This window comes from Bradyrhizobium jicamae (genome assembly GCF_001440395.1).
In the GTDB taxonomy this organism is placed as follows: Bacteria; Pseudomonadota; Alphaproteobacteria; order Rhizobiales; family Xanthobacteraceae; genus Bradyrhizobium; species Bradyrhizobium jicamae.
In genome coordinates this window covers 1-57,671 of record NZ_LLXZ01000080.1, presented here as the reverse complement: position 1 = coordinate 57,671, position 57,671 = coordinate 1, and the positions used below count along the sequence as shown (strand labels likewise).

Genomic DNA, 57,671 nt, shown 5'->3' with positions numbered 1-57,671 from the left:
ATATTCTGCGGTTTGCAGATCGTCCGCACGCGTCGTTTTTTCTACCAGCTGATACGGCCTGCCGACTTCCTCAACCATCCACAGGCACCGCATCGCGCGCGATTTCGAGTTTCCGTAAAGCTGCAGCATCGGTGGAACTCCCGTGCCAATGGATGATAAATCTACTGGTTTTCAATTGACTGCGATAGCTCGCCAAACGATCCGTATCGCCTGTCACGCGGGTCAGCTTGCCACATGCGGTCTTACGATAAAATGGTATGCTCACCGGATGTGACCAACGGGTAGACTACACATGCCCGGGTGAATCGGAGGAGGACGCAACGCCATGGCTGACAGCGTCATGTATCACGAAGGTAATCGGCAATTGCAGGATCAGTTCGACAGCCGCCGGATTTCGGACCGGCTGGAAGAGAAACTGATGCGCAAGGAGTTTACCGCCGACGACAAGCAGTACATCGAAAGCCTGCCGTACTTCTTTTTGGCAACGGCTGATGCCGAGGGCCGGCCCGATTGCTCGTTCAAGGGCGGGGCGCCGGGCTTTGTGCGCATCACCGGGCCGTCCGAACTCGCATTCCCCGACTATGACGGCAACGGCATGTTCAAGAGCCTGGGCAACATCGTCGTCAATGCCGATGTCGGCCTGCTGTTCATTGCGATGCATGACAAGCCGAAACGTTTGCGGGTCAACGGCAGCGCCAGGGTGAGCGACAACGATCCGCTGCTCGCGGAAACCGTCGGCGCGCAGCTTATCGTGCGCGTGACGGCGCGCGCGATCTTTCCGAATTGTCCGCGCTATATTCCGACGATGGGAGCCATCGAGCCGTCGATCTATGTGCCGCAGGCCGGACAGGACGCGCCGGAGCCGGCGTGGAAGGGATTTGCGGACTTCAAGGATTGCATCCATCCGCGCCAGCCGACCTTCAAGGGCTAGCGGCAACCGCGCGTGAAATCGCTTCGGCACGGATGAGGGAACTAGAACCAGGGCTCCTCGTAGACCGGCTTGCCGTCGAGCAGCAGACGCTTGATGGCGGCGCGTCCCGACGGCAGGACTGCCGCGACGACCAGTAGTTTGTTTTGGTTTCGGAGATCTTCGAGCTTCCGGCCTTCGCCCTCGGGAACGAAATAGCTTTCGAGGTTGTAGCGAATCGTGAGTTTTTCGCAGAAGAGGTCTGCCTTCGGGCCGCAGCTGGCGCCATAGGCGATGCGGCCACGGATCAGCACCTCGGGGCTCGCAACCGGTACCGGGTCGGCATGGACCGAGACGGGCTCATGGACGCCGTCGCGATTGGGCGTGAGCTTGACGTATACCAGCGGATGGCGCTCGCCGGAGGGCTGGTTCTGAAGCGAGCCTGCCGGCAGTTGCGTAATGTCGTAGCCCAGGACGACGTAGTCGCCACGCAGGAAATCCCTGGGATCGACAGGACGGGTCTGCAAGGTCACTTCTGTACCGTCACGCAGAACCTGCATCCGATCGACGATCATTGCGGCCAGCAGCGCGATCTGAAGCAGCGCGGCAACACCGAACAACACGAATTTTGGAATGCGCGACCAGAGTGCAGCGAGAGTTGCAACAGAGCCTGTGATCATTCGCGGGTTCTCGGCACGAAACGATTGAGGATCAAGGCGAGAGCAACAGCGACGATGCCGGCTGCGGCGAGGAATATCGAGCGGTTCAAGAGCGAACCCTTCACGGCCCATGTGATGGCCGCGATAACGCCTGCGATGCCGAGCCAGCCGGCGACGATCCGCGGACGGGCTGCGTCCAGCATGCCGGAAACGACCAGGCAGAGCATGGCGCAGAGCAGGGCGGCATAGGCAAGCCACGGTTCGCTCGATTGCTGAGGCGTCCATGCGGCCGCGGCAGCAAGGACGAGCCCGATCGCGCCCGCGGCGAAGGCCGTGCCGATCTGGCGTGCCGTTGTGGCGGTGGCAACGGCGAAGATCACGCCGGCGACGCCACATGAGATGATCCAGAGCGGCTGGTTTGCCAACCCGATGTGGCCGCGGAACGCCTCGTTGGCCATGACCGCTTCCAGGATCGCGGCGCCTGCCAGCGCAAGAGCGCCGTAGGTCGACAGGACGCTTCCGACGCGAGCTGGGCGCTCCCAGGCTGAAGCGGCAAGCGCCAATCCTCCGCCGAGCAGCAGGGCTGCACCGTTGGCGAGCATGAACGACGGCCGGAAATGAAGATGCGGATGAAGCGAAGAAGCAATCCACCACGGAAATGCCGCGACAGCGACGAGATGCGCCGCCACGCGCGAATTCCAGGCCAGAGCGAGGCCGCCCGCAAACAGCCAGAACGCCGCAAATGCAAAATGCGGAACTTCGATTTCGAAGGTGCGCATCGAGCTCCAGATGGTTGCGGCAGTAAGCGCCACCGCGAGCGCGCCGCGCGAGCCGGTCAGTGCCGCTGCCGCCAGCGCGCCGATCGCCCACAGCAGCATGCCGCCGGCAAAGTCGCCGCCCAAATGATACATCTGGCCGACCAGCGCGATCGCGGCGCCGAAAATGATCGCGCCGACGCTGGCGCAGAGATCGGCGAGCACCGGCTGTCCGGCGCGGGCGAACCAGGCGCCGAGGCCATGGGCGACGAGAACGCCGGCAAACAGCATTGCCAAACGCAACAGCCGCGCCAGTTCAATCCAGTGCGCCGCGACGAAAGCCAGGAATGCGGCTGCGATCAGCAGGCCGCCGACGATCGCCACCACCACAGCGATGTTGATGCCGGGGGCGAGGGGCGGAAGTGCAACGCGGATGGCGCCTGCGACTGCCGGCGAAATCACGCCATCGGCCTCCCATCGCGCGAGATCGGCGTCGAGGCGCTGCCGATAGGCCCGGTCAAACATCATGGTGATTTACCGGCTCCTGCATCGGCCGGCTGGGCCTGGTCGAGGCGGGCGGCACGCGAAGCCGGCTTGCGGCGCTTGCAGTTTCAAGATCAATTTCACCCGCCGCATTGGCAGCTTTTGAATCGCCGGACCAATCTATCATCGTTCCGGCTGCATTGGAACAGCGCCTCGCCCTTTCGTCGTTCTCAGATCGCCATCATCTCGCCCTTGGTACAGGCTTCCCGCAGCTTGAATTTCTGGATCTTGCCCGATCCGGTCAGCGGAAAGGCGTCGACGACGTACCAGTGTTTCGGCGTCTTGTGCGGGGCGAGCGCGGCGCGCATGTAGTCGATCATCTCGTCCTTGTCGATGACGGCCCCCGGCGCCGGGCGGATGAAGGCTGCAACCTCTTCGCCCCATTTCTCGTGGGGCAGGCCGATCACGGCGACTTCGCCGACCTTGGGATGCTTGAACAGCAGCTCTTCCAGCTCGCGCGGATAGATGTTTTCGCCGCCGCGAATGATCATGTCCTTGAGGCGGCCTTCCACGGTGCAATAGCCGCGCGGGTCCATGGCGCAGAGATCGCCGGTATGCAGCCAGCCGTCGGCGTCGATCGTGGCGGCAGTTGCGTCGGGCATTTCAAAATAGCCGATCATCACGTGATAGCCGCGGGTGCAGAACTCGCCGATCGTGCCGATCGGCACCGTCTCGCCCGTGTTGGGGTCGATGATCTTGGTTTCCATATTGGGCAACGGCAGGCCGATCGTGTTGGCCTTGTCCTCGACGCTGTCGGTGGTGCGGGTTTGCGCCGCGACCGGGGAGCATTCGGTCTGGCCGAACACGATCGTAAAGGGTGCGCCGAGCTTTTCTTCCAATAGCCGCACCAGCGAGGCCGGCACGGTGGAGCCGCCGGAGCAGATCGCCTTGACTGCCGAAAGATCGGTCGCCGCGAATGTCGGGTGCTCGAGCATCGCCACCAGCATGGTGGGGACGCCCAGCATCGCATTGCCGCGATAGGTCCCGAGCATTTCCAGCACCAGCCCGGGCTCGAAGGCTTCGACCAGCACCTGGGTCGCCGCCTTCGATACCGCGCCGATCACACAGCAGACGCAGCCGCCGGTATGAAACAGCGGCATCGTGGTGACGAAGACGTCGCCGGCATCGACCCCCATCCGGTCGGCGGTGTCGGCGCCATTGTTGAGGAGACCGCGATGGCGGAGCAGGGCGCCCTTCGGAAAGCCCGTCGTGCCCGAGGTGTACTGGATCATGACGGGATCGTCGGGCGTAACGTCCGGCAGCGTGATACGTTCATCGTCGCCTGCTGCGATGAAGGTGTCCCAGTCGTCGAAGCAAATGATCTCGCGCAGCTCGGGGCAGTTCGCCGCCACTGATTGCACCGTCTCCAGCATCGGATTGCCGCGAAAACCGTTGACGACAAAGACGCCGGCCGAGCGCGACTGTTTCAGCACATACTCCACTTCACGGGCGCGGAAGGCCGGATTGACGGTGACGAGCACCATGCCGGCGATCCCCGCGCCGAACTCGAGCATCATCCATTCCGGAATATTCTGCGCCCAGACCGCGATGCGCTCACCCTGCTTGAAACGCGACAGCAGCGCGCGTGCGGTCCGCTGCGCTTCCCGGTAGAATTCCGCGTAGGTCCATTGCCGCCGCAGCGCCGGATCAGGCACGCCCGCAATCAGCGCCAGACGATCGGGCGCCGCCTCGGCCGCTCGGCGCAGGAGATCACCGAACGTCATTTCCCGCACCGCAGGCGTGGTTGATCCCGCGACGTGCGACTTCGTCAATGCCATCAAATCCTCCCCGGTCCGGCGCCGTTGTTGTCGGTGGCGTCAGTTCCAAGGGAGGAAAATGCCTGCCAGCTTCGCGTAATGCAAGCGGGATAGGAAGCGGCTGAAGAACTCGAAGCGTTAGGAAGAAGCCGGGGCGGTAACCCCGTCATTGCGAGCGAAGCGAAGCAATCCATCGTTCCACATGCGCGGAGAGATGGATTGCTTCGTCGCTTCGCTCCTCGCAATGACGATGGAGAAGCCTAGCTGGCCTTGCGGTGCCGGGCCGCGGATCGGTGCGCCTTCTTCGCGGTGCGTCGCGCGGGCGCTCGCCGCGCGGTCGAGCCATGCCCGCGCCGTTTCGCCGCCGCCTTGCCCTTCAGGCTCGCCTTGAGCGCATCCATCAGGTTAACGACGTTGTCGGGCTTTTCCTCGGGCTCGGGTAGCTTGACTGTCTTGCCGGAAGCCTTGCGCCGCACCAGCGCCTTCAGCGCGTCCTCATATTCGTCCTTGAATTTCGAAGGATCGAAATGCGCGGCCTTGGTCTGCAGGATGTGGCCCGCGAGTTCGACCATGTCCTTGGTGATCTTCGGGGTCTTGATGTCCTCGAAGTAGGCGTCCTCGTCGCGCAGCTCGTAGGGATAGCGCAGCGTGGTGCCGAGCAGTCCCTTGCCGAGCGGCTCGATTGCTATGACGTGCTCGCGGTTGGTCAGCACGATGCGCGCCAGCGCCACCCGGTCTTCATCCTTCATGGCGTCGCGGATCACCGCGAAGGCGTCCACCGCAACCTTGCCGTCGGGTGCGAGATAGTAGGGGTGGTTGTAATAGCGCTTGTCGATCTCGTCCCGTGGCACAAAACTGTCGATCTCGATGGTGTGATTGCTCTCGATCTGGACGGCCTCGAGTTCGTCCTTTTCGATCTCGACATAGCGGCCTTTCTTCAGCTCATAGCCGCGGCCCTTCTGGTCGCTCTCGACGACATCGCCAGTCTCGGCATCGATCATCTGCTGTTTCAGCCGGTTGCCGGTCTCCTTGTTGATCATGTGAAAGCGGGTTTTCTCGACCGATGTCGAGGCCGGGTACAGAACGACAGGGCACGACACCAACGATAGTTTCAGCGAGCCTTTCCAGTAGGCACGGGGGGCCATTGCAATCTCCGGGCGCGGGTTGGGTTTGGGAACTTCAACGGCTAGTATGGGTTTTCGTTCCTGCGTGGCAGGGGCGGTCCTGATGGTCGAGGTTTGGCCGTGGCGTTGAAGAAACTCAGCACGTACCGCAAGAAGCGCGATTTCGGCAAAACGGCGGAGCCCTCCGGCGACGTCAAGGTCGCGCCCGACAAACATCGACGTTTTGTGATCCAGAAGCACGACGCGACCAGACTGCATTACGACCTGCGGCTGGAGTTCGATGGCGTCTTCAAGTCCTGGGCGGTGACGCGCGGCCCCTCGCTCGATCCGCACGACAAGCGGCTTGCCGTGGAGGTCGAGGATCATCCGCTCGATTACGGCGACTTCGAAGGCACCATTCCAGACAGTGAATATGGCGGCGGCACCGTGCAGCTATGGGACCGCGGTTATTGGGAATCCGAGGATCCCGATCGCGGCTTCAAGAAGGGTGATCTGAAATTCACGCTGCAAGGCGACAAGCTGCACGGAAGCTGGGTGCTGGTGCGAATGAAGGGCGACCGCTACGGCGGCAAGCGCACCAACTGGCTCCTGATCAAGCACCGGGACGAATACGCACGCGAAGGCACGGCCAACGACATCCTGGAAGAGGATCGTTCCGTCGCTTCGGGGCGATCGATGGCGCAGATTGCCGAAGGCAAGGGCAAGGCGCCAAAGCCGTTCATGCTGGCCAAGGGCAAGACCAAAGCCGATGCGGTCTGGCACTCGAACCGTGGCGATGCGGCCGAGGCGCGTGCCAGGGGCAGAACGGCGGCTTTGCGATCCAGTGCCGAAACAAGGTCCCGCGCACCGGCGCAGGTCGCAAAACCGAAGAAAGTTTCCGCGATGCCGGATTTCGTCGCGCCGCAACTCTGCGCCTCGGTCGAGCAGCCGCCGAACGCGGACGGCTGGTGCCATGAAGTCAAGTTCGATGGCTACCGCGTACAATTGCGGATCGAGGATGGTGATGCCGCGTTGCTGACCCGGAAAGGGCTGGATTGGGCCGAGAAGTTCGGCGCCATTACGCGAGCGGCCAGGGCGTTGCCCGATGCACTGATCGACGGCGAGATCGTCGCGCTCGACCACAGCGGCGTGCCGAGTTTTTCCGCCCTGCAGGCCGCGATTGCAGACAACAAGACCGGCGACCTGATCTTCTTTGCCTTCGATCTGCTGTTTGCCAGTGGTGAGGATTTGCGTCAGTTGCCGCTGCGTGAGCGCAAGGAACGGTTGAAACGGCTGCTGGAGGAGCGGCGAAACGGAAAGGACAGACTGATCCGTTACGTCGATCATTTCGAGGAGCGCGGCGATACCGTGCTGGAGTCGGCCAGGAAACTATCGCTCGAAGGTATCGTCTCCAAGAAGCTGGCTGCGCCGTATCGTTCGGGACGTTCCGAGAGCTGGACCAAGGCAAAGATCCGCGGCGGGCAGGAGGTCGTGCTCGGCGGCTGGAAGACGACCAACGGTAAATTCCGTTCGCTGATGGCCGGCGTCTATCGCGGCAACCATCTGGTCTTTGTCGGTATGGTCGGTACCGGCTTCGGCCAGGATACGGTCCGCCGCATCATGCCGGCGCTGAAGGCGGCGGCATCGGACAAGAGCCCGTTCGGCGGCAAGGATGCGCCCAAGAAGACACGGGATGTGCACTGGCTGAAGCCCGAACTGATTGCCGAGGTCGAGTTCGCCGGCTGGACCGATGGCGGCAACATCCGGCAGGCCGCGTTCAAGGGCCTGCGCCAGGACAAGCCGGCGAAGGAAGTACGCGCGGAGAGGCCTGCCATGACCCAGGTTGTAACACCCGTGGCGCGATCGATGAAATCGTCGGCCAAATCTTCCGAGGTGCTGGGCGTTGCGATTTCCAAGCCCGACAAGGCGCTGTGGCCTGACGGCGGCGGCGGCGAGTCCGTCACCAAGCTCGACCTCGCGCAGTATTTCGAGGCGGTCGGCGAATGGATGATCGGCCATATCAGGGGACGGCCATGCTCGGTGCTGCGCGCGCCCGACGGTATCAAGGGCGAGACTTTCTTTCAGCGTCACGCCATGCCGGGCGGATCGAAGCTCCTTGAGCTGGTGAAGGTCTCTGGCGATCGCAAACCCTATCTGCAGATCGACCGGATCGAAGGACTGGCCGCGGTGGCGCAGCTCGGCGGGCTGGAGCTGCATCCCTGGAATTGCGCGCCCGGAGAACCCGATGTGCCGGGTCGGCTGGTGTTCGATCTCGATCCGGCGCCCAATGTCGAATTTTCCGATGTCATCGAAGCGGCGAAAGATATGCGCCAGCGGCTGACCGCGGTCGGCCTCGAAAGTTTCTGCAAGACTACCGGCGGCAAGGGGTTGCACGTGGTGACGCCGCTGCTCCATGGCGCCAGGGATAGGGTGACGTGGAAGGAGGCCAAGGCTTTCGCACAAGGCATCTGCCAGTGGATGGCGAACGATGATCCCGAGCGCTATCTGCTCAACATGTCGAAGAAGCTTCGCAAGGGAAAGATCTTCCTCGACTATCTGCGCAACGATCGGATGTCGACCGCGGTTGCCGTGCTGTCGCCGCGTGCGCGCGACGGCGCTACCGTCTCGATGCCGCTGACGTGGACGCAGGTGCGCGGCGATCTCGACCCGAAGAAGTATACGGTGCGCACCGTGCCGGGGTTATTGAGCAAGACGAAAGCGTGGGAGGGGTATGATGACGCGGCCGCTTCGATCAAGGCCGCGATGAAGAAACTGACCTCGATATAGGGTGGGCAAAGCGAAGCGTGCCCACCATTGTCCGTGCAACAAGAAAGGTGGGCACGGCGCTTTCGCGCCTTTGCCCACCCTGCGATTCTGCCCGTTATCTACAGCTTTCCGAGCAACAACAGGATCAACAGGATCACGATCACGAGGCCCAATCCGCCGCCACCGTAATATCCGGTGCCGTAGAACGGACCGCCGCCGATGCCGCTGAATCCGCCGAGCAGGGCGATGATGAGAATGATCAGGATGATGGTGCCGATAGACATAAGCCTCTCCTCAGCCCAAAGGGGCGTTCTGCATGTTCTGCCCTTCACGGGGACCAACAACCGGGAGTCACCTAAGTTCCGCTTTGCGCCGCCATAATGCGCGCGGCTCTTCCATTCGAAGCGTGTGCAATTACATGCGGTTAGATGAGAGAGGGATTTTGCGATGACCAAACCGCTCGTGGTTTCCATCCCGCATAGTCTGGGACGCGAAGAGGCAATGCGCCGCCTCAAGTCCGGGCTTTCGCGCGCCGCGTCCAGCGTGCCGATGCTGAGCGTCGAGGAGGAGCGCTGGGAAGACAACCGCATGATCTTCCGCGTGCGCGCGCTCGGGCAGGGCGCGGCGGGCCATGTCGATGTCGCCGACGATCATGTGCAGGTCGAGGTGGTGCTGCCATGGCTGCTGCAGCGCTTTGCCGAGGTCGCCCAGGCCGCCATCCGCAGCCGAGGCCAGTTGTTGCTGACCAAGAAAAACTGACCTACCAGCCGCGGCGGCGCCGTGGAGAGGGCTTTGCGGCGCCGGTGAACCTGGCTTTCAGCACGGCGACGGGCAGATGCGTCAGTAGGTCTGACAGGCGCAATTGCGCAGCGTCGGCATCGGCAAAACCTTCCACCGCATAGCCGCCGACGTTCAGTGCGGCGTCGTATTTCTCCGGTCCCGGCCAATGCCTGCCGCCGTCGGTAAACGGCGCAAACCATCGCGTCACGACGACGATCGTGGCCTCGCGACCTCGCCGCCGGGCAAAAGCGATGAAATGGTCGCGATGCAAGCCGCTCACCTCCACAGGCTCGTAGTCGCCGTCCGTGAATACACTGGCGAGTTCAGTGCGCAGCTCGAGCAGATGCCGTGTCCAGGCCAGTTTCAGATGCCCGTTCGGCCAGCTCTGCGTCAGCCGATCCCAATCCCATTTCTTCAGCGCGGCGAGCCGGCCGGCGCGTTCGGCAAAGTCGACCGGTCGCCGGTTGTCCGGATCGACCAGTGAAAAGTCCCAGAGCTCGGTGCCCTGATAGAAGTCCGGTACGCCCGGCATGGCCGCTTTCAGCGTGATCTGGCTGAGCGAATTCAGTGCGCCCAGCAGCGACAATCGCTGCGCAAGGGATTGCAGGGAGTTCAGAAATTCACCCGAAAGCGATGGATCGAGAATTTTCGCGATGAAGTCTTTCACGCCGCCTTCGTAGGCTGCGTGCGGATTGAGCCAGCTCGTTTCCTGCTTGCCCTCGCGCGCCGCCTTCAGCGCATATTCCTGCATCCGTTCCGGAAGCGACGCATCGTCCGGCTGCCATGCTCCCAGCAGTGCCTGATACAGCATATACTCGAACGTCGCCGACGGCGCGCGCAGCTCGCCGTCTACCAGAAGATGCGGCGCGTTGAGCAGTTTCCATCGTGCCACCGTGCTGGTCCATTCGCCGGGAATTTCGGCCAGCGCCATGATCCGCGCCCGCGCATTCTCGCCGCGCTTGGTGTCATGCGTCGCGGTCGCCGTCATCCCATGCGGCCACTCCCTGACGCGGGACTGCATCATGTCGTGAAATTCGCCTGATGACAGTGCCTTTGCGGCCGGATCGCCGCCGACCTCGTTGAGGGCCAGCAGGCGGTGGTAGCGATAGAACGTCGTGTCCTCCAGCGATTTCGCCATCATCGGTCCCGTGAACTGCTGCACCTTCAGGGCGAAGCGCCTGACGCGCGGCGCGCTATGGTGCGCCCGCCCTGGGTTGATCAGGTCCATGGTCAGCGTGTCGCGGAGAAAGTCGAAAATGCCGTCGTCGGCGGCAAACCAGTCGGCGCGCGCCCGTTCGATCGCGCCTGATATCAACTGGCGATCATGCACAGACGGGCCTGACGGTACCAGATAGGTACGATAGACCGGAAAGTGCAGCACGTAGAGTTCGAGCGCCTGCCGCAGGCTGTCGGCGGAATAGTCGCGGGTGGAGTAATGTCCGCTGGCAATCCGCGCCAATAGCCGCGTCAGCACCGTGAACTCGCTGGCCAGCAGCGTTTCGAGTACGCGGCGTTTGGCGTCCCGCAGGATCGGCTCGAGTTTGGGCGACTGGTTGCTGATCTGCCGCCAGATCTCGTCGAGCGGCTCCAGGCCGTTGCCGTCGGTCAGCACCTGGGTGATCGCGTTCATCCACTCATAGCCGGTGGTGCCGTGAACCCCGGCGAAGGATGGCAGCTTCTCGTGCTCGCCGAGTATCTTCTCGATCACCACGTAGAAGGGTCGGGACTGGCCACCATGTGCCTCACGAACCAGCCGACGCAGGCGCTGAAAATACTGCACGGGATCGCGCAGGCCGTCGATATGGTCGAGCCGCAGGCCATGCAGCTTTCCCTCGGCGATCAGCTTTTTGACCAGGCGATGGATCGCCTCGAACGTGCCGGCGTCTTCGACGCGCAGGCCCGCCAGCGTGTTGATGTCGAAGAAGCGCCGATAGTTGATGTCGCTGGAAGCGAGCCGCCAGTGGCCGAGCTTGTAATGCTGGCGTTCGAGCAGATGATGCAGCGCCAGCGTTGCAGCGCCGCGATCCGGCCCGGCGCGATAGGCCGCAAGGCCGCGCGCGATGATATCGGCGGCTCCCGCGATATCCTTCAGTTCGGCCTTGAAGCCAGGCGCTTCCTTGCGGTTGGGACGCCGCGGCCCCTGATAGCGCTGCGCCAGCGCGCGCATCGCCTTGCCGGGCGCGCTTTCTTCCGCGCCCGCTTCCTTGAGGATCATGCGCAGGATTTCGCCGTAGCGTTCCGGCGCGATCGGTAGCCGGTGTTCGAAGTACCATGCTGAAAAGCTGCCTTCGCTCGCGTCATAGCGCAGCTCGATCTCGCCGCTTTCCAGTGCGTGGCCGTACGACGAGCCGATGATCGGCAGCAGCACGCCGCCGCGGGCACGGTAGGGCAGTTGCTCCCAGTCGATGTCGAAGGATACGGCGTGCGGCGAGGCGGGTCCCCACTCCAGCACGTCGAGCCACCACGGATTGTCGTCAAAATGCACGCCGACATGGTTGGGCACGAAGTCGAGGATCAGCCCGATATCGTGTTGCCGCAGCACGTTGCTCAGCCGCTCAAAACCGGCTTCGCCGCCGAGTTCAGGGTTGAACTTGGCATGGTCGGTGACGTCGTAACCATGCGTGCTGCCCTTGCGGGCGCGCATGAAGGGCGAGGCATAGAGGTGGGTAATGCCGAGCGCCTTCAGATAGGGCACCACGGAAGCGGCAGCGTCGAAATCGAAATCCGCCGACAATTGCAGGCGGTAGGTCGCGATCGGGATCGCCGGAGGCATTTTCCTATCCGATGCGCCAGAGCACCGTCCATGGCGGGACGCTGTCGCCCAACTCGCTGCCCCAGATCAGGGTTCCCGCAGGTTTGCCGGGCGCATGGCTGATGGTCTGGTCAGATAGGTTCGCCAGCAGGCGAAGCGCCATGCCGTCGCCCATTCGCCACTCGGCGGTCAGCAGCCCGTTGCCCGCCGCCTCGGCCTTTCCGAAGGCTGCGCCGGCCAGACGCGGCACGATCTCCTGCCGCCGTATCAGCAACAGCTCTCGCACCATGGTCAGCCGTTTCTGCCCGGCCGGCGCGTTGCGGCCGTCCCAGTCGAGGATAGCGGAATCGCGGGTCGACGCGGCAAGCGCGTCTGGGACCTCGTCGCCATATTCCGCATAGGCCCACGCCAGTTCGACGCGGCGGCCTTTCCGGACCGCGTCGGCGAGTTCGCCGCCAAAATCGCAGAAGAACGGGAAGGGGACCGTTGAGCCCCATTCCTCGCCCATGAACAGCATCGGAATGTGAGGCGCGATCAGCAGCACTGAAAGCGCCGCTTCGATCATCCGCGGGTCGGCGTTGCCTTCGAGCCGGTCGCCGAACGCGCGGTTGCCGATCTGGTCGTGGTTCTGCACGAAGTTGATGAAGGCGGCCGGCGCCAGATGGCCGCTCGGCTCGCCGCGCTTGCCGTGGCGGAATGCCGACATCTCGCCCTGATAGACGAAACCGGACGACAGCGCGCGGGCGATGTCCGCCCTCGGCGCGCGCTGATAGTCGGCGTAATAGCCCTGCTTCTCGCCCGTCATCAGCACGCGCCAGGCGTGATGATAGTCGTCGTTCCACTGCGCGCGATACTTGCCGCGCGGCGGATCTTCCGCGGCATCCAGAATGCTGGCGCGGTTGTCGCCGTTTTCCAGCACGAGATGAATCTGCCGGCCGGTCTCGGTCGCGAACTGGCCTGTGGCGGCGCTGATATCGTGCAGCAATGACAGCCCGCCCGGCTCGACGATGGAGTTGACGGCATCGAGCCGCAGCCCGTCGAAGCGATAGTCGCGCAGCCAGTGCAGCGCATTTTCGATCGCAAAGGCGCGCACGGGCGCCACGCGATAATCGATTGCGCTGCCCCACGGCGTATGCGCGTCCGTGAAGAAGGAAGGCGCATAGCGGCCGAGATAATTTCCTTCGGGGCCGAAATGGTTGTAGACGACGTCGAGCAGCACCATCAGCCCGCGCAGATGCGCCTCGTCGATCAGCGCCTTGAGATCGTCGGGCCGCCCATAGGCGCTGTCGGGAGCATACCACAGCACGCCGTCATAGCCCCAGTTACGAGACCCGGCGAAATCCGCCAGCGGCATCAATTCCAGCGCGGTGATGCCGGTATCGACGAGATGATCGAGCCGGTCGATCATCGCGCGATAGCTGCCTTCCCTGGTGAAGGTGCCGACATGGGCCTCGACGATGACAGCCTCCTGCCATGGTCGGCCGCGCCAGTTTTCGGCGCGCCACGGATAGGCTGCATGATCGATGATCTCGCTCGGTCCGAAGACGTCATCGGGTTGAAAGTCAGATGCCGGATCCGGCACGTCGATCTCGTCATCGATGCGGAATTTATAGCGCGCGCCGGCCTTGACGCCGGCGATGTCGGCCGTGAACCAGCCGTCCTCGCCACGCCGCATCAGGTGAGCTTGCTCGAGCATCACCTCGACGCGCTTTGCGGCCGGCGCCCACAGCCGAAACCGCGTGCCGTAATTGGTCAGAGATGGGCCGAACCGCCGGTCATTCATGCCGCGCCTGCAAAGGCAAGCACCGACCGCGGCGGCGCGCTGCTCTCCGTGCCGGAAGCGAACTCGGCAAAGCTCTGCACGGTTTCGGTCGTGTTCAGTACCGGTTGCCAGTTCTTGATTTCGGACATCTGCGGCAATTTGAAAGCAATCTCTTCGGGCGCGGCGTTCAGCACGATAAAGATCGGCGGCTGGCCTTGTTCCAAGGGCCCCAGCACATAGGCGAGGAATCGTCCTTCCGGAAAATTCCAGTCGGATTCCTGCATTTCCTCGGCCGCCGGTGTCAGCCATAGCACACCATAGGTGCCATCCTTGCGTCGCCCGGAAAGCCAGCGCTGGTAGCGCAATTGCGGGAAGCGCCGGCGTAGCGCGGTCATATGACCGACGAAATCGGTGAGGTCGTCGCCCGGTTTGCCGAGATTGTCCCAGGTCACCCAGCCGATCTCATTGTCCTGGCAATAGGCGTTATTGTTGCCGTTCTGCGAATTGCCAACCTCGTCGCCGGCCAGCATCAGCGGCGTCCCCTGCGCGAGGAACAGGCAGGCGAGCTGGTTCTTTCGGAGCTGCCGGCGCAACGCTGTGATCGCGGCGTCGGTAGTCGGGCCTTCATGGCCGCAATTGTTGCTGTTGTTGTCGTTGGAGCCGTCGCGATTGTCTTCGCCGTTGGCCTGGTTGTGCTTCTCGTTGTAGCTGAACAGGTCGGCCAGCGTGAAACCGTCATGGACGGTGATGTGATTGATGCTGGCGCGCGCTGCGCGATTGTCGTGACGGAACAGGTCGGATGAGGCGGTCATGCGACTCGATACTTCGCCGATCAGGCTGCCTTCGCCGCTCCAGTAACGCCGCATTGCGCCGCGATAGCGATCATTCCATTCCGACCATTGCGAGGGAAACGCGCCGACCTGATAGCCGCCGAGGCCAAGATCCCACGGCTCGGCGACGAGCTTGACGGTGGCCAGCACCGGGTCCTGCCGCACGGCGGTGAGGAAGGAGGAATTGCGGTCAAAGCCGTTCGGCCCGCGCGCCAGCGTGGTGGCGAGGTCGAAGCGGAAGCCGTCGACATGGCAGACCTCGACCCAGTAGCGCAGCGAATCCATCACCATCTGCAGCACGCGCGGATGGGTCAGGTTGACCGAGCTGCCGCAACCGGTGAAATCGTCATAGTAGCGCGGATGCTCTTTGTTGAGCCAATAATAGGACGCGTTGTCGATGCCGCGGAAGCACAGCGTCGGGCCGAGATGATTGCCCTCGGCGGTGTGGTTATAGACGACGTCGAGCATCACCTCGATGCCAGCGTCGTGCAGCCGCGCCACCGTGGTTCTGAAAGCATCGAGCGCGTTGTCCTGCGCATAGCGCGGCTCCGGCGCGAAGAACGCCAGCGTATTGTAGCCCCAGTAATTCGCAAGCTTCCGTTCCACCAGCACCCGGTCGTCGATCAGCCCGTGGATCGGCAACAGCTCGATGGTGGTGACGCCGAGCCGCTTGAGATGGTCGATCATCGCCGGCGAGCATAGCCCGCCATAGGTACCGCGCCAGGCCGGCGCCACGTCGTTGCGCTTTTGCGTCAGGCCCTTGACGTGGGCCTCGTAGATGACGGTGTCTTCCCAGGCGATGTTCGGCCGGATCTCGCGGCGGCCCCAGTTGAAGGTCTCGTCGACCACGACCGCCTTCGGCATGCCACGCGCATTGTCGCGGCGGTCGAATGAGAGATCCTCGCGCGCGCTTCCCGTGCGATAGCCGAAATGCGCGTCGCTCCACACCAGGCGGCCGGCGAGCCGCTTGGCATAGGGATCGAGCAAGAGCTTGTTGGCGTTGAAACGGTGGCCGCGCTCGGGCGCGTAAGTGCCGTGGACACGATAGCCGTAGAGCTGCCCGGGTGATACGTCGTTGAGATAGCCGTGCCAGACGTCCTCGTTGCGCTCGGGCAGCTCGATCCGCTCGAGTTCGCGCCGGCCCTGGGCGTCGAACAGGCAAAGCTCGACCTTCTCCGCATTGGCCGAGAACAACGCAAAGTTGGTGCCCCTTCCGTCCCAGCTTGCACCCAGGCGGGCGGGACTTCCCGCGGACAATCGCATGCGTCAGCTTTCCGGTACGAGAAAGATCGCGGCCAGCGGCGGAATGGTGAGGCTGAGTTCGGGTATGCTTCCGTCCCGGGTGTGGACTTCGCCGACATTGCCGACATTGCTGCCGCCATAATGGGCAGCATCGGAATTGAGCACTTCCTTCCACTTGCCGGCGAACGGCACCCGGACGCGGTAATTCTGATAGACGTTCGGCGAGAAGTTCACGACCACGAGACAGCGCGCATGCGCGTCGAAACCCTTGCGCAGCCAGGCAAAGATGTTGTTGCCGGAATCATGGGTGATGACCCATTCGAAACCCGCCTGGTTGCAGTCCATCTCGTGCAGCGCCGGCACGGCGCGATAGAGGTGGTTGAGATCGCGGATCAGGTTCTGGATGCCGGCGTGCCGGGGTTGCCCCAACAGGTGCCAGTCCAGCGACTGATCGTGATTCCACTCGCGCTCCTGGCCGAACTCGCAGCCCATGAACAGGAGCTTTTTGCCGGGATGGCCGAACATGAAGCTGTAATAGGCGCGCAAATTGGCAAACCGTTGCCATTCGTCGCCCGGCATGCGGCCGAGGATCGAGCGTTTGCCGTGCACGACTTCATCATGCGACAGCGGCAGAATGAAATTCTCGGAAAACGCATAATGCAGACCGAACAGCACGTCGCCGTGATGGTGCTTCCGGTACACCGGATCCTTGCCGATATATTTCAGCGTGTCGTGCATCCAGCCCATGTTCCATTTGAAGCCGAAGCCGAGCCCGCCATATTCGACCGGCTGCGAGACCTGCGGCCAGGCGGTGGATTCTTCTGCAGCCGTGGTGGCTTCCGGAAAATGCCCGAACACTTCGATGTTGAAGCGGCGCAGGAATTCGATGGCTTCGAGGTTCTCCCGGCCGCCATGCCGGTTCGGAATCCATTCGCCGGCAGGGCGGCTGTAGTCGAGGTAGAGCATCGAGGCGACGGCATCGACGCGCAGGCCGTCGATGCCGTAGCGATCGAGCCAGAACAGCGCGTTGGAGACCAGAAAATTGACCACTTCGGTGCGGCCGTAATTGTAGATCAACGTGCCCCAGTCGAGGTGGCGGCCCTGCATCGGATTGGCATGCTCGTAGAGCGCGGTGCCGTCGAAATAGCCGAGCCCGTGCGGATCGTCCGGGAAATGTCCAGGCACCCAGTCGAGCCATACGCCGAGCCCCTCGCGATGGCAGGCGTCGACGAGCGCCGAAAAATCCTCCGGCGTGCCGAACCGGCTGGTCGGCGCGTACAGGCCGGTCGGCTGATAGCCCCATGAGCCGTCGAACGGATGTTCGCTGACCGGCAGGAATTCGATATGGGTAAAGCCCATATCCTTCGCATAGGCCGGAAGCTGTTCGGCGAGATCGCGATAGCTCAGCCATTCATTGCCGTTCTTGCGCCGCCACGAGCCGAGATGCACCTCGTAGATCGAGATCGGTGCGCCCACCGCGTTGATGCCCGATGGTGCGGGGCGCGGATGCGGAATTTTGCTTTCGTCGACGACGATCGAGGCCGTACTTGGCCGGATCTCGGCCGCGAAGGCCACCGGATCGGATTTCAACGGCAGGCGCCGCCCGTCCTGGTCGGTGATGTCGAACTTGTAGCGGTCGCCGGCGCGGGCATGGGGCACGAACAATTCCCAATAGCCGACGCCACGCACCCGCATCGGATGCCGCCTGGCGTTCCAGTAATTGAAATCGCCGACCACGCTGACAGCCTTGGCGTTCGGCGCCAGCACCACGAAGGCGACGCCCTCGACGCCATCCAGCCGCATCGGATGTGCACCGAGCTTGTCGTAGATCCGCCGATGGGTACCTTCGCCCAGCAGATAGAGATCGAAGTCGCTGAGTACGGGCGGGAAGCGGTAGGGGTCGTCGAGATCGACGACGTTCTCGCCGAAGCGGGCGCGGAGCTGGTAACGCTTCGATCCATTCGGCAGCGCGCCCGCGAACAATCCAGCATCGTGAATTCGCTGCAGCGGTGCGGTCTCGCCGTGCTCGCCGATCGCCTCCACGTTGGAGGCTTCGGGGATGAACGCGCGTACCACGCTTTGGCCGCCTTCGCTGTGCAGACCGAGATAGCGGAACGGATCGGAATGCTTGCCTTCGATGATCGCATAGGCCTCGGCGGATAGCTTGGTCATGCGGCCTCGAATGGTGGTTGCGACAACGTTCGGATGATTCCGGTCAGGGGCATGCGTAGCCAGTCCGGTCGATACAACAACTCGTGTTCGATTTCGTTCAAAGCCTTCTCGAGCAGGAAGAAGTTAAGTATGCGCTCGGCGGTTCTGGGATCGTTCGGCCACAACCGTTGATCGGTCATGGCTTCGCTGTAGGCGGCGAAAAATGCGACGGTCGCCCGGTCGCGCCACTCGGCAAGCGCCGCGCCTAACTTGCCATGCTCATCGTGGGCCACTTTGAGCGCGCGCTCAAGGGCGGCGGTTGCCGAATAATCGATCGAGCGGATCAGGCTGGCGACATCGCGCGCCGCGGGCACCTTGCGCCGGCGTTCGGCAATCGTTCGCCGCGGCGTGCCTTCGAAGTCGACGATGAAGATGTCGTCCTTGACGATCAGCAGCTGGCTGAGATCGAGGTCGCCATGGCAGCGGATGTTGGCGGCGTCGAACTCGCGCGGCAGCAGCGTTTCGAGGCGATCGCGCAGGGCCGGCTGCAACGCCAGCACCTGGTCGGCCAGCGCCCGGTCGGCGGCATCCTTCAGCGTTTCGCGCCGTTGCCTGAGCAGATCGAACACGCGTCCGGCGCAGAGCGCCAGATCGTCGATCCAGCGCTGCACGTCGTCGCGGCCGGTCGGCTCCGGCGCGAATTCGGCCAGCTCGCTATTGCTGGCGAGCGCGACATGCAATTCGGCGACGCGCCGTCCGGCTTGCGCGATGTAGCGCAGATAGGGGATTTCTTCCTCGCGCTCGCCGGGGTGAATGCTCTCCGCCAGCAGCCGCTGCTCCTCGACGAAGCGATCGAGATATGCGGCACTCACGGTCCAGAGGTCACCCTGATTGGCAACGAAGGCGTGAACGACGCCGATCGCGCTCTTTTCGTTGCCCTCGACCAGCTCGGCGCTGCCGAGCAACGCCGGCGTGTTGGGAAAATTGGCGACGTCGGTGAGGAAGCGCCCCATCTCGATCTCGGGATTGGGGCCGGCCTGAAGCGTGCGGTAGATCTTGACGACGTAGTCGTTGTCCACCAGGGCGGTGCTGCGGGGCAGATCGGACTCGACGGTGCGGATGTGCTCGGGCTGCCGGATCGGCTTGTCGCCGAAGCGGCTGGAGGGGCGGAATTCGAGTTGCAGGCCCTGTTCGCTCTCGTCGACCGTCAGCGATTGCTGCAGGTTGCGCAGGAACAGCGAGATGAAGATCTGGTCGGTGGCGACGTCGAGCAAGGTACCCTCGCGGGCGCCTTGCCGGACGGCGGCCAGCGCATGCGGATTGTAGCGCTCGCGGTCGAAGCGCACCCATTCGATCTGCATCGGCAACACATAACGCGTCGTAATGTTGCGTTCCGTGGTTTCGAAGAAGGCGAGCCACGGCCGGTTGTCGCCGATATCGCAGAACGGTATTGCCGAGGTCAGCGCCGGACGGATCGCTTTCTCCGACCGCTCCGGGTACCAGCGGCTGCGCGCCAGGTGGCCCGGAAGCACGTCGCGCTCGAACACGCCGCGTTCGCGCGCCAGCGACACCCAGGTCGCGTTGAGCGGCACCACCAGCGTTTCGAACTCGGGCACCGCGCGCTGCGGCACCGGCGCCGATTTGTCACGCTCCTGCAGCTCGAACCAGTAGAAGCCGTAAGGCGCGAGCGTGATCATGTAGGGCAGATCACCGATCGCCGGAAATCGCGTGCGGCCGAGCATTTCCAGCGGGATACGGTCCTTGAAGGCGGCGAGATCCAGCTCGGTCGCCTGCGCCGACCGCGACAGGTTGGCGACGCAGAGAATGACCTGGTCCTGGTACTGGCGCACATAGCATAGTACTGCGCGGTTCTCGGGCCGGATGAACGTCATGGTGCCGCGGCCGAAGGCCAGTGTCGACTTGCGGACCGCGATCAGCCGCTTGGTGGCGGAGAGCAGCGAGGAGAGGCTGCGCGACTGCGCCTCGACATTCACCGATTCATAGCCATAGACCGGGTCCATGATGGTCGGCGCATAGAGCCGCGCGGGGTCGGCGCGCGAGAAGCCGCCATTGCGGTCCGGCGTCCATTGCATCGGCGTGCGCACGCCGTTGCGGTCGCCGAGATAGATATTGTCGCCCATGCCGATCTCGTCGCCGTAATAGATGATCGGCGTGCCCGGGAATGAGAACAGCAGCGAGTTCATCAGCTCGATCTTGCGCCGGTCGTTGTCCATCAGCGGCGCCAGTCGCCGGCGGATGCCGACATTGATGCGGGCGCGGGGATCGTTGGCGTAGGTCGACCACAGGTAATCGCGCTCGACGTCGGTGACCATTTCCAGCGTCAGTTCGTCATGGTTGCGCAGGAACAGCGCCCATTGGCAGTTGCCTGGAATATCCGGCGTCTGACGCAGGATGTCGGTGATCGGAAAACGGTCTTCCTGCGCGATCGCCATGTAGATGCGCGGCATCAGCGGGAAGTGATAGGCCATGTGGCATTCGTCGCCGCGGCCGAAATATTCCTGCACGTCCTCCGGCCATTGATTGGCCTCGGCCAGCAGCACCTTGCCTTTTGCATAGGCATCGAGTTCGCCGCGCAGCCGCTTGATGATGGTATGCGTCTCCGGCAGGTTCTCGTTGTTGGTGCCGTCGCGCTCGCAGAGATAGGGAATGGCGTCGAGCCGGAAGCCGTCGACGCCCGTATCGAGCCAGCGCTTCATCACCTGCACCAGCGCGCTGACCACGCGCGGGTTGTCGAAATTGAGATCCGGCTGGTGCGAGAAGAAGCGGTGCCAGTAGAACTGGCCGGCTTCCGGGTCCCAGGTCCAGTTCGATTTCTCGGTATCGGTGAAGATGATCCGCGTGCCCAGATATTTCTGGTCGGTGTCGCTCCAGACATACCAGTTGCGGGCCGAGGAGTTCGGGTCGCTGCGGCGGGCGCGCTTGAACCAGTCGTGCTGATCGGAGGTATGGTTGATGACGAGCTCGGTGATGACCCTTAGGCCGCGTTTCTTGGCTTCCTGGATGAAGCGCTTGAAATCCTTCATCGTTCCGAAATCGGGATTGATGTCGCCATAGTCGGCGATGTCGTAGCCGTCGTCGCGGCCGGGCGAGGGGTAGAACGGTAGCAGCCACAGCGTGGTGACGCCGAGATCCTGCAGGTATCCCAGTTTCTCGGTCAGTCCGGCAAAGTCGCCGATGCCGTCATTGTTGCTGTCGGCGAAGGCCTTGACGTGGAGCTGGTAGATGATCGCATCCTTGTACCAGAGCTCGTCAGCCACGGGGTCGGCGGCGGCTGGCATCTCCTTTGCTTCGAGCACCAGGTTGCCGTCCTTATCCAGCGGATAGGCGCCATCGATAGGGAGAGAGACGCCGGAATGAGAGCTTTCGGCGGTTTGCGCTTTTTTGTTCACGGTGATGCCATTGCCATGGAAATGACGTCCCCGTTTCGTTTTCAGAAAGGGAGACGTTCCGGACTTAGATAGAAAGCCGCTCGGCTCGCTTTGGTTCCCGCGGAACCGTTGCTGGGTCCGAGCGTTAGACACGGTCTATCTCCTTCCCGTAATTGGACAATTTCGCGACATCGGTTTGATGTTTGCGTGCAAAGTACGTGCCGAATGGACCTTTTTGCTCAAGCCAAAGCCCTGGGGATTCAAACCGAGTTCCTGGACGGTCAGGGTCACCGCCGTGTGACGGACGCTGCCGCGCTCAAAATAATCCTGGATGCCCTGCCGCCGCAGGCGCCGGGAGCGCTGGTCGGCCACCCCGTGGTGGTCCGGTCCGGGCGGCCGTCGCGCACCGAACTCCCGAAAGCCAGGCTGCCGGTGGCGTGGAAAATCGTTGCGGAATCAGGAGTTATCGCCAAGGGCGAGAGCTCGGATCACGCCATCGATTGGCCCAAGGACCTGCCGCTCGGCATCTACCGGCTGCAGGTGAGCGACGCCGCGACGACTGAGGATGTGCCGCTGATTTCGGCGCCGGAACGGGCGTTTGGCGGCGAGTTCGACCGTTGCTGGCTGCTCGCGGTGCAGCTTTATAGCGTCCGCTCGGCGCGCAACTGGGGGATGGGTGACTTCACCGACCTCGCCAACCTGATCGAACTCGCCGATCAGCTCGGCGCCGACGGCGTCGGTCTCAATCCGCTGCATGCGTTGTTCGACGATCGCCCGGGCGATTGCAGCCCGTATTCGCCGAACAGCCGGCTATTTCTCAACGCGCTTTATATCGACGTTGAAAAGCTTCCCGAATTTCAGCCCGATTCCGGAATCCGCGATGCGCTGGCATCGTTGCGGGCAGGCGATGTCGTCGATTACGTCGGCGTCGCCGGATTGAAGTGGCGCGCACTTCGCGCCGCTTTTGCTGCTTTCAAGTCCGCTCCCAAGCCGGGGCGCCAACAGGATTTCGACAAATTCCGCACCGAGCGCGGCACCTTGCTGTCGCACTTTGCCTGCTTCGAGGTGCTCCGGCACAAATTCGGCAAGCCGTGGTGGGAATGGCCGGAAGAATGGCGGCAGCCGGACGATGTCAGATGCGCCGCCTTGCGCCAGGGCGAGGATGCCGGCGAAATTGGATTCGTCGAGTTCGTGCAATGGACCGCGGATCGGCAGCTCGGCGCGGCCAACGATCTGGCCAAAAAGCTCGGCATGAAGGTCGGGCTCTATCTCGACGTCGCGGTCGGCGTGCAGGCCGACGGGTTCGACGCCTGGAACGAACAGGTTGCGATATCCCGCCACCTCGGCGTCGGGGCACCGCCCGATCCGCTCAACACCGCCGGCCAGAGCTGGGGCCTCGCCGGCTTCAATGCGGTCGGGCTCGAGCAGCAATCCTTTGCGCCGTATCGCGACATGCTGCGCGCCTCGATGCGGCATGCCGGCGCGATCCGGCTCGATCATGTTCTAGGCCTGAAGCGGCTCTATCTGGTGCCGCAAGGCTTCACCGCACGCGACGGCGTCTACGTGCAGATGCCGTTCGAGGCGCTGCTGGCGGTGACCGCGCAGGAAAGCATGACGCAGCGCTGCGTCGTGATCGGCGAAGACCTCGGCACCGTGCCCGAAGGGTTTCGCGACCAGATCGCCGATTGGGGCATCTGGTCATATCTCGTGATGATGTTCGAGCGCGACGACCACGGATCGTTCCGCAACATCGATCATTATCTGACCAACGCGCTCGTCACCTTCAACACCCATGATCTTTCGACTTATGCCGGCTGGCGCTCGTTCGGCGATCTCAAGCTGAAACGCTCGCTCGGGATCGACCCCGGCGAGAGCGACGAGGCACGCTGGCACGCGCTTGCCATGCTGGACGACGTGCTGCGGCATCACGCCATCGATCGCAACGATCTCTATTCGGTCGCGAATTTCCTGGCGCGAACCAAATCGCGGCTGCTTGCGGTATCGCTGGAGGATCTGCTCGGGGTGGTCGACCAGCCCAACATTCCCGGCACCGTCAACGAGCATCCGAACTGGCGGCGGCGGCTTCCGGTAACGATCGAGGAAATGACGTCCACGGTCGACGTCGGCGCGCTGAAGGCGGCAACCCATGAGCGCTCGCGCGCTGCGATCTGAAGAGATCATGGTCGAGGAAGAAAGGCAGAGCGGGATGATGACTGGAAGAAATGCCATCCCGCTCCGGCGGTGAAGCACCGTGCCGTGCCCGATCGAAGATTATGGGCTGATCGGCGATTGCGAAACCGCGGCGCTGGTCGGCCGTGACGGGTCGATCGATTGGCTGTGCTGGCCGGCATTCGATTCCGATGCCTGCTTTGCGGCTGTTCTCGGCACGCACAAGCACGGCCGCTGGCTGATCGCGCCGACAGAGGAGGTGATCGGCACCTCGCGCCGCTATTGGGGCGACACCCTGATCCTGGAGACACGGTTCGAGACGGCCGACGGCGCGGTCGACCTGATCGATTTCATGCCGCCGCGCGGCAACGCCTCCGACGTGGTGCGGCTGGTGCGCGGCGTTCGCGGCCGGGTCAGGATGCACATGCAGCTGGTGATCCGCTTCGGCTTCGGCACCGACATTCCCTGGGTCAAGAAGAGCGAGGACGGCTCCGCGCTGCTCGCGATCTGCGGACAGGACATGACGGTGCTGCGGACGCCGGTGGAAACCCGCGGCGAGGACCTGACGACGGTCGCCGATTTCGAAGTGGGCGAGGGCGACACCGTTCCCTTCGTGCTCACCTACGGCCCCTCGCATCTGCCCGTGCCCAAGCCGATCGATCCTGCCTACGCCTTGCAGGATACCGAAACGTTCTGGACCGAATGGTGCAGCCGCTGCACATACCAGGGCGAGTACCGCGATCTCGTGATGCGCTCCCTGATCACGCTGAAGGCGCAGACCTATGCGCCGACGGGCGGCATTGTCGCTGCGCCAACGACGTCGCTGCCGGAGCAGCTCGGGGGACAGCGCAACTGGGACTACCGCTTCTGCTGGCTGCGCGACGCCACCTTCACGCTGCTGGCGCTGATGAACTCGGGCTATACCGAGGAAGCCTCTGCCTGGCACCGCTGGCTGTTGCGGGCAGCCGCGGGTTCTCCCGCCAACATGCAGATCATGTATGGCATCATGGGGCAGCGGCGCCTTCTGGAATGGGAGGCCACATGGTTGCCTGGCTATGAGGGTGCAAAGCCGGTGCGGGTCGGCAACGCCGCGCATGCGCAGTTGCAGCTTGACGTCTACGGTGAATTGATCGACGCCTTTCACCAGTGGCGCGTGGCCAAGCTCGAAATGGATAAACCCAGCTGGGCGATGGAATGCGCCGTGCTGCAGCACCTTGCCGAAATATGGCACAAGCCCGATCACGGCATCTGGGAGCGCCGCGGCCCTGGAAAGCACTACGTCTCGTCCAAAGTGATGACCTGGGTCGCCTTCGACCGCGGCATCAAGAGCGCCGAGACGTTCGGCTTCAAGGCGCCGCTGGAGAAGTGGCGGGTGCTGCGCGATACCATTCATCGCGACGTCTGCACCAAAGGTTTTGACCCTGAAATGAATGCTTTCGTCGAGTTCTACGGCTCAAAGATGCTCGATGCCTCCATCCTGTTGTTGCCGTCGGTCGGTTTCCTGCCACCGGAAGATCCCCGCGTGCGCGGCACGCTTGCCGCAGTCGAACAGCATCTGATGCGCGACGGCTTCGTGCTGCGGCACGATCCCCGTGAAGCGGAGAAACAGCCGGCCGAAGGCGCTTTCCTCGCCTGCACGCTGTGGCTGGCGGATGCCTATGTTCTGGCAGGGGAGTTCGACAGGGCGCAGGAGTTGTTTGCCCGCGTGGTCGCGATCGCCAACGACCTCGGCCTCCTTGCCGAGGAATACGATACGGTGGTCCGCCGTCAGACCGGCAATTTCCCGCAGGCGCTGACGCACATCGCGCTGATCAACACCGCGCATAACCTCTGCGCGGCCAAGACGCCAACCGAGAAGCCGGCAGTGCAGCGCTCGAAGTAGCGGCAGGCTCCGCCAGCCGCCGGCCCCTGCCGGGATAACGCTTGCCGAACGTCTCGGACGGATACTCGTCGAACAGGGTGCGGTAATAGCCGGAAAATCTTCCGAGATTGAGAAAGCCATGTTGCAGGGCGATTTCCGCGATCGTCGTCGTGGCGGGATCGGAGTCGCGGAGTGCGGAATGAATGTCGCACAGCCGCTTGCGCTGAAGAAAGGTGACCGGCCCGATGCCGAGCACCTCGTCGAACGCCCGATGAAGGCTGCGGCGGGATACGCCGCACTCGGCGCAAATCTCGGAAATATGCACGGGGCGGGAACCGGCGGCTTCGATATAGTGCTCGGCCCTTTGCGTTACCCGCATCGCCGATGGGATCATCTCTGTCACGCCGGATGATTGCGAATCCTGGACGGTCGCCGTGACGACATCGGTGATCGTGCGTCGCCAGAACTCGACGGCCTTCGGCGACACGCGAATGTTCGGATCGGCCAGCCGCGACACGATCTCGCGCAGTTTTGCGATGGCCCTCCCGCCGATACGCGGGTCCGCGCGATAGCAATCTTTTCGGTTCCAGTTCGTCGGGTCGCCCATCCGGGTCTCGCTGCCGAAAACGCCGGCCACGTCGGACAGGTCGAGCCGGAGGGCCGCATATGATGAGGCACCGTGGAATCGCCCATCATGGTCGACGCCGGGCGGAATCACGAGAACGTCCCCTGGGTCCATATCGTACGACCAGTGCGTGACACGGTTCTCCGCACCGAGCAGCATGCCGACGATGAGCTTGGGATCGGACGATGTCCGTTGTGTTCGAAGTCCGACGGAGAAAGATCCGACGCTGAGAGAGAAGTCGCCGGCGCCAATATGGGTCAGCAGGCCGCGAAACCGGCCGCGTTGAAGCTGCATCACATCGACATGCGAGCCGTGGACGGCATTGCGAAAGCCTTCGAAACCATCCACGCGAGACGTAATGACCGTCAAGTCATCCATCGGCAAAGTCCGCTGTTTCGCTGCTTGAACAGATGCGTCTGAATCTGCTTGCAGCCGTGTGTTGCGCTGGAACTCAGCCTTTATGCACTTCCGCGAACACTATGCGACATCCGTGCAAACAACTCAATTCATGAGCGAGCAAGACATGGCGGGTCTCTGCCCGGCGCGGAGCTTTGATTCGAATTATCGGACAACATGAGGCGTCGGAAGATTGGCACGAACCGTACATCACAGCGCGGTCTACTTCGGTTACGCTTGCGGCATCTGCTGCGCTGGCACGGGAAACGTGCACATATCGATCATATGGTCGGGTCAAGGTAGGGGTGAATTCAAGGAAGCCATGAAGCGCGGAGCCGGGATTCATGGAGCGCTTGAACCGGAACGATCCTGCGGGAGCTTTCAGCCACATCAACGTCCCGGATAATCACGTTGACGTGCACATCTCGTATTCGAATATTGTCGCGTCCGCCAAATGGACCCGCAACGATCCGCCGATCGAAACCGAATCGGCGTTTGCCACGCGCGGTGGGCCAAGTGACGCTGAATTCGCCAGGGCGACACGTTCATGCCCGGTGACGTGCATATGGCCGGCGTTCGGCACAATGATTTTCCACGGCATAGTCATAGTGAAGACGGCTGCGAACACGCCTCCCGGGCGACGACCTTTCCGTTCAACATCGAGATTCCGCGCAAGGTGCTGAAGGGCGGCTCGCATCCGTGCGCACCGAGCTACTGCCGCCGCTATCGTCCGTCCCGCGCGTCACGCCGGGCCGGTCGATGCGCGACCAGTCACGTCGCGTCATTGTGTCCTAGTCCTCGAAGGGAGAGTGAGCATGCCCGATGAAACCAAGCGTCAAACCGAATTGACTTCAGCGCAATCGAGCGGCCGCACGCCGAGCCGCCGCAACATTCTGCTCGCAGGGTCATCCTTTGCGGCAGCCGCCGCGGTCAATGCTGTCGCTGGAACACAGGTTGCGCAGGCCCAGCAGCCGGCAGCGCCGTCCGGGCAGCGACCGAATATCCTCGTCATCTGGGGCGACGATGTCGGCCTTGCCAATGTCAGCGCTTATTCCTTTGGACTGATGGGCTACAAGACACCGAACATTGACCGCATCGCCCGTGAAGGGTTGATGTTCACCGACTACTACGCCGAGCAGAGCTGCACGGCGGGCCGTGCCTCGTTCCTCACCGGTCAGGCGGGTCTGCGCACGGGCATGACCAAGGTCGGCTTGCCCGGTGCGGCGCTCGGCCTGCGTTTCGAGGACATCACCATCGCCGAGGCGCTGAAACCGCTCGGCTACGCTACCGGCCAGTTCGGCAAGAATCATCTCGGCGACCGCAACGAATTCCTGCCGACGGTGCACGGGTTCGATGAGTTCTTCGGCAATCTCTATCACCTCAACGCCGAGGAAGAGCCGGAGCATGTCGACTATCCGAAGGACCCCGCGTTCAGGGCAAAATTCGGCCCGCGCGGCGTGCTCAAGTGCAAAGCCACCGACCGGGACGACCCCACCGTCGATCCGCGCTTCGGCAAGGTCGGTAAGCAGACCATCGAGGACACCGGTCCGCTCACGAAGAAGCGAATGGAGACGGTCGACGACGAGACATCCAGTGCGGCCATCGACTTCGTCAAGCGGCAGGTCCAGGCCAACAAGCCGTTTTTCTGCTGGTGGAACGGCACCCGCATGCATCTCTACACCCACGTTCGGCCTGAATATAAGGGCCGCAGCGGTCTCAGCGAATATATGGATGGCATGCTCGAACACGACGGTCAGGTCGGCAACTTGCTCAAGACCCTCGACGATCTCGGTATCGCCAACAACACCATCGTGATTTACGGCACCGACAATGGCGTGCATATGAACTCGTGGCCCGACGGCGGCATGACGCCGTTCCGCAGCGAGAAGAACACCAACTGGGAAGGCGCCTATCGCGTACCCGCAATGATCCGCTGGCCGGGCCGCATCAAGCCCGGACAAGCCAGCAACGAAATCTTCGCGGCACTCGACTGGTTCCCGACGCTGCTGGCTGCAGCCGGCGAGCCCGACATCAAGAACAAGCTGCTCACCGGCTATGTCTCCGGCGGCAAGACGTTCAAGGTACACCTCGACGGCTACAACCAGTTGCCGCTCCTTACCGGCCAACAGGAGAAGTCGGCACGTAAGGAATTCTTCTACATCAACGACGACGCCCAGCTCGTGGCGATGCGTTACGAGAACTGGAAGATGGTGTTCTGCGAACAACGTGCCCCGGGTACGCTGCGAATATGGGCGGAGCCCTTCGTCTGCCTGCGGTTGCCAAAACTAATCAACCTGCGCTTGGACCCCTACGAGCGGGCCGACATCACGTCGAATACGTACTATGACTGGGCGATCCAGCGGGCCTTCCTGATCGTGCCGGCTCAGGCGATGGTTGCGCAATTCGTCGAGACATTCCGGGACTTCCCGCCGCGGCAGAAGCCGTCGAGCTTCAGCGTCGATGAGGTGCTGGCGTCGATGTCGAATGCGCACGGCGGTTGACGACCGCTGCAACACCGGTCGGCGGAATGCCGGCCGGCGATCAACGATCGCCAAGCCAATTGAGTTTGTTGGAAGTCGCGCGAGCCGGCGCCCGTTCGCCGAGGCAGGCTCGGGCTGGAGGAGCCTGCCTTCATGGGAGGAGGCGGCGCTCAGGCATCGGCTCGCGCTTGCCGATCGTGCGCGCCGACAGGACCGGATTCGCCGCCGGAAGACTTTGACAACTCCTCGATTTATCCTTCAGGCCGGCTTGATACGGCGGAGCGAGTGCGTAGGCTGGGCAAAGGAGCACTAGCGACGTGCCCACCGTCTATCGTTTTTATCGATGGTGGGCACGCGGAGCCTGTCATCGGGCGCGCATTCGCGCGACCCGGTGGCTTTGCCCACCCTACGGACCTCCCGATGAAAAACGCTGCGCCTATCCGAGCCGTAGTACAGTCTCGATGGCGGCCGCAAATCCGTCGCGCTCGTTGCTGTCGGTGACATGCGTCGCGCGCTGCTTGATGCCGTCGACCGCATTGCCCATCGCAAACGAAACGCCACTCCTGGCAAACATCGGCAGGTCGTTCTCCATATCGCCGATGGTTGCGACCGCTGCGGCAGAGATGCCGAGTCGCCTGATCATCGCGTCCACGAAGGTGCCCTTGTCGTGGCCGGGCGGCGTAATGTCGAGATAGTAGGTCTGCGAGCGCACCGCGGTCGCCTCCTTGCCCACGGCCTCCTTCATCGCGGCCTCGCAACGCTGCAGCAATGCCGGGTCCGAACTGGCGCCGACGATCTTGCAGGCCTCCGCAAGATGTGGCGTGAAGTCGGCGACGATGGTCGGGTCAGCCTTGATGGCCCGCTTTTCGTGCGGGACATACTCGCCGTCGGCATTACGGGTGTACCAGCGTTCGTTGCTGAACAGCCAGATGTCGACGCCGAATTCATTGAGCACGTCGAGGCTGCGCTGCGCTACCGCAGGTGGAATCAGGTGCTGCTCGATCGGCTTGAGCTTGATATCGACGATCGAGCTGCCATTGAAGGCGCCGATCGGAAGCGTGATCGAGAGCGGCTCGATCAGAAAGCCCATGCCGATGGTCGGCCGGCTGGAGACGATGGTGAAGCCGATGCCGGCCGCATGCAGCTTGCGCACGGCCGCCTTGGCGCCCTCGGTCAGGATCTTGTCGTGCGTCAACAGGGTGCCGTCGACGTCGGAAACAACGAGTGCGATTCGGGTCATTGGGAAACCAGGTTCAATTGGCTTACGATGTCATCGAGGATTGCCTCGACCGGGGCATCGATCGATACCTTGATCGGGCGCTCGTCCGTCTCAGGCGGCTCCAGCGTTCTGAACTGGCTGGTGAGCAGGCCCGGCGGCATAAAATGTCCCTTGCGGGCCGCAAGCCGTTCCGCGATCAGCTCCTGCGTTCCCTGGAGAAAGACGATGCGGACATCCTCGCGCCCGTGCACGAGAATATCGCGATAGGCCCGCTTCAACGCCGAGCAGGCGATCACGGCGCGCTCACCGGACGCCGCGAGGCGGTCGATCTCGTCGGCAATCGCTTTGAGCCACGGCCAGCGGTCCTCGTCGGTGAGGGGGTGGCCGGCGCTCATCTTCGCCACGTTGGCTGGCGGGTGAAACCGGTCGCCGTCCTCGTAGCGCCAGCCGAGGCGTTTGGCGAGATGATCGGCGATGGTGCTCTTGCCCGAGCCGGAAACGCCCATCACCACCAGCGCGCAAGGAGTCCTGTCGCTCAACCAAAATCCTCCGGAAGCGCGTCCCGGTCGACCAGCCAGATGGTCTCGCCGGTGGATCGCGCGCGGTTGGCGGGCAGGTTCTCGCCTGCGAACAGGCGCGTCAAGATCGCGCGCTTGGCTCCGCCTGCAACCTCGAACAACATTTCGCGGCAGGAGGCAAGGGTGGGCAGCGTGAGGGTGACCCGCGGGACGAACGGTTCGACATTCGCCTTGGGCACGCCGACGACCCAGCGCGCGGTCGCGTCGAGTGCGGGATCGCCGGGAAACAGCGACGCGGTGTGGCCGTCAGGGCCCACGCCCATCAGCACGAGATCGAACAGGGGGTGGGCCGGATCGAGCGTGTCTGCGCCATAGAACGACCGTAGCTCCTGTTCGTAGAGCGCGGCGCACCGGTCGGGATCGGCCGGGTCGGCGGTCGCGGTCGGGATCGGATGAATGTTGGTTGCTGGCGCGCACCGGTCCAGGAAAGTCGCCCGCGCCATGCCCATGTTGTTGAGCGGATCATCCGCCGGTACGAAACGTTCGTCGCCGATGAACCAGTGCACGCGCTGCCATGGAATACGGCTTCGATACGCATCGGTCGCCAGCAATTGATAGAGCTGCTTCGGGCTCGATCCGCCGGTCAGGCAAATCGCCACGCGGCCACTGTTGGCGGCTATTCGGGCGAGAAGGCGCTCGGCGGCGGCCTTTGCGAGCTCGGTCGGATCGGCGACCGCAACGACATGGCGATCGTCGTTCGCCGTCATCGCTCAGCCCAGTTTCCGCCAGCTACGACCGTCGCGTTCTAGCAGATCGTTGGCTTCCTCCGGGCCTTCGCTGCCCGGCTCGTAGACCTTCAGCCCCTTGCCGCCGGCCTTCTTCCAGGCATCGAGGAACGGTTGCACCGCCTTCCAGCCGGCCTCAACGCTGTCGGCGCGCTGAAACAGGATGTTGTCGCCGATCATGCAGTCATAGATCAGCGTCTCGTAGCCGGTGGAAGGTTCGGCCTTGAAGTAGTCCTTGTAGCGAAACTTCATCTCGACGCCGTCGATGTTGATGTTCGGCCCCGGCACCTTGGTATTGAATTGCAGCGCAATGCCCTCGGTCGGCTCGGTCGAGATGATGAGGTAGTTCTGCGACAGCCGGTCCACCGGCGTGTCGCGGAACATCGCAAACGGCGCCTGCTTGAACTTGATGGCAATCTCGGTGCGCTTGACGCCGAGCGCCTTGCCGGTGCGGAGATAGAAGGGAACGCCGGCCCAGCGCCAGTTGTCGATGGTCAGCTTCAGTGCGGCATAGGTCTCGGTGGTGCTGCCGGGCGCGACGTCGGGAGTCTTGCGATAGTCGTCGATTTCGGTATCGCCAATCCTGCCGCCCCGATACTGGCCGCGCACGGAATTTTGCAGCGCCTCCTGCTCGGTCTGGGTCTGGATCGCGGAAAGCACTTCGGCCTTTTCGGAACGAACCGAATGGGCGTCGAATTTCACCGGCGGCTCCATCGTGACCAGCGACAGCAGCTGGAACAGATGGTTCGGCACCATGTCGCGCAATGCGCCGGTCGCGTCGTAAAAGCTGCCGCGATGCCCGACACCGAGTTTTTCGTCCACTGTGATCTGGATGTGGTCGATATGGTTGCGGTTCCAGATCGGCTCGAACATGCCGTTGGCAAAGCGCAGCACCAGGATGTTCTGCACCGTCTCCTTGCCGAGGTAATGATCGATCCGATAGATCTGGTGCTCTTCAACCAGTTTGAGCAATTCACTGTTGAGCGCTTTTGCTGAAGCGAGGTCGGTGCCGAATGGCTTTTCAACCACCAGCCGCCGCCATGCGCCGTTCTCCGCCAGCATGCCGGTGCGGCCGAGCTCACGGCTGATCGGCAGGAACGCGTTCGGCGGCGTCGCCAGATAGAACAGCCGGTTGCCGCCGGTCCCTCGCGCGGCCTCGAGTTCGTCTAGCTGCTTGTTCAGCGCATCGAATGATTCAGGCTCTTTCGGATCGGCCTCGATACAGGTCACGCATGCCAGAAGACGTTGGGCGATCGCATCGTCCACGGCACGGGTTGCAAACTGCCGCAGGCCCTTCATCAGGCTGTCGCGAAGCCTGTCGCTGGTCATGCCCTTGCGCGCGATGCCGACCAGGCAAAACCGGTCCGGCAGGAGATCGCTTGCGGCGAGATTATAGAGGGCAGGGACGACCAGTCGGTGCGCGAGGTCTCCGGTGACGCCGAAGATGACGAAGGAGCAGGGATCTGGCTGTTGCCGTGCTGCTTTACCGACCGCCATGCCGCTCACGCCTTCGTATCAGGCTTCTTCGGCGGCTCCTTGTGGCCGCCGAAACCGGCGCGCATCGCGGACAGGATCTTTTCCGCAAAGGTGTGATCCTTGCGCGAACGGAAGCGCGCGTAGAGCGCCGCCGTCAGCACTTCCGCCGGTACGGCTTCGTCGATCGCAGCGTTGACGGTCCAGCGGCCTTCGCCGGAGTCTTCCACGAAGCCGGAGTAGTTATCGAGCGTCTGATTTTCGGCGAGCGCGGATGCCGTGAGGTCGAGCAGCCAGGACGGGATCACGCTGCCGCGCCGCCACACCTCGGCGATGTCGGCGATATTCATGTCGAAGCGATGTTCCGGTGGCAACGCTTCGATATTGGCGTTCTTCAGAATATCAAAACCTTCGGCGTAGGCCTGCATCAGGCCATATTCGATGCCGTTGTGGATCATCTTGACGAAATGTCCGGCGCCGGACGGACCAGCGTGGATGTAGCCCTGTTCGATGCGCGGGTCGCGGCCCTCGCGCCCCGATGTGCGCGGGATGTCGCCGATCCCGGGCGCCAGTGTCTTGAAGATGGGATCGAGCCGGTCGACAACGGCCTTGTCGCCGCCGATCATCATGCAATAGCCACGCTCGATGCCCCAGACGCCACCGCTGGTACCGACGTCGAGATAGTGCAGGCCGCGTTCCTTCAGCGCCATGCCGCGGCGGACGTCGTCCTGCCAGAACGTGTTGCCGCCATCGATGATGGCGTCGCCTGGCTGCATCAGTTTTGCCAGCGCCTCGATGGTCGCCTCGGTGATCTTGCCGGCCGGCAGCATCACCCAGGCAGTGCGCGGCTTCTCGAGTTTGGCCACGAAATCTTCCAGCGTTTGCGCGCCGGTTGCACCTTCGCCGGCAAGCGCTGTGACCGCCTTGGCGTCCTTGTCGTAGACCACGGCGGTGTGGCCATTCTTCATCAGCCGGCGGACGATGTTGCCGCCCATCCGGCCGAGGCCGATCATGCCGAGTTGCATATCCTGACTTCCCTAACTGAGCGCTTCCGAAATCGCGGCATCGAGTGCAGCCAAGCCCGGTCCGAGGCTGCCCTTGAGATGAATGCGCAACGCGCGCCGGCCGCGCTCGGTGAGCACGTCGAAATCGCCGCGCGCCTGCGCCGCCTTGATGATACCGAAACTCGCCTTCTGCCCGGGCACCGGCAGATCCTCGGCATCGTCGGCCGTAATCTGCAGGAACACGCCGCTGTCGGGACCGCCCTTGTAGGCCTGGCCGGTGGAGTGCAGGAAGCGCGGGCCGAATTCGGCGCAGGTTGCGACGTGATGCGCGTCGCGCACCGCAAGCCGCATCTTCTGCAGCGAGCCGATCGTGCCGGGATTGCGCGCGATATAGGCGAGCAGGGCGACGTAGTCGCCGCTGTCCGCACGCGAAAGCTGCGCTTTGATCCAGGAGCCGAGCGTGCCGTCGGCGCCGGCCTTGCGCAGTTCGGCCGCGTTGTGCGCATCGGTATAGAGATCGGCCTCCTCGGTCGAAATGACAGGTTCCTCCGCCGGCAGCGAACCGGTCTTTTCGAACGCGCCGGTCAGTTCGCGCGTCTTGATCTTGGCCGCTTCCACATCGGGCTGGTTGAACGGGTTGATGCCGAGGATCGCGCCGGCCACGGCGGTCGCCATCTCGAACCGGAAAAATTCCTGGCCGAGATGGTCGATCGATTTCATGACGATACGGGCCACGGGATGTCCGGCCGCCTCCAGCGCGGTAAGCCGGTCATCATGCGAGGCGTCGTCCTCGCCTTCGGTCCGGATGTCGATGAAGAAACGGTCGTTGCCGTAGAGCGAGGGGGCACCGAGCGGCTCGCCGTCGATCGGGATCAGGCCTTTGCCCTCCTTGCCGGTGGATTCGGCGATCAGCTGCTCGGCCCAGGCGCCGAAATCGGCGACCTTCTCCGACGAGGTGATGGTCACCTTGTCGCGACCTTCGAGGCCGGCGAGACCCATCGCGAGCCCAAGCTGCACACCCGGGTTCTCGTGTGGCGGCACGTCGGCGCCGCAGGAGCGCACCATCGAAAGCGTATGCGCGATCAGGCTGCGAACGTCGACGCCGGCGGCCGCGGCCGGCACCAGACCGAACGGCGACAGCACGGAATAGCGTCCGCCGATCGCGGGATCGCCGTGGAAGATGCGGGCAAAACCCTGCTTTATCGCATTCTTCTCCAGCGACGAGCCGGGATCGGTGACGGCGACGAAGCGATGGCCGGCCTTGTCCTTGCCGACCGTCCGGGCGACGCGATCGAAGAAGTAATCCTTCATCACGTTCGGCTCGGTGGTACCGCCGGATTTGCTGGAAACGATGAACAGCGTATGGGCGAGATCGACCGTGTCCTCCATCGCGCGCACCTGCGCGGGATCGGTCGAGTCAAGCACATGCAGCTTCGGGAAGCCGGACTTCTTCGGGAACGTTTCCGCCAGTACCTCCGGCCCGAGGCTCGATCCGCCCATGCCGAGCACGACGGCATCGCTGAAATTCTGCCCCTTCACGCGCTGAGCAAAATCCTCGTAATTGGCGACGTCGGCGGCCGCGGGGCTGTCCAGCCAGCCCAGCCATTTGTTCTCGTCATCGCCGGTCCAGACCGATTTGTCCTTCTGCCACAGCCTGCGAATCTTCGCCGATGCGCGCCAGTCCTCGGTGCCCTTCTCGACAGCCTTCCGGATGCCATCACCGAGCGCGAGTTGTTGCCGGTCGATGCCGCCGCCGAGTGACGCCGCGCGCTTGTTCGCAACCGCGCCATACAGCTTGTCGGCAGCATCCGCGAACAGCTTGACGCCGTCGGTGACCAGCTCGGCGGTGATATCGTCGAGCGAGATGCCGGATTTTTCGAGCTCTTCCAGTACGCGGCAGGCATCCTCGATATTTTCTTCAAGGCTGTCGCGCGGCTTGCCGTGGTCGCGGAACGCGTCGAGCGTTGCCGGCGGCACCGTGTTGACGGTGTTGGGACCGATCAACTCCTCGACATACAGCACGTCGCTGTAATCCTTGTTCTTGGTGCCGGTGGAAGCCCACAGCAGCCGCTGCGGCTTGGCGCCCTCAGCGGCAAGCTTCTCCCAGCGCGGACCTGCGAACAGCTGCTTGTAATCCTGATAGGCGAGCTTGGCGTTGGCGATGGCGACCTTGCCTTTCAGTGCGCTCAGCCGCTCCTTCTCGCTGGGGTCATTGGCCCTGGCGATCTTGTCGTCGAGTTGCTTGTCGACGGCGGTATCGATGCGGCTGACGAAGAAAGACGCGACGCTGGCGACGTGCGAGGGATCGCCGCCCTTGGCGACGTAGTTTTCCAGACCCGCGATATAGGCCTCCGCCACCTCGCGATAGACGTCCTGCGAGAACAGCAGCGTGATGTTGATGCTGATGCCTTCGCCGATCAGATGTTTGATCGCGGGCAGGCCCTCCGGCGTGGCCGGCACCTTCACCATCAAATTCTGCCGATTGACGTCCTTCCAGAGCCGCTCGGCCTCGGCAATCGTGCCCTTGGTGTCCATCGCCAGATAGGGCGAAACCTCAAGGCTGACAAAGCCGTCGCCGCCGTTCAAGCTGTCATAAACCGGGCGCAGCACGTCGGCGGCGTTCTGGATGTCCTCGATCGCCACCGCCTCGAACAGGTCGGCGACCGGGCGGTCGCCCGCCTTCAGGGCTTGGCTGATCGCGCCGTCATATTCGTCCGAACTGCCGATCGCCTTTTCGAAGATCGAGGGGTTCGACGTCACGCCCTTGACGCCGTCGGTGTCGATCAGCGCCTTGAGGTCGCCCTTGGCGACGAAGCCGCGGGCGAGGAAGTCCAGCCAGATCGCCTGGCCATGGTTTTCGAGTGCTTTGACGGGATTCATGGTGCCTGTTCTGTTCGATCGGTCGTTTTTCGGGCTTCCGGCAGCTTTCGGGGGCAGGGCCGGAAAGTCAATATTTGGTTGGGTTTGCGGCCGGATGGGAGCGGTTTCCCCGGCAATAATAACGCCATTGGCACCGGTTCGATCCCGCAAAATGGCTGGTCTCGATCGTGGCTGGCCGGTCGAACCGGTTTCGCAATGGCGACACCAACGGGCACACGCACGAAGTTGTGAAGGAGCCTGTCATGAGCCGTCGTTTTTCGTATCCGGCCTGGCTCGTGCTTTTGCCAGGCCTGCTTGCCCTCGACCCGGGTGCGGCGGAAGCCGCCGGCGTGCATTTGAGGGTTCATGCGCAAAACATTCCGCGGGCGGTTGCAGGGGGACACGACCCGCATGTCGGCGTAAGGGCGGGCGCGCCGACGCCATCGCGACTGCATCCGAACACGAGGAGCATTCAACTCGATGGCGCGGGCGAAAGTGCGGCGAGCAGACCGCTCAAATGAGCGGTCGACGTGAAACATTCACGTCGTCGGCAACGCCTGATGGTCGCAGATAAAGATAGCCCCGCGATTGCAACTCGGCGATCCGCACTACGCCGCCGCGGTCGTTGGCGATGAAGCCCGGCAGCATGCTTCAGCGTGACATTCCGCGACTTCATGGTTCTGGCGCAGACAGCGAGTTCGATTCCAGCTTTTGAGAATTGACCGACGCGCCGGAAAATGTCGGGGATCGGTGGAAGCCGAGTGAAACGCCCGCAACGCCTGGCCGTGAATCACCAGCGCGATCGTGACGTGATCGGGGCCGCCGACGCCATCGAGATGGTTCTGAATGTTGCCCAGCGCGAAGCTGACCTTGTCGAGATCGTTGAGGTGATAGATCACCTTCAATTTTGTCGAAGGCACTTCGGCAGCAGCGTTCGCGCGAGAGACGGCAAAGGCCGCGCTGAGCGCCGAAACCGCGCCCCACAGCATATTGCGTCGATGCATGACGTCCTTTCACTCTCAGCGATATGGCTCACAAACCTAAGTAGGTGGTTCATCAACCTATGTAGAGTGGCTCACTTGTGTCTGAGTGCCGCAAGCTCGTTGCGATCGGTCACCAACTCGGAGCATTCGTGCAGATCGGCGCGATCAACGCGGAAAGTCTTGTCGTCGGCACCGCCAACCAGATCGTCGCTGGCGTCGTCATTGGCCTTGTTGCGCTCCCAGATCCTGATCCGCTCCAGCCGGATCAGCGCGGATCGCGCATCCTTCATCGCCACCTCGATGCCGCCGCCTTCGCAATCGACGCCACAGCCGAGGCGAATTTCGCCGCCGGAGTTTTCGGCGACAATGTGATTGCAGGAGCCGCTGGAATCGAAATTGCCGGCGCGGTGGCGATACTTGAAGCCGAGGCGGAAGGAATAGTTGACGATCTTGTCCTCCGGCGCCTCTTCGGCTGTCAACAGCAGCTTCATCGCGCTGACCTTCTGCCTGGGATGCTGCGCCAGATGGCTGGCGTCATAACGACGCACAAAGCAGACATAGCTCTTGTGGCTGAGCGGTCCGCTGAACATCTTGATGTCGAAGGTGGCGGCTTTCGCCTTGTCGACCGCCTCCTGGGCGAAAGAGGCATTGGCTCCGACGAGGGAGGCAACAGCTGCGACGATCCAGACGAATTTCATGGCAGACTCGGATTAAACGCGCGGCACCGTACTTTAGTTGCAGTTGGCACGGGGTGCGTTCAACGCCCGGCCCACGAAATGAACGGGTGTTAATCTTGGCCCTCCTGGCGACTGGTCGGCCTGCCGAAGGTGACAAAAGGCCACCGTTCTCGCACGTTTGGGCCGCCCGAAATCCGGATTTTCTCCGCTTTGCTGCTTCAGACTGCCAAAGCCGCCGCCGATTCGAGCAGTGCAGTGCGCAGAATCGTTAAGAAACCCCTTATCGCCCACCCGGTATTTGCCCGGTGCAAAATGTTGCCGCACGGATACAACGGGAGCGAAATGGCACCGTATCTTTACGAGGCTGAGCCGCTTAGCACGACTATTGCATTGCATTGTGATCTGGCTCGCGTGTCCAATCGGTGCAGATGCTTATGGTGATTCGCGAGACGGAAGCTGTGACGCTCCGATACTGGAACCCGACGGTGCGTCCGGCATTTATCAGGTGACCATGGAGAGACGGATCATGTACAACGATTCTCTGTTCAATGCTTTCGCCCGGTCCTTCGAAGCTAGAAGCCAGACCGATATGTCGATGGCGGAATATCTGGAGTCGTGTCGAAACGATCCGATGCGATATGCCAACGCTGCAGAGCGACTACTAGCTGCGATCGGCGAGCCTCAGATGATTGACACGGCCAAGGACCCTCGCCTTGGCCGTATCTTTTTGAACCGCACGATGCGGCTCTATCCGGCTTTCGCCGGCTTCTATGGGATGGAAGACACGATCGAGCGCATCGTCGGATTCTTCCGCCACGCAGCTCAGGGTCTCGAAGAGCGCAAGCAGATCCTCTATCTGCTCGGTCCCGTCGGCGGCGGAAAGTCGTCGCTCGCCGAGCGCCTCAAGTCGTTGATGGAAGTTCATCCCATCTACGTGTTGAAGGCCGGCGACGAACTGAGCCCCGTGTTCGAGAGTCCGCTCAGCCTGTTCGATCCGGAATCGCTGGGGCCGATGCTCGAGGAAAAGTACGGCATTCCGCGCCGCCGCCTCACTGGTCTGATGAGCCCGTGGTGCTACAAGCGCCTCGAAGCCTTCGGCGGCGACATCTCGCAGTTCCGCGTCGCCAAGATCCAGCCGTCGCGGCTGCGTCAGATCGCGATCGCAAAGACCGAGCCCGGCGACGAAAACAACCAGGATATCTCGTCGCTGGTCGGCAAGGTCGACATCCGTAAGCTGGAGACCCTCGCCCAGAACGATCCTGACGCCTACAGCTATTCCGGCGGCCTCAATCGCTCCAACCAGGGCATTCTCGAATTCGTCGAGATGTTCAAGGCGCCGATCAAGATGCTGCATCCGCTGCTGACGGCGACGCAGGAAGGCAACTATATCGGCACCGAGAACATCGGCGCGATCCCGTTCACCGGCGTCATCCTCGCCCACTCCAATGAGGCCGAGTGGCAAAGCTTCAAGACCAACAAGAACAACGAAGCCTTCATCGACCGTATCTGCGTCATCAAGGTGCCGTATGTCCTGCGGGTCACCGAAGAGCAGAAGATCTACGAGAAGCTGATCCAGAGCTCCGAACTGGCGGCCGCACCGTGCGCTCCTGCCACGCTGGAAACGATGGCGCGCTTCTCGGTGATGTCGCGGTTGCGCAGGCACGAGAATTCGACCGTGTTTGCCAAGATGCGGATCTATGACGGTGAGAGCCTGAAGGAATCCGATCCGAAGGCGCGCAGCGTTCAGGAATACAGGGATGCTGCCGGCGTCGATGAAGGCATGGACGGTGTTTCGACCCGCTTCGCGTTCAAGGTCCTCGCCGCGACCTTCAATCACGACACCAGCGAGGTTGGTGCCGACGCGGTCCATCTGATGTACACGCTGGAACAGGCGATCCGGCGTGAACAGCTTCCCGACGAGGTCGAGAAGCGTTACCTCGAGTTCATCAAGGCTGAACTCGCGCCGCGCTATGCCGAATTCATCGGGCATGAGATCCAGAAGGCCTACCTCGAATCCTATTCGGATTACGGCCAGAACCTGTTCGATCGCTATGTCGACTATGCCGATGCCTGGATCGAGGACCAGGATTTCAAGGATCGCGACACCGGACAAATGCTCGATCGCGAGTTGCTCAATCAGGAACTGACCAAGATCGAAAAGCCGGCCGGCATCGCCAATCCGAAGGACTTCCGCAACGAGGTGGTCAAGTTCTCGCTGCGCTCGCGCGCCCAGAACGCCGGCAAGAACCCGGCGTGGACCAGCTACGAGAAGATTCGCGAAGTGATCGAAAAGCGGATATTCTCCCAGGTCGAGGACCTGCTTCCCGTGATTTCGTTCGGCTCGAAGAAGGACGGCGAGACCGAAAAGAAGCATGGCGAGTTTGTCGCGCGCATGGTCGAGCGAGGCTATACCGAGCGACAAGTCCGCAGGTTGGTCGAGTGGTACATGCGCGTAAAACAGGCAGGCTGAGGCGGATGAGACCGTGGCCATTCACATCGTCGACCGGCGCCTGAATCCGGGTAGCAAGAGTCTGGAAAATCGCCAGCGCTTTCTGCGTCGCGCCAAAGCGCTGGTTCAAGGGGCGGTGAAGAAGTCGTCGCAGGAACGGGACATCAAGGATGTCCTGGAAGGCGGCGAAGTCAGCGTCCCGATCGATGGCATGGACGAGCCGCGTTTCCGCCGTGAGGGCGGCACGCGCGACATGGTCCTGCCTGGAAACAAGAAGTTCATCGAAGGTGACATGCTGCCGCGGCCGAACCAGAGCGGCGGCAAGGGCAGGGGTGCGGGCGAGGGCGACAGCGAGGATACGTTCCGCTTCGTCCTCAGCCGCGATGAGTTTGTCGACCTGTTCCTGGACGACCTCGAATTGCCTGATCTCGCCAAGCGAAAGCTGGCCGAGGTCGAATGCGAGGGCATTCGCCGGGCGGGTTACTCCACATCCGGTTCGCCCGCCAATATTTCGATCAGCCGAACGGTAAGCCGTGCCTTGGCGCGTCGCGTCGCGCTACGGCGGCCGCGGCCGGAGGAACTGGCGGCCCTCGAAGCCGAGCTTGAGGATTGCAGCGAGGCGCGCCGCGTCGAAGTGCTGGCCGAGATCGAGGCCCTGAAGGCGAAGATCAAGCGGATCCCGTTCATCGATCCGATCGACATCCGCTACCGCCGTTTCGAGACGGTGCCGAAGCCGGTGGCGCAGGCCGTGATGTTCTGCCTGATGGACGTCTCCGGCTCGATGACCGAGCACATGAAGGATCTCGCCAAGCGCTTCTACATGCTGCTCTACGTGTTCCTGAAGCGGCGTTATCGCCATGTCGAGATCGTCTTCATCCGGCATACCGACCGGGCCGAAGAGGTGGACGAACAGACATTCTTTTACGGACCGGCTTCCGGCGGAACGCTGGTGTCGAGCGCATTGCAGGCGATGCACGACATCGTGCGCACGCGCTTCCGCCCCGAGGACTGGAATATCTATGCCGCGCAGGCGTCCGACGGTGACAATTCCTACGCGGACGGCGAGGTCGCGAGCCGGCTTCTGACCGACAAGATTCTGCCGGTCAGCCAGTTCTTTGCCTACCTGGAAGTCGGCCAGGAAAACGGCCTTTCCTATGAAATGCCCAATTCCGCGCTCTGGACCCTTTACGAGGGTCTGCGCGCGAATGGCGCGCCGCTGTCGATGCGCAAGGTCAACGAGCGCAGCGAGATCTTCCCGGTGTTTCACGATCTCTTCCAGCGCCGTAGCCAGCAGGAAAGGAACGCGTCATGACCGCGACCGACCAGTTGCTGTTTCAGGGCGCGGACTGGGATTTTCGGACGTTGCAGAAGATCTGCGACACCTGCGAGCAGGTCGCGTGCGATGAATTGGGGCTCGACGTCTATCCCAACCAGATCGAGGTCATTACCGCCGAGCAGATGCTGGATGCATATTCATCGGTCGGCATGCCGCTGTTCTACAAGCATTGGTCATTCGGCAAGCACTTTGCCTTTCAGGAGGCATCCTATCGCAAGGGGCTGATGGGCCTGGCCTACGAGATCGTCATCAACTCGTCGCCGTGCATTTCCTACCTGATGGAGGAAAACACCGCGACGATGCAGACGCTCGTCATCGCGCATGCCGCCTTCGGCCACAATCATTTCTTCAAGAACAACTATCTGTTCAAGCAATGGACGGATGCCGACGGCATTCTCGATTATCTCGAATTCGCCAAGCGCTACGTGGCTCATTGCGAGGACCGCCACGGCCGGCAGGCGGTCGAGCACACGCTCGATGCCGCGCACGCCTTGATGTCGCACGGCATCGATCGCTATCCCGGCAAGAAGAGTCTCGATCTACGCGCCGAGGAAAAGCGGGCGGGCAGGCGCCGTGCCCATGAGGAAGCCGCATTCAACGATTTGTGGCGCACCGTTCCGGGCGGCAAGGTGAAGAGCAGCGCGATACTGGATGTTGAACGCCGCCGCCAGATGCTCGGCCTGCCGCAGGAAAACCTGCTGTATTTTCTCGAGAAGACCGCGCCACGCCTGCGCCCCTGGCAGCGCGAATTGCTGCGTATCGTGCGCCACATCGCGCAGTATTTCTATCCACAGAGCCAGACCAAGGTCATGAACGAGGGCACGGCGACCTACGTTCACTATCGCATCATGAGCCGGCTGCATCAGCAGGGGCGGCTGACGGACGGCAATTTCCTCGAATTCCTGCAGTCGCACACCAACGTCGTGTTCCAGCCCGAATTCGACGATCCGCGTTACTCCGGCTTCAACCCGTATGCGCTGGGATTTGCGATGATGCAGGACATCGAGCGCATCGTCACCGATCCGGATGCCGAGGATCGCGAGTGGTTCCCGGATATCGCCGGCAAGGGCGATGCCATGGCCGTGCTGCGCGACATCTGGGCCAATTATCGCGATGAAAGCTTCATCAGCCAGTTCATGAGCCCGCGGCTGATGCGGCACTTCCGCCTGTTCCACCTGCATGACGATCCGGAGGAGCGCGCCGGCATCCTAGTCGATGCCATCCACAACGAGCGTGGCTATCGCCGGCTGCGGCGCGAACTGGCGCGGCAGTACGACGTCGGCTTCATCGATCCGAATATCGAAGTCGTCGATGTCGACCTTGCCGGTGATCGCCGCCTGATGTTGCGCCACACCGTGGTGAAGGGCGCCCAGCTCACCGAGACCGATACCAAGCGCGTGCTGCAGCACCTCGCCGATCTCTGGAGCTATGACGTGTCGCTGGTCGAGAGCGACGCGTCCGGCACGGTCCTGAAGGAGTATGTCGCGCACCCACGGAGCGCCGCCGCGGCGGCGTAGCCGGTTTACTTCGAGATGCCTGCGTCCGGGATGAGGGGTGAGCAGCTGTGACGCCGTAGAGCTACGGCAGCCCTGTGTAGGGTGGGCAAAGCGAAGCATGCCCACCATTTAAGCCACTGACACGGATAGACGGTGGGCACGCTTCGCTTTGCCCATCCTACGAATCTATATTTTCCGATCGAGCAGCTTGATGCAGTAGAGCTACCGCAGGCTGGCGTTGATCTTTTCCAGCGCCGTCGTGCCGGGGCACAGATCCTCGGCTTCCAGCCTGTTGAGCGGCGTCTCGACGGTGTCGAGATGGGTGTGCAGGTCTTCCGCATCCGGATCGACATACAGCAGCCCCGTGACCACCTGGCCCTTGGCGGCGTGCTTCTGCAGGAAGGTCATCGCAGCCAGCCGGTCGCTGGCGTCATAGTCGGCGTCGATCTTGCGCAGCGCCAGCCGCGTGCCGTCATGCTGCTCGACCACCTGCACCGTGCCCGGCGCATATTCGACCGTGATCGGGTCGCGGCCGGTGAGCACGTCGAGGCGGTTCACCGCGTCATTGTGCTCGCGGACATAGTCAAAGCTCTTGGTCGAGCCGGCATGGTTGTTGAAGGCGATGCAGGGGCTGATGACGTCGATGAAGGATGCGCCCTTGTGGCGGATCGCGGCGGCGATCAGCGGCACCAGCTGGGTCTTGTCGCCGGAGAAGCTGCGCGCGACGAAGCTCGCGCCGAGTTGCAGCGCGATCGCCACCAGGTCGATGGCGTTGTCGGTGTTCATCACGCCCTTCTTGGACTTCGAGCCGCGGTCGGCGGTCGCCGAAAATTGCCCCTTGGTCAGGCCGTAGACACCGTTGTTCTCGACGATATAGGTCATGTTGACGCCGCGCCGGATCGAATGCGCGAACTGGCCGAAGCCGATAGAGGCGGAGTCGCCGTCGCCGGAAACGCCGAGATAGATCAGGTCGCGGTTGGCGAGGTTGGCGCCGGTCAGAACCGACGGCATGCGGCCGTGCACGGAGTTGAAGCCGTGCGAATTGCCGAGGAAATAGTCCGGCGTCTTCGACGAGCAACCGATGCCGGAGATCTTGGCGACGCGATGCGGTTCGATCGACAGCTCGAAGCAGGCTTCGATGATGGAGGCCGTGATCGAGTCGTGGCCGCAGCCGGCGCACAGCGTCGAGATCTTGCCCTCGTAGTCGCGGTGGGTATAGCCGAGTTCGTTCTTCGGCAGGCCGGGATGATGAAACTTTGGCTTTGCAATGTAGGTCATGACACGGCCTTGCGGAGAGGGGTCACTTTAAGGTGGTCCTGGTGGTCGCCGATGGCGTTGGCGATGAAGCGCGCGGTGATCGGCGTGCCGTCGTAGTGCAGGATCGGCACCAGCCGGACCGGGTCGATACCGTTCTCGTTGACGATCAATTGCCGAAGCTGGGCGTCGCGGTTCTGCTCGACCACGTACACGAAATCATGGTCGGCAATGAAGCTCGCCACGCTGGAGTGGAACGGGAAGGCGCGGATGCGCATGCGGTCGAGCTGGTGCCCGCGCGCCTCCAACAGGCCGATCGCTTCGTCCATCGCCGGCGCCGTCGAGCCGAAATAGATCACGCCGTATTTGGTCGGCTTGGCGGCGTTGGCTTGCAAAGGCCGCGGCACCATGTCCTGGGCGGTCTCGAACTTGCGCACCAGCCGCTGCATGTTGTCGGCGTAAACCGCGCCTTCTTCCGAATAGCGCGCGTAGCGGTCGCGCGAGGTACCGCGGGTGAAGAACGAGCCTTTTGTCGGGTGCGTGCCCGGATAGGTCCGGTAGGGAATGCCGTCGCCATCGACGTCGAGATAGCGGCCGAAATCGCGGCCGGGTTCGTCGAGCATTTCCGCCGTCATCACCTTGCCGCGGTCATACTGCCGGGCGTCGTCCCACTTCAGCGGGCGGCAGAGGCGATGATTCATGCCGATGTCGAGATCGAGCATCAGGAAGATCATGGTCTGCAGCCGATCGGCGAGATCGAACGACTGCGCGGCGAACTCGAACGCTTCAGCCGGATCTTCCGGGAACAACAGGACGTGCTTGGTATCGCCATGCGAAGCATAGGCGCAGGCGATGATGTCGCATTGCTGGGTACGCGTCGGCATGCCCGTCGAGGGGCCGGCGCGCTGGATGTTCATGATCACGGCCGGAATTTCCGCGAAGTATGAAAGGCCGATGAATTCGGTCATCAGCGAGATGCCGGGGCCGGAGGTCGCGGTAAAGGCCCGCGCGCCGTTCCAGGAGGCGCCGATCACGATGCCGATGGATGCGAGCTCGTCCTCGCCCTGCACGATCGCGTACTTCGCCTTGCCCGTCTCTGGATCGTGCCGCAGCTTCTTGCAGTGGCTCGTGAACGCCTCCGCCACTGATGATGACGGCGTGATCGGATACCAGGCGCAGACGGTGGCGCCGCCATAGACGGCGCCGAGCGCGGCCGCGCTGTTGCCCTCGATGAAGATGCGGTCACCGACCTTGTCCGATTTCTTCACCTGCAGCCCGATCGGGCATTTCAGGTTCTGCAGCGCCCAGTCGCGGCCGAGATGCAGCGCGTGGACGTTCGACGAAAGCAGCTTTTCCTTGCCCTTGTACTGCTCGCCAATCAGTTGCTCGACCAGCTTCGGGTCCATGTCGAGCAGCGCGCAGAGCGCGCCGAGATAGATGATGTTCTTGAACAGCTGGCGCTGGCGCGGATCGGTGTAGGTCGAGTTGGTGATCGCGGTCAGCGGCACGCCGATCACGTTGATGTCGGCGCGGAATTTCGACGACGGCATCGGCTTGGTCGAATCGTAGAACAGATAGCCGCCGGGCTCGATCGAGGCGACGTCCTTGTCCCATGTCTGCGGATTCATCGCCACCATCATGTCGACGCCGCCGCGGGCGCCGAGATGACCGGCTTCGGTGACGCGCACCTCGTACCAGGTCGGCAGGCCCTGGATGTTGGAGGGGAAGATGTTGCGCGGGGAGACCGGCACGCCGTGGCGCAGGATCGAGCGCGCGAACAGTTCGTTGGCGCTCGCCGAACCCGAGCCGTTGACGTTGGCGAAGCGGACGACGAAGTCGTTTACGCTGCTGATCGGGCTTTGGTCTGGCATGTCGATCCCGCGTGAGTCATATCGATGAGATACTTTTGCATGTCCCAGGCGCCGGTCGGGCAGCGCTCGGCACACAGCCCGCAATGCAGGCAGACGTCCTCGTCCTTCACCATGACGCGGCCGGTCTTGAGCCCCTCGGCGACATAGAGCGCCTGGTCTTGACGCGGCGAGGGCGCCTTCAGCCGCTGCCGCAGATCCTCTTCCTCGCCATTCTCTGTGAAGGTGATGCAATCCATCGGGCAGATGTCGACGCAGGCGTCGCATTCGATGCAGGCGGGCGCCGAGAATATGGTCTGCACATCGCAGTTCAGGCAGCGTTGCGCCTCGCCGAGCGCGAGCTTGACGTCATAGCCAAGCTCGACCTCGGTCTTGATATCCTTCAGTGCGATCACCTTGTCGCGATGCGGCACCTTGTAGCGCTTGTCGCCGGAAATGTCGTTGTCGTAGCTCCACTCGTGGATGCCCATCTTCTGCGAAGTGACGTGCACCTCGGGCAGCGGACGCTCATTGATGTCTTCGCCCGAGATCATCTTGTGGATCGACAGCGCGGCATCATGGCCGTGCGCCACCGCCCAGATGATGTTTTTCGGGCCGAATGCTGCGTCGCCGCCGAAGAACACCTTCGGGTTGGTCGACACAAACGTCTTGGGATCGACCTGCGGCATGTTCCACTTGTCGAATTCGATGCCGCAATCGCGCTCGATCCAGGGGAAGGCGTTCTCCTGGCCGACCGCGACCAGCACGTCGTCGCAGGGGATGGTCTGGTCCGGCTCGCCCGAGGGCACGAGATTGCGGCGGCCTTTGGCGTCGTATTCGGCCTTCACCTTCTGGAAGGTGACGCCGATCAGCTTGCCGTTCACATGCTTGAACGCGACCGGCACCATGTAATTGAGGATCGGAATGTCCTCGTGAATGGCGTCTTCCTTCTCCCAGGGGCTCGCCTTCATTTCCTCAAAGCCGGAGCGGACGATGACCTTGACGTCGGTGCCGCCGAGACGGCGCGCGGTGCGGCAGCAATCCATCGCGGTGTTGCCGCCGCCGAGCACGATCACACGCTTGCCGATCTTCTCGACATGGCCGAACGAGACGGACGCCAGCCACTCTATGCCGATGTGAATATTGGCGGTGGCTTCCTTGCGGCCGGGGATATCGAGTTCGCGGCCACGCGGGGCGCCGGAGCCGATGAAGACCGCGTCGTAATTTTCGGCCAGCAGCTTCTTCAGGCTGTCGATGCGGTGGCCGCCCTTGAACTCGACGCCGAGGTTGAGGATATAATCGGTCTCCTCGTCGATGACCGTATCGGGCAGGCGGAATTTCGGAATCTGGCTCCGCATCATGCCACCCGCTTTCGGATCGGAATCGAACACGGTGCAGTGATAGCCGAGCGGGGCGAGGTCGCGCGCCACCGCGAGCGAGGCGGGACCGCCGCCGACCAGCGCGATGCGCTTGCCGTTCTTCGCAACAGGCCTCGGCATGCGGTGCCTGACGTCGTCCTTGAAGTCGGCGGCGACGCGCTTCAGGCGGCAGATCGCGACCGGATTATCCTCGACGCGGCCGCGTCGGCACGCCGGCTCGCATGGACGATCGCAGGTGCGTCCCAGAATTCCGGGAAACACATTCGATCTCCAGTTGATCATGTAGGCGTCGCTGTAACGCCCCTCAGCAATCAAACGGATATATTCGGGAACCGGTGTGTGTGCGGGGCAGGCCCATTGGCAATCGACCACCTTGTGAAAGTAGTCTGGCGCCGAGATATCAGTCGGTTTCATTCCTACCTTGTCCGCGCCAACAACCGGAACGCGGCCTCATTTTGCCTTGCGAACGCTTAACGAGCGTTCTTGTGGTTTTTGAATTGGATCATAGGCTTATCTTATTAGAGCCATTCCAGACCCGGCACACAAGCCAATTTTGCGCGATCTCTAGCTTTCAACTGCATGGGAGCTTGGACTTAGCGTCGCAGCGTTGATGCGGCACTGCAGCATGTGCGGTGCACTTTTGATTCAATGCTGAGTGAACAAGCAGACGTCAGATCATCCGCAACGCAGCGCCGGCCGCCGCAAGCATGACGACGACGATCCATGGCGGCAATTTCCAGACCGTCAGCAGCAGGAAGCCGGCAAGCGCCACCGCAAAATCACGCGGCGTGAGCACGGCGCTGGTCCAGACCGGATTGTAGAGCGCGGTGCCGAGGATGCCGACGACGGCGGCATTGGTGCCGCGCATCGCGGCCTGCGCATTGGGGCGCTGGCGCAAGGCGTCCCAGAACGGCAGCATGCCGTAGACCAGCAGCAGCCCCGGAAGCGACAATGCGACGAGCGCAATCACCGCGCCGGCGAGACCATTGGGAGCGGGGCCCGCGACAGCACCGAGATAGGCCGCAAAGGTGAAGAGCGGTCCAGGCACGGCTTGCGCCATGCCATAGCCGGCGAGGAAGTCCGCATTGCTGACCCAGCCCGGCGTCACCACTTCCGCCTGCAACAGCGGCAGCACGACATGCCCGCCGCCGAATACCAGCGCGCCGGAACGGTAAAACGCGTCGAACAGGGCAAGGCTTTGAGAACCGGTCTTTGCCGCTACCAGCGGCGTGGCGAGGAACAGCATCGCGAACAACACAAGCGCGGCGAGGCCAACGCCAGGCGACACGGAAAATCCGAGATGGCCGATCGGCGCGGGCCCATCTCCACGGCACAGCCAGAGTCCGGCCACCGCGCCGACGGCGATGGCGCCGATCTGCCCAAACGATCCGCCGATGAAGACCACGATTGCAACGGCCGCAAGCGCGATGGCGGCGCGCTCGCGGTCCGGCGTGAGACTCCTGGCCATGCCCCAGATCGCCTGCGCCACGACGGCGACCGCAACAAGCTTGAGCCCGTGCAACACGCCCTCGGCGAACGGCCCGGTGAAGACCGTCGCGCCGAGCGCAAAGGCGAACATGATGACGGCGGAGGGCATAGTGAAGGCGAACCACGCCGCCAATCCGCCGAGCAGGCCGTTGCCGCGAAAGATGCCGAGCGTGAAGCCCACTTGGCTGGACGCAGGCCCCGGCAGGAACTGGCACAGCGCAACGATGTCGGCATAGCTGCTTTCGCTCAGCCATTTCCGCCGCTCGACGAATTCGGTCCTGAAGTAGCCGAGATGCGCGATCGGCCCGCCGAACGAGGTGAGGCCGAGCTTGAGGAAGGCGCCGAAAATCTCGGCGATACTGCCCGCTGGCTTTTCCGCCATGCATGCGACTCCATTGGCGGCTGAAGGTAACGGGAGCCGGCAATGTCACTAAGCGTGTGAGCCGACCCTTATCAAGGAAGCAGATGCATACGCCATCCATTACCTCCGAAACAGGACGTCAGTTCATGAAGAACATTAGCGACACAATTGAAAGCGATGTGAGAGACTTCGGCAGAAGTTCTCATCTGTCTTCTCAGGGCGTTCGCCCAATATGCTAAGAGAAATCGAAGGCGCTTGATGCAAGCGCTGGCCGTGCGGACCCGCTCTGAAACCGAGCGATGCTTGCCAGAAAGCAAATCTCGCCCAGCGGTTTACTCGACATGTATTAACAGCGCCTTCACCGGAAGTTCCTACGTTCGCGGCATTGCCATTTGTTCCCGTTCTGGAACGTTCAAATCATGCCGCCAACCGCTCACTCAAATTCGCGCATCGAAGCGCTCGATCTGCTGCGGCTCGCGGCCGTGCTGGCCGTCGTGCTCTACCATTTCGGCTTCTGGGGCCCGGCTTCGCATGGGATACCGCAGGTGGCGCTGCCCTGGCTGACGCCGGTCGCCAAATACGGCTATCTCGGCGTGCCCGCCTTCTTTGTCATCAGCGGCTTCGTGATCGCCTATTCGGCCGAGGGCCGGACGGCGACCGGCTTCGCCATCGCTCGCTTCAGCCGGATCTACCCGACCTTCGTCTTCTGCATGACGCTGACCTGTCTCGCGATCGTGGCATTGGGACCGCCGCACTTCGAATCCGGCTTCAGGCAGTGGCTCGCCAATCTGTTCATCGCGGCGCCCGCGCTCGGACAGCCCTATATGGATACCTCTTACTGGTCGCTGGTAATCGAGGTGATGTTCTACGCCTGGGTCGCCGCTCTCATCGCGGCCGGGCTGTTTCCACGCCGGATCGACGCCATCATCCTGGTCTGGCTCGGCATCACCTTCGCCAATGAGCTGACGCTCGACGCCCCGCTGCTCGAAAAGCTGTTTCTCACCGATGACAGCGGCTTCTTTGTCGTCGGCTTGCTGATCTATCAGTTCTATCGTGGCCGCCGCGGACCGGTGTTGTACGGCATGTTCGCGCTGTCGATCGGCACGGCCGTGTTTCAATCCATCCATAAGACGGTGAAACTGGCTCCGCTTACCGGCGGCACATTCGACGCATGGACGGTAGCGGCGATCTGTCTTGCATCGATCGCGATCATCTTTGTGGCCACACGCATCCGTCACGTGCCGCTGCCGTCCGCGCTCGTGCTCGCGGCCGGCGGTCTCACCTATCCGCTCTATCTCCTGCACATGCAGTTCGGCTACGTGCTGTTTACCCGTCAGGCGCCAGCCAACCCGGTCCCGTCGGTGGCGGCAATCATTCTTGCCACGACGTTCCTGGCTTGGGTCGTGTGGCGCTATGTCGAACGGCCGGCGCAGCGCTCAGTCAGGGACTTCCTGTCCGGCCGCGCCAGCCGGTTCGGATGGCGGCTCAAGCTGCCCGCGGCGGTCGGGGGCAGCGTCTAGGGCATGATCCGGAAAAGTGTGTAGCGGTTTTCCGAAAAGATCATGCTCAAACAAAAAGCTAAAGCGGGATGACAACTCGAACAAGAGTCATCACGCTTTAGCTGCCGATATCGCTCTTCGCCAGATCCCACATCAGCCGGTAGATACCGCTCGAGATCGTTAGCGGCTTCAATGCGATATTGCCGCCAAAGCGCAGCATGGCCGCCGGCAGCGCGCCGACATCGGTGGCATCGATCAGCACGAACCAGTCGCCGGCGCCGGGATTGGGCGCCGAGGGATCGTCGGTGATCGGTTTCGACAGCGCCGGATCGCTCTCGATCAGATGCAGCGAAATGATGCCGTCGAGCTGTGCGGGATCGAGTTGCTCGTGCAGCGCGGCGCGCAGTTTGTCCTCGCCTCCCGATGGCCGCAAGCGAATAATGCCGAGCGCTGCGCCGCGGCCGGTGCCCCGGCTGATCGTGATGCGCGCCACCGCGCGGATCATGTTCTGGAAACGGGCGATGTTGGCCTTCGACCACGTCGTCTGGTTCGCCAGTGCGGTGCGATAGGCCGGGCTGTCCAGCACCTCAAAGGTTTCGGTGGAATAGAGGCTGAGATATTTCGGATTGCCGTCATGGGCGACATAGCGGCGGGCTTCGAGAAAGCCGTCGATCGCAACGCGCTCTTCGAGATGTTCGCGGTCGTACCAGCGATTGAATTCGGCTTCGTGCTCGGCATCGATGTTCATCGAGGTCAGCAGCATGCCTTTTCCGGCCATCGGCATTTTCTTGTTTCCTATTTGCTGGTTCGGGACGCCATGTCTGCGATCGCCTTCATCACGGCGTCGCGGACGCCGGGATCGTACAGCGTGTGGCCGGCGCCCTCGATCACGCGGATTTCGGCCTCGCGCCAGACGGCTGCGAGCGCATGCGAAGTCGCGGGCGGGCACAGCAGATCGTAGCGGCCCTGCACGATGATGCCGGGGATGCCTTTGAGTTTGCCCGCTTCGCGCAACAGCTGGTTCGGCTGCATGAAGCAGTCATTGGCGAAGTAATGCGCTTCCATGAACGGTGTCGCCGGCACGGCCTTTGACGAATTTAGCGCCGTCAGATCGAGGCGGGTCCGGTTGGGCTGATGTTCGGAAAGAATACGTTCGGTTTCGCCCCAGGCCCGCGCTGCAGGAATATGCACGTCGGGACTGGAATCAAGGATCCTGCGGAAATAGGCCTGGATCGGTTGCGCGCGTTCGCCCTCCGGCAGCACGCTCAGGAAGTCGTCGTAAAGGCCGGGATAAAACCTTGGCAGCGTGTTGAGAAATCCGTTTTCGATTTCCTGGATCGTGCCGAGGAACGTGGCGCGCAGCACGATGCCGCTGACGCGATGAGGATGCGCCTGCGCATAGGCCAGCGCCAGCGTCGCGCCCCAGGAGCCGCCGACGACCATCCAGCGCTGAAAGCCGAATTTCTCGCGGATCGCCTCCATGTCCGCGATCAGATGCGGCAGCGTGTTGGCTTCGCGGCTTCCCTTGGGACGGCTGCGGCCGGCGCCGCGCTGATCGAACAGCACCGCATGGAAGCGTTCGGGATCGAACAGCCGGCGATGGTCCGGCTGGCAGCCGCTGCCGGGCCCGCCATGCAGATAGACCGCGGGAATGCCGCTCGGGCAGCCTACGCTTTCGATATAGATGTCGTGACCGTCGCTGACCGCGAACTGCTCCGACGTCAGCGGTGCAAACGGATCGGCGCGTTTGATGGATTTTCCGGCATCGGCGTCAGGCGCCATGCTCGCCTTCCGTCTCCAGCGTGCCGCCGGCGAAATTGCGATAGAGGAAGCGGTCCTGGTGCGCGGCGGCCTCGCGCTCGGCCTGCTTGAAGATCTGCTCATGCATCGGCGACAGCGTGCAGGCCGGGTCGGTATTGCCGGCGTCGCCGGTCAGCGCAAAGGCCTGGCAGCGGCAGCCGCCGAAATCGATCTCGCGGAACTCGCAGCTCTTGCACGGCTCGGGCATCCAGCCGGTACCGCGATAGCGGTTGAAGGCCTCGGAATTCTGCCAGATCCAGGCGATCGAATGGTTCGAGCGCACGGATTCGAATTCGAGCCCGGTAATGCTCTCGGCGGCATGGCAAGGCAGCACCTTGCCGGCCGGCGAAATGTTGAAGAACTGCCGGCCCCAGCCGCCCATGCATTTCTTCGGCCGCAGCGCATAATAGTCCGGCACGACATAGTCGATGGCGAGAATGCCCTTCAGCCGTGTCGCGGCTTCCTCGACGATGCGGCTGGTTTCCTCGATCTGTTCGAGCGTCGGCATCAGCGCCGCGCGGTTCTTCAGCGCCCAGCCGTAATACTGGACGTTGGCGACTTCGAGTCGGTCGGCATCGAGATCGACCGCCATCTGGATGATGTCAGAGAGCTGGTGCAGGTTCTGGCGGTGCATGACCGCGTTCACCGTCAGCGGCATGTCGAGCTCGCGCGTCCATTTCGCGACTTCGAGCTTTTTCTCATGCGAATTCTTCAATCCGGCAACGCGGTCGGCCACGACGGGCTCGTTGCCCTGGAAGCTGATCTGCACATGGCAGAGGCCGGCATCGGCGAGCGCCGACAGTTTTTCCTTCGTCAGCAGCACCGCAGAGGTGATGAGATTGCTGTACAGCCCGACATCGGTCGCGTGCTGCACCAGTTCGACCAGGTCCTTGCGCGCGGTCGGCTCGCCGCCGGAGAAATGGATTTGCAGCACGCCGATTTCGGCGAGCTCGCTCAAGACCTTCTTCCATTCCTCGGTGGTCAATTCAGCGCCCGCACGATCAAGCTCAACCGGGTTGGAGCAATAGGGGCATTGCAGCGGGCAGCGGTGGGTCAGCTCGGCGAGCACGGCGAGGGGGATGCCGAACGTCTCCGCGGTCGAACGCTTCTGCTCGAGCACCGCGAGCCCGTCACTGGGGGCGGCGGCGCCGGCTGTTTTGCCATCTGCGAGAATGTCGCTCATGACGTCTTCTCACGCGCTTCGGTCAGAAAACCCTTGTCGGCGAGGTCCTGCAGCATCGCAACGACATCGGTCAAAATCGCCTCGCGGGGCGCGGCGTATTTGGCCGCGAGCTGGTCGGCCATATCGCCGACGCTGCGAACGCCGTCGCAAAGCTGCAGCACTTCGACCGCGATTTCGTCTGGCGCCAGCACACGCTCCGGCGCCAGGATCACCCAGACCTGCCGCGTCTCATCGAATTTCAGCTTGGCGTGCCGCGGCAATTTCGGCCGGCTCGCCTCGCTGACACTGATGTTGCGGCTCAAAGCCATCGATCGCTAATCCCCTTTGGGCACGAACGCGCCGGGCGGAATGTGGCCCTCGACATAGGCATGATACAGCGCGTCGAGCTGAACCCATAGCACATTGGTCTTGAAGATCAGCGCGTTGCAGACCGCCTCGCGCTCGGCGTGCGTCTTCGCGTGCGCCTTGACGTATTCGAGCGCAAAGCCGGCATCGCGCGGCGCCTGGCTCAGGCGGCGGCTGAAATAGCTCATGATGTCAGGATTGACGAAATCATAATGCTGCAGCATCCCGGAGATGCGCTCCTCGTGCAGGTTCGGCGCGAACAGCTCCGTGAGCGAGGAGGCGATCGCTTCCAGCGGCGTCTTGTCCCGACAGAAATGCACATAGGCTTCCACGGCAAACCGCGTTGCCGGCAGGATGCCCTCGGTCGATTCCACATAGGCGCTATCGAGCCCGAGACCCTCGGTCAGCTTCAGCCAGCGCTCGATGCCGCCTTCGCTGCCGACGTCGCCGTCGTGATCCTCGATGCGGTGTCGCCACTCGACCCGGGTCGCACGGTCGCGGAAGCGGGAGATCACCATCGCATCCTTCAGCGGGATCGTGCTCTGGTAATAATAGCGGTTCAGCGCCCAGGCCTGCACCTGTCCCTTGTTGAGCTTGCCGCCATGCAACAGCCGGTGGAACGGATGCAGGCTGTGATAGCGCGTCGCGCCGATGTGGCGGAGCGTTGCCTCCAGTTCCTCGGCATTGTTGAGCGTGATGCCCTTGCCGATCGAGAGCGCGGTCATTTCCGGCTTGGCCGTGACGTTCACAGCGTGATCTCCGTTCCATCGGCTGGAATCTGCCAGCCTGCCTGTTCCAGCGCCGTTCGCTCATCCGAGCCGGCAAGCAAAGCAGGGTTCGAGTTGTTGATATGCAAGAACACCCTGCGGCCGATGTCGAGGCCGGCCAGGCTCTCCATCGCTCCCTGTTCGCCCGACATCGAAATATGGCCCATGCTCTGTCCCGTCTTGGTGCCGAGGCCCTGCGCGATCAATTCGTCGTCGCGCCACACCGTGCCATCAAAGAACACCAGCGCGGCGCCGGAAAGGCGCGATTTGAGATCGTCGGTCACTCTTGCGCAAGCCGCCAGGAAATAGAAGTACTTGCCACTGGCCTTGTCCAGAATTCGCAGGCCCAGCGTATCGCCCGCAGCATCGCCGCCCGCCGGATGCGCCTTGCCTTCGAGATACCACGCGCCCTTGCCGGGAACCGCGAAGGGAAGGATTTCGATGCCGGACGGTGCGCCGTCGGGCAAAGTGGGCTCGAACGCGACGTCCGCCTCGATCGCCCGCCGCTTCACGTTGTTTTCGCCCAGCACGTTAAAGATGCTGTTGGATCTTAAAATCGCAAGCACCCGCTCATGCGCATAGAGCGTGAAGGGTGAGCCCTCGCGCATCGACAACAGCCCCGCAACCGCATCGACTTCGCCATTGGTCAGGATCACGCCGGCGATCGGGCTGTGCCTGAGCTGACCGGCTTTGGGATGAAGCTGCGGCGTCGCGATCAATTGCTGGCGCAGGTCGGGGGAAGCGTTGACGAGATACCAGTGCTTGCTATCGGCGCTGACCGCGATCGAAGCCTGGGTGCTCTGCAATTCCCGATTTTCGGTTCGTGCCCTGGTGCACACCGCACAACCGCAGTTCCACTGCGGAACGCCGCCACCCGCCGCGGCGCCCAGGACGACGACGCGAAGCATGATCCGTCTCCTGGAGATTCAAACTTGAAGATGCGAACTGATACAAACACCACGAGGTGGACTGCGGGCTCAGACACGACCCCGTGATCGGGGACGCGTCACGCCCGCAAATCCACCTGCGTGAGAAATGGATAGGCGCTACCGCTTACTTGCGGGTGGCGCACATATACATGTTGATTTCCATGCCGACCGGCACTTCGACGATTTTCGGCGCTTTCCAGGCCATTTAGCCTCTCCCTTTGCTACCGGACGAACACCGCCCATACCCTAAGGTACTGCGGATCAAAAAGTTCGCCAGTTAAATCTTTTTCCCGGAACCCCAAATTGTTATGCTGCGCTGCAAAGAAGTTTTCACGGGGTTGTGCGGGGCGTTCCGGTCAAATCAACGTGGGATCAAGCGTTTCGCGGTTGTTCGCCGCGCCGCGAATTGACAATTCTGGGGGACGGAGCGCTACCGGCTCCGGATAAAGAACTTGTGAGACAGTGGCGGCCTCCGGTGGCGGGGCCTTAACGGAATCAGGTTCAGCCGATGCCGAGATATTATTTCAACACCCGTATCGGCGATGAGCTGATTTCCGATCCCGACGGCGAAGTGCTTGTCGATCCCAATCGCGCCTGGGAAATGGCGCGCGCCATGATCCGGGAGCTGCTCAAGACCGATGGTGCCGAGGGTGCGCTTCTCAGCGCCACCATCGAAGTCACCGACGACGACGGCGAGATCGTGCTGGAGTTTCCGTTCGCGGAAGCGATCCTCGATGCGCCCGGCGGGTCCATCACCAGGCACTGACTGCGCGGGTAGTCCGCGGAACGCTTCGCAGCGCCGTTCGTTGCCGCAGGTGCAACTTGCGAGCGGCATGTTTCCGATTGCGCACCTCTGGAGAAATATGGAGAGTGCCGGCCGGGAAAGCCTCCGGCGCTGGCGTCATATCGGCCCGCGCGGCGAGAAGGGCTTCCGTCAGGGAGAACGTCCATGATGAACTACGTGTCGGTGCCGCGCAGCCTGTTGCTGTCCGGCGCATTCTTGACTGCCTTCACGCTGAATGCCGCCGCCCAACAGGCCGCCGATCCGCCGGCTGCCGCGCAGCAGCCCGCTGCGCCACCGGCCGCGGCGGCG

Annotated in this window: 42 protein-coding genes and 1 pseudogene (1 of these 43 running past the window's edge); 12 read left to right on the top strand and 31 right to left on the bottom strand. The window is 62.7% G+C overall.

Annotated elements, in window-relative coordinates; all coding sequences use genetic code 11:
- Window positions 1-129 carry the beginning of a glutathione S-transferase family protein gene (locus CQ12_RS12775; RefSeq protein ID WP_057835660.1) on the bottom strand. Its footprint begins 489 nt before the window's first position, so 129 of the gene's 618 nt are visible here — the first part of the coding sequence; it begins with the start codon at window positions 127-129; its stop codon lies beyond the left edge, outside the window.
- Between the two features lie 196 nt (window positions 130-325).
- On the opposite strand from CQ12_RS12775, the gene CQ12_RS12770 reads away from it, so the two are divergent.
- Entirely contained in the window at window positions 326-931 is a 606-nt protein-coding gene (locus CQ12_RS12770) for a pyridoxamine 5'-phosphate oxidase family protein (RefSeq protein WP_057835659.1), read from the top strand.
- 41 nt (window positions 932-972) lie between these two features.
- On the opposite strand, the gene CQ12_RS12765 is transcribed toward CQ12_RS12770, so the two are convergent.
- From CQ12_RS12765 to ku, 4 genes are all read right to left on the bottom strand, one after another.
- Entirely contained in the window at window positions 973-1,587 is a 615-nt protein-coding gene (locus tag CQ12_RS12765) for a GDYXXLXY domain-containing protein (RefSeq protein WP_057835658.1), read from the bottom strand.
- Window positions 1,584-2,849, bottom strand: coding sequence for a DUF2157 domain-containing protein (locus CQ12_RS12760; protein ID WP_245309877.1), 1,266 nt, complete (start codon window positions 2,847-2,849; stop codon window positions 1,584-1,586). Before CQ12_RS12760 ends, CQ12_RS12765 begins: the two co-directional genes overlap by 4 nt.
- A gap of 185 nt (window positions 2,850-3,034) precedes the next feature.
- Entirely contained in the window at window positions 3,035-4,642 is a 1,608-nt protein-coding gene (locus CQ12_RS12755; protein ID WP_057835657.1) for an AMP-binding protein, read from the bottom strand.
- Window positions 4,643-4,881: 239 nt separating this feature from the next.
- A complete protein-coding gene (gene ku, locus CQ12_RS12750; RefSeq protein ID WP_057835656.1) occupies window positions 4,882-5,766 on the bottom strand; it encodes a non-homologous end joining protein Ku in 885 nt (294 codons plus the stop codon).
- A gap of 99 nt (window positions 5,767-5,865) precedes the next feature.
- On the opposite strand from ku, the gene ligD reads away from it, so the two are divergent.
- Window positions 5,866-8,511 (top strand): DNA ligase D, encoded by a 2,646-nt coding sequence (gene ligD / locus CQ12_RS12745; RefSeq protein ID WP_057835731.1) that lies wholly within the window; start codon window positions 5,866-5,868, stop codon window positions 8,509-8,511.
- A 98-nt stretch (window positions 8,512-8,609) separates the two neighbouring features.
- Here the strand turns inward: ligD and CQ12_RS42160 are convergent, their stop codons facing one another.
- Complete coding sequence (locus CQ12_RS42160; protein ID WP_065752791.1) at window positions 8,610-8,774, bottom strand: DUF3309 family protein; 165 nt, start codon at window positions 8,772-8,774, stop codon at window positions 8,610-8,612.
- Window positions 8,775-8,937: 163 nt separating this feature from the next.
- Here CQ12_RS42160 and CQ12_RS12740 point away from each other — a divergent pair, with 163 nt between their 5' ends.
- Window positions 8,938-9,249 (top strand): polyhydroxyalkanoic acid system family protein, encoded by a 312-nt coding sequence (locus CQ12_RS12740; protein WP_057835655.1) that lies wholly within the window; start codon window positions 8,938-8,940, stop codon window positions 9,247-9,249.
- Between the two features lies 1 nt (window position 9,250).
- On the opposite strand, the gene treY is transcribed toward CQ12_RS12740, so the two are convergent.
- The 5 genes from treY to treS are packed head-to-tail and all read right to left on the bottom strand — an operon-like array spanning window position 9,251 to window position 21,306.
- Window positions 9,251-12,043, bottom strand: a complete 2,793-nt coding sequence (gene treY / locus CQ12_RS12735) for a malto-oligosyltrehalose synthase (protein WP_057835654.1) — start codon at window positions 12,041-12,043, stop codon at window positions 9,251-9,253.
- A gap of 4 nt (window positions 12,044-12,047) precedes the next feature.
- The gene (treZ, locus tag CQ12_RS12730) at window positions 12,048-13,805 is read right to left on the bottom strand and encodes a malto-oligosyltrehalose trehalohydrolase (RefSeq protein WP_057835653.1); all 1,758 of its coding nucleotides are present in this window, start codon (window positions 13,803-13,805) and stop codon (window positions 12,048-12,050) included.
- A complete protein-coding gene (gene glgX, locus CQ12_RS12725; RefSeq protein ID WP_057835652.1) occupies window positions 13,802-15,877 on the bottom strand; it encodes a glycogen debranching protein GlgX in 2,076 nt (691 codons plus the stop codon). The genes treZ and glgX overlap by 4 nt, the downstream gene beginning before the upstream one ends.
- Before the next feature lie 3 nt (window positions 15,878-15,880).
- Entirely contained in the window at window positions 15,881-18,028 is a 2,148-nt protein-coding gene (gene glgB / locus CQ12_RS12720) for a 1,4-alpha-glucan branching protein GlgB (protein WP_057835651.1), read from the bottom strand.
- Window positions 18,025-21,306, bottom strand: coding sequence for a maltose alpha-D-glucosyltransferase (treS, locus tag CQ12_RS12715; RefSeq protein WP_057835730.1), 3,282 nt, complete (start codon window positions 21,304-21,306; stop codon window positions 18,025-18,027). Before treS ends, glgB begins: the two co-directional genes overlap by 4 nt.
- A 315-nt stretch (window positions 21,307-21,621) precedes the next feature.
- Here treS and malQ point away from each other — a divergent pair, with 315 nt between their 5' ends.
- Window positions 21,622-23,568 (top strand): 4-alpha-glucanotransferase, encoded by a 1,947-nt coding sequence (gene malQ / locus CQ12_RS12710; protein WP_057835650.1) that lies wholly within the window; start codon window positions 21,622-21,624, stop codon window positions 23,566-23,568.
- A gap of 79 nt (window positions 23,569-23,647) precedes the next feature.
- A complete protein-coding gene (locus CQ12_RS12705; RefSeq protein WP_057835649.1) occupies window positions 23,648-25,447 on the top strand; it encodes a glycoside hydrolase family 15 protein in 1,800 nt (599 codons plus the stop codon).
- Here CQ12_RS12705 and CQ12_RS12700 read toward each other — a convergent pair.
- Window positions 25,377-26,429, bottom strand: coding sequence for a helix-turn-helix domain-containing protein (locus CQ12_RS12700; protein WP_063799730.1), 1,053 nt, complete (start codon window positions 26,427-26,429; stop codon window positions 25,377-25,379). The genes CQ12_RS12705 and CQ12_RS12700 overlap by 71 nt on opposite strands.
- 833 nt (window positions 26,430-27,262) lie before the next feature.
- On the opposite strand from CQ12_RS12700, the gene CQ12_RS12690 reads away from it, so the two are divergent.
- The gene (locus CQ12_RS12690) at window positions 27,263-28,948 is read left to right on the top strand and encodes an arylsulfatase (protein WP_057835647.1); all 1,686 of its coding nucleotides are present in this window, start codon (window positions 27,263-27,265) and stop codon (window positions 28,946-28,948) included.
- Window positions 28,949-29,363: 415 nt separating this feature from the next.
- Here CQ12_RS12690 and CQ12_RS12685 read toward each other — a convergent pair whose 3' ends face one another.
- From CQ12_RS12685 to CQ12_RS12660, 6 genes are read right to left on the bottom strand one after another with little or no spacing between them, the layout of a single operon-like run.
- Window positions 29,364-30,167: a Cof-type HAD-IIB family hydrolase gene (locus tag CQ12_RS12685; RefSeq protein ID WP_057835646.1), complete on the bottom strand. Its 804-nt coding sequence runs from the start codon at window positions 30,165-30,167 to the stop codon at window positions 29,364-29,366.
- The gene (locus CQ12_RS12680; RefSeq protein ID WP_057835645.1) at window positions 30,164-30,652 is read right to left on the bottom strand and encodes a gluconokinase; all 489 of its coding nucleotides are present in this window, start codon (window positions 30,650-30,652) and stop codon (window positions 30,164-30,166) included. The genes CQ12_RS12685 and CQ12_RS12680 overlap by 4 nt, the downstream gene beginning before the upstream one ends.
- A 29-nt stretch (window positions 30,653-30,681) precedes the next feature.
- Window positions 30,682-31,431 (bottom strand): 6-phosphogluconolactonase, encoded by a 750-nt coding sequence (pgl, locus tag CQ12_RS12675; protein ID WP_057835644.1) that lies wholly within the window; start codon window positions 31,429-31,431, stop codon window positions 30,682-30,684.
- Window positions 31,432-31,434: 3 nt separating this feature from the next.
- A complete protein-coding gene (gene zwf, locus CQ12_RS12670; RefSeq protein ID WP_057835643.1) occupies window positions 31,435-32,946 on the bottom strand; it encodes a glucose-6-phosphate dehydrogenase in 1,512 nt (503 codons plus the stop codon).
- Window positions 32,947-32,951: 5 nt separating this feature from the next.
- Entirely contained in the window at window positions 32,952-33,947 is a 996-nt protein-coding gene (gnd, locus tag CQ12_RS12665; RefSeq protein ID WP_057835642.1) for a phosphogluconate dehydrogenase (NAD(+)-dependent, decarboxylating), read from the bottom strand.
- Between the two features lie 12 nt (window positions 33,948-33,959).
- Complete coding sequence (locus CQ12_RS12660; protein WP_057835641.1) at window positions 33,960-36,806, bottom strand: bifunctional transaldolase/phosoglucose isomerase; 2,847 nt, start codon at window positions 36,804-36,806, stop codon at window positions 33,960-33,962.
- Window positions 36,807-37,048: 242 nt separating this feature from the next.
- Here CQ12_RS12660 and CQ12_RS12655 point away from each other — a divergent pair, with 242 nt between their 5' ends.
- Window positions 37,049-37,306 (top strand): hypothetical protein, encoded by a 258-nt coding sequence (locus CQ12_RS12655; protein ID WP_157088175.1) that lies wholly within the window; start codon window positions 37,049-37,051, stop codon window positions 37,304-37,306.
- On the opposite strand, the pseudogene CQ12_RS12650 reads toward CQ12_RS12655, so the two are convergent.
- Together CQ12_RS12650 and CQ12_RS12645 are read right to left on the bottom strand one after the other, a co-directional pair.
- Window positions 37,299-37,789: pseudogene (locus CQ12_RS12650) on the bottom strand (DsrE family protein). The gene CQ12_RS12655 and the pseudogene CQ12_RS12650 overlap by 8 nt on opposite strands.
- A 71-nt stretch (window positions 37,790-37,860) precedes the next feature.
- Window positions 37,861-38,466, bottom strand: a complete 606-nt coding sequence (locus tag CQ12_RS12645) for a hypothetical protein (RefSeq protein WP_057835639.1) — start codon at window positions 38,464-38,466, stop codon at window positions 37,861-37,863.
- A 505-nt stretch (window positions 38,467-38,971) separates the two neighbouring features.
- Here CQ12_RS12645 and CQ12_RS12640 point away from each other — a divergent pair.
- The 3 genes from CQ12_RS12640 to CQ12_RS12630 are packed head-to-tail and all read left to right on the top strand — an operon-like array spanning window position 38,972 to window position 43,747.
- Window positions 38,972-40,915, top strand: coding sequence for a PrkA family serine protein kinase (locus CQ12_RS12640; protein WP_057835638.1), 1,944 nt, complete (start codon window positions 38,972-38,974; stop codon window positions 40,913-40,915).
- A 19-nt stretch (window positions 40,916-40,934) separates the two neighbouring features.
- A complete protein-coding gene (locus CQ12_RS12635; RefSeq protein ID WP_198164136.1) occupies window positions 40,935-42,206 on the top strand; it encodes a YeaH/YhbH family protein in 1,272 nt (423 codons plus the stop codon).
- Window positions 42,203-43,747: a SpoVR family protein gene (locus CQ12_RS12630; RefSeq protein ID WP_057835636.1), complete on the top strand. Its 1,545-nt coding sequence runs from the start codon at window positions 42,203-42,205 to the stop codon at window positions 43,745-43,747. Before CQ12_RS12635 ends, CQ12_RS12630 begins: the two co-directional genes overlap by 4 nt.
- A 201-nt stretch (window positions 43,748-43,948) precedes the next feature.
- On the opposite strand, the gene CQ12_RS12625 is transcribed toward CQ12_RS12630, so the two are convergent.
- The 4 genes from CQ12_RS12625 to chrA form a co-directional block, all read right to left on the bottom strand.
- Complete coding sequence (locus CQ12_RS12625; RefSeq protein WP_057835635.1) at window positions 43,949-45,004, bottom strand: 2-oxoacid:ferredoxin oxidoreductase subunit beta; 1,056 nt, start codon at window positions 45,002-45,004, stop codon at window positions 43,949-43,951.
- Window positions 45,001-46,851, bottom strand: coding sequence for a 2-oxoacid:acceptor oxidoreductase subunit alpha (locus CQ12_RS12620; RefSeq protein WP_057835634.1), 1,851 nt, complete (start codon window positions 46,849-46,851; stop codon window positions 45,001-45,003). The genes CQ12_RS12625 and CQ12_RS12620 overlap by 4 nt, the downstream gene beginning before the upstream one ends.
- Window positions 46,821-48,620, bottom strand: coding sequence for an FAD-dependent oxidoreductase (locus CQ12_RS12615; protein WP_057835633.1), 1,800 nt, complete (start codon window positions 48,618-48,620; stop codon window positions 46,821-46,823). The genes CQ12_RS12620 and CQ12_RS12615 overlap by 31 nt, the downstream gene beginning before the upstream one ends.
- 256 nt (window positions 48,621-48,876) lie before the next feature.
- A complete protein-coding gene (chrA, locus tag CQ12_RS12610) occupies window positions 48,877-50,076 on the bottom strand; it encodes a chromate efflux transporter (RefSeq protein ID WP_057835632.1) in 1,200 nt (399 codons plus the stop codon).
- 398 nt (window positions 50,077-50,474) lie between these two features.
- Between chrA and CQ12_RS12605 the strand changes: the two genes are divergently transcribed.
- Complete coding sequence (locus CQ12_RS12605; protein WP_057835631.1) at window positions 50,475-51,575, top strand: acyltransferase family protein; 1,101 nt, start codon at window positions 50,475-50,477, stop codon at window positions 51,573-51,575.
- 97 nt (window positions 51,576-51,672) lie between these two features.
- On the opposite strand, the gene CQ12_RS12600 is transcribed toward CQ12_RS12605, so the two are convergent.
- From CQ12_RS12600 to pqqA, 7 genes are all read right to left on the bottom strand, one after another.
- Window positions 51,673-52,338 (bottom strand): DUF4286 family protein, encoded by a 666-nt coding sequence (locus tag CQ12_RS12600; protein ID WP_057835630.1) that lies wholly within the window; start codon window positions 52,336-52,338, stop codon window positions 51,673-51,675.
- A gap of 11 nt (window positions 52,339-52,349) precedes the next feature.
- The gene (gene pip, locus CQ12_RS12595) at window positions 52,350-53,336 is read right to left on the bottom strand and encodes a prolyl aminopeptidase (protein WP_057835629.1); all 987 of its coding nucleotides are present in this window, start codon (window positions 53,334-53,336) and stop codon (window positions 52,350-52,352) included.
- Complete coding sequence (pqqE, locus tag CQ12_RS12590) at window positions 53,326-54,537, bottom strand: pyrroloquinoline quinone biosynthesis protein PqqE (RefSeq protein ID WP_057835628.1); 1,212 nt, start codon at window positions 54,535-54,537, stop codon at window positions 53,326-53,328. The genes pip and pqqE overlap by 11 nt, the downstream gene beginning before the upstream one ends.
- Entirely contained in the window at window positions 54,534-54,845 is a 312-nt protein-coding gene (pqqD, locus tag CQ12_RS12585) for a pyrroloquinoline quinone biosynthesis peptide chaperone PqqD (RefSeq protein ID WP_057835627.1), read from the bottom strand. Before pqqD ends, pqqE begins: the two co-directional genes overlap by 4 nt.
- Before the next feature lie 6 nt (window positions 54,846-54,851).
- Window positions 54,852-55,607 carry a pyrroloquinoline-quinone synthase PqqC gene (pqqC, locus tag CQ12_RS12580; protein ID WP_057835729.1) on the bottom strand — a complete coding sequence of 252 codons (756 nt, stop codon included), beginning with the start codon at window positions 55,605-55,607 and terminating at the stop codon, window positions 54,852-54,854.
- A gap of 20 nt (window positions 55,608-55,627) precedes the next feature.
- A complete protein-coding gene (pqqB, locus tag CQ12_RS12575; protein WP_057835626.1) occupies window positions 55,628-56,557 on the bottom strand; it encodes a pyrroloquinoline quinone biosynthesis protein PqqB in 930 nt (309 codons plus the stop codon).
- 145 nt (window positions 56,558-56,702) lie between these two features.
- A complete protein-coding gene (pqqA, locus tag CQ12_RS12570; RefSeq protein ID WP_057835625.1) occupies window positions 56,703-56,783 on the bottom strand; it encodes a pyrroloquinoline quinone precursor peptide PqqA in 81 nt (26 codons plus the stop codon).
- 303 nt (window positions 56,784-57,086) lie between these two features.
- Here pqqA and CQ12_RS12565 point away from each other — a divergent pair, with 303 nt between their 5' ends.
- Window positions 57,087-57,344, top strand: coding sequence for a DUF6894 family protein (locus CQ12_RS12565; protein ID WP_057835624.1), 258 nt, complete (start codon window positions 57,087-57,089; stop codon window positions 57,342-57,344).
- Window positions 57,345-57,671 lie beyond the last annotated feature (327 nt).

Bases quoted from the DNA above. Each gene is read 5' to 3' on its own strand.
- CQ12_RS12690 (WP_057835647.1), top strand. From the start codon at position 27,263: ATGCCCGATGAAACCAAGCGTCAAACCGAATTGACTTCAGCGCAATCG.
- CQ12_RS12620 (WP_057835634.1), bottom strand. From the start codon at position 46,851: ATGCCAGACCAAAGCCCGATCAGCAGCGTAAACGACTTCGTCGTCCGC.
- CQ12_RS12655 (WP_157088175.1), top strand. From the start codon at position 37,049: ATGAGCCGTCGTTTTTCGTATCCGGCCTGGCTCGTGCTTTTGCCAGGC.
- CQ12_RS12680 (WP_057835645.1), bottom strand. From the start codon at position 30,652: ATGGGCGTTTCCGGCTCGGGCAAGAGCACCATCGCCGATCATCTCGCC.
- CQ12_RS12685 (WP_057835646.1), bottom strand. From the start codon at position 30,167: ATGACCCGAATCGCACTCGTTGTTTCCGACGTCGACGGCACCCTGTTG.
- pqqB (WP_057835626.1), bottom strand. From the start codon at position 56,557: ATGCTTCGCGTCGTCGTCCTGGGCGCCGCGGCGGGTGGCGGCGTTCCG.
- CQ12_RS12760 (WP_245309877.1), bottom strand. From the start codon at position 2,849: ATGATGTTTGACCGGGCCTATCGGCAGCGCCTCGACGCCGATCTCGCG.
- pqqE (WP_057835628.1), bottom strand. From the start codon at position 54,537: ATGAGCGACATTCTCGCAGATGGCAAAACAGCCGGCGCCGCCGCCCCC.
- CQ12_RS12660 (WP_057835641.1), bottom strand. From the start codon at position 36,806: ATGAATCCCGTCAAAGCACTCGAAAACCATGGCCAGGCGATCTGGCTG.
- gnd (WP_057835642.1), bottom strand. From the start codon at position 33,947: ATGCAACTCGGCATGATCGGCCTCGGCCGGATGGGCGGCAACATCGTC.
- CQ12_RS12765 (WP_057835658.1), bottom strand. From the start codon at position 1,587: ATGATCACAGGCTCTGTTGCAACTCTCGCTGCACTCTGGTCGCGCATT.
- CQ12_RS12625 (WP_057835635.1), bottom strand. From the start codon at position 45,004: ATGACCTACATTGCAAAGCCAAAGTTTCATCATCCCGGCCTGCCGAAG.
- CQ12_RS12600 (WP_057835630.1), bottom strand. From the start codon at position 52,338: ATGCCGATGGCCGGAAAAGGCATGCTGCTGACCTCGATGAACATCGAT.
- treZ (WP_057835653.1), bottom strand. From the start codon at position 13,805: ATGAATGACCGGCGGTTCGGCCCATCTCTGACCAATTACGGCACGCGG.
- ku (WP_057835656.1), bottom strand. From the start codon at position 5,766: ATGGCCCCCCGTGCCTACTGGAAAGGCTCGCTGAAACTATCGTTGGTG.
- CQ12_RS12640 (WP_057835638.1), top strand. From the start codon at position 38,972: ATGTACAACGATTCTCTGTTCAATGCTTTCGCCCGGTCCTTCGAAGCT.
- zwf (WP_057835643.1), bottom strand. From the start codon at position 32,946: ATGGCGGTCGGTAAAGCAGCACGGCAACAGCCAGATCCCTGCTCCTTC.
- CQ12_RS12565 (WP_057835624.1), top strand. From the start codon at position 57,087: ATGCCGAGATATTATTTCAACACCCGTATCGGCGATGAGCTGATTTCC.
- CQ12_RS42160 (WP_065752791.1), bottom strand. From the start codon at position 8,774: ATGTCTATCGGCACCATCATCCTGATCATTCTCATCATCGCCCTGCTC.
- treY (WP_057835654.1), bottom strand. From the start codon at position 12,043: ATGCCTCCGGCGATCCCGATCGCGACCTACCGCCTGCAATTGTCGGCG.
- glgB (WP_057835651.1), bottom strand. From the start codon at position 18,028: ATGACCAAGCTATCCGCCGAGGCCTATGCGATCATCGAAGGCAAGCAT.
- pqqD (WP_057835627.1), bottom strand. From the start codon at position 54,845: ATGGCTTTGAGCCGCAACATCAGTGTCAGCGAGGCGAGCCGGCCGAAA.
- pip (WP_057835629.1), bottom strand. From the start codon at position 53,336: ATGGCGCCTGACGCCGATGCCGGAAAATCCATCAAACGCGCCGATCCG.
- glgX (WP_057835652.1), bottom strand. From the start codon at position 15,877: ATGCGATTGTCCGCGGGAAGTCCCGCCCGCCTGGGTGCAAGCTGGGAC.
- CQ12_RS12645 (WP_057835639.1), bottom strand. From the start codon at position 38,466: ATGAAATTCGTCTGGATCGTCGCAGCTGTTGCCTCCCTCGTCGGAGCC.
- pqqC (WP_057835729.1), bottom strand. From the start codon at position 55,607: ATGACCGCGCTCTCGATCGGCAAGGGCATCACGCTCAACAATGCCGAG.
- CQ12_RS12770 (WP_057835659.1), top strand. From the start codon at position 326: ATGGCTGACAGCGTCATGTATCACGAAGGTAATCGGCAATTGCAGGAT.
- chrA (WP_057835632.1), bottom strand. From the start codon at position 50,076: ATGGCGGAAAAGCCAGCGGGCAGTATCGCCGAGATTTTCGGCGCCTTC.
- treS (WP_057835730.1), bottom strand. From the start codon at position 21,306: ATGCCAGCCGCCGCCGACCCCGTGGCTGACGAGCTCTGGTACAAGGAT.
- CQ12_RS12740 (WP_057835655.1), top strand. From the start codon at position 8,938: ATGACCAAACCGCTCGTGGTTTCCATCCCGCATAGTCTGGGACGCGAA.
- CQ12_RS12700 (WP_063799730.1), bottom strand. From the start codon at position 26,429: ATGGATGACTTGACGGTCATTACGTCTCGCGTGGATGGTTTCGAAGGC.
- CQ12_RS12605 (WP_057835631.1), top strand. From the start codon at position 50,475: ATGCCGCCAACCGCTCACTCAAATTCGCGCATCGAAGCGCTCGATCTG.
- pgl (WP_057835644.1), bottom strand. From the start codon at position 31,431: ATGACGGCGAACGACGATCGCCATGTCGTTGCGGTCGCCGATCCGACC.
- CQ12_RS12630 (WP_057835636.1), top strand. From the start codon at position 42,203: ATGACCGCGACCGACCAGTTGCTGTTTCAGGGCGCGGACTGGGATTTT.
- CQ12_RS12615 (WP_057835633.1), bottom strand. From the start codon at position 48,620: ATGAAACCGACTGATATCTCGGCGCCAGACTACTTTCACAAGGTGGTC.
- CQ12_RS12755 (WP_057835657.1), bottom strand. From the start codon at position 4,642: ATGGCATTGACGAAGTCGCACGTCGCGGGATCAACCACGCCTGCGGTG.
- malQ (WP_057835650.1), top strand. From the start codon at position 21,622: ATGGACCTTTTTGCTCAAGCCAAAGCCCTGGGGATTCAAACCGAGTTC.
- pqqA (WP_057835625.1), bottom strand. From the start codon at position 56,783: ATGGCCTGGAAAGCGCCGAAAATCGTCGAAGTGCCGGTCGGCATGGAA.